General features: G+C 56.1%; 55 protein-coding genes (2 of these 55 only partly in view). 39 read left to right on the top strand and 16 right to left on the bottom strand.

Translation table 11 applies throughout. The features are described from left to right. Positions 1-451, top strand: partial view of a DeoR/GlpR family DNA-binding transcription regulator gene (locus tag FCL49_RS09965; protein ID WP_174353372.1) — the 3' portion only. 332 nt of this gene lie to the left of the window's left edge; 451 of the gene's 783 nt are visible here — the last part of the coding sequence; the start codon falls outside the window, past its left edge; it ends in the stop codon at positions 449-451. A 1-nt stretch (position 452) separates the two neighbouring features. After that, positions 453-836: a VOC family protein gene (locus FCL49_RS09960; protein WP_174353371.1), complete on the top strand. Its 384-nt coding sequence runs from the start codon at positions 453-455 to the stop codon at positions 834-836. Here the strand turns inward: FCL49_RS09960 and FCL49_RS09955 are convergent, their stop codons facing one another. Further along, positions 837-1,745, bottom strand: a complete 909-nt coding sequence (locus FCL49_RS09955) for a LysR family transcriptional regulator (protein ID WP_174353370.1) — start codon at positions 1,743-1,745, stop codon at positions 837-839. It abuts the gene before it with no gap. 126 nt (positions 1,746-1,871) lie between these two features. Between FCL49_RS09955 and FCL49_RS09950 the strand changes: the two genes are divergently transcribed. The 6 genes from FCL49_RS09950 to FCL49_RS09925 all read left to right on the top strand — a co-directional run bounded on the left by FCL49_RS09950 (position 1,872) and on the right by FCL49_RS09925 (position 6,553). Next, positions 1,872-2,753 (top strand): pirin family protein, encoded by an 882-nt coding sequence (locus FCL49_RS09950; protein WP_174353369.1) that lies wholly within the window; start codon positions 1,872-1,874, stop codon positions 2,751-2,753. Between the two features lie 138 nt (positions 2,754-2,891). After that, positions 2,892-3,518: an isochorismate family cysteine hydrolase YcaC gene (gene ycaC / locus FCL49_RS09945; protein ID WP_174353368.1), complete on the top strand. Its 627-nt coding sequence runs from the start codon at positions 2,892-2,894 to the stop codon at positions 3,516-3,518. Between the two features lie 451 nt (positions 3,519-3,969). Then, positions 3,970-5,139, top strand: coding sequence for a type I restriction endonuclease (locus FCL49_RS09940; protein ID WP_174353509.1), 1,170 nt, complete (start codon positions 3,970-3,972; stop codon positions 5,137-5,139). Between the two features lie 212 nt (positions 5,140-5,351). After that, positions 5,352-5,687: a hypothetical protein gene (locus FCL49_RS09935; RefSeq protein ID WP_174353367.1), complete on the top strand. Its 336-nt coding sequence runs from the start codon at positions 5,352-5,354 to the stop codon at positions 5,685-5,687. Between the two features lie 63 nt (positions 5,688-5,750). Beyond that, complete coding sequence (locus FCL49_RS09930; protein WP_174353366.1) at positions 5,751-6,194, top strand: thiol-disulfide oxidoreductase DCC family protein; 444 nt, start codon at positions 5,751-5,753, stop codon at positions 6,192-6,194. A 95-nt stretch (positions 6,195-6,289) separates the two neighbouring features. Next, the gene (locus FCL49_RS09925; protein WP_174353365.1) at positions 6,290-6,553 is read left to right on the top strand and encodes an ABC transporter ATP-binding protein; all 264 of its coding nucleotides are present in this window, start codon (positions 6,290-6,292) and stop codon (positions 6,551-6,553) included. Here the strand turns inward: FCL49_RS09925 and FCL49_RS09920 are convergent. The 3 genes from FCL49_RS09920 to FCL49_RS09910 all read right to left on the bottom strand — a co-directional run bounded on the left by FCL49_RS09920 (position 6,541) and on the right by FCL49_RS09910 (position 8,857). Beyond that, positions 6,541-7,092, bottom strand: coding sequence for a GNAT family N-acetyltransferase (locus tag FCL49_RS09920; protein WP_174353364.1), 552 nt, complete (start codon positions 7,090-7,092; stop codon positions 6,541-6,543). The genes FCL49_RS09925 and FCL49_RS09920 overlap by 13 nt on opposite strands. A 100-nt stretch (positions 7,093-7,192) precedes the next feature. Next, complete coding sequence (locus tag FCL49_RS09915) at positions 7,193-7,945, bottom strand: DUF2076 domain-containing protein (protein ID WP_174353363.1); 753 nt, start codon at positions 7,943-7,945, stop codon at positions 7,193-7,195. A gap of 126 nt (positions 7,946-8,071) precedes the next feature. Beyond that, positions 8,072-8,857: a helix-turn-helix transcriptional regulator gene (locus FCL49_RS09910; protein WP_174353362.1), complete on the bottom strand. Its 786-nt coding sequence runs from the start codon at positions 8,855-8,857 to the stop codon at positions 8,072-8,074. Positions 8,858-8,974: 117 nt separating this feature from the next. On the opposite strand from FCL49_RS09910, the gene FCL49_RS09905 reads away from it, so the two are divergent. Continuing rightward, a complete protein-coding gene (locus FCL49_RS09905; RefSeq protein ID WP_174353361.1) occupies positions 8,975-9,745 on the top strand; it encodes a class I SAM-dependent methyltransferase in 771 nt (256 codons plus the stop codon). A 98-nt stretch (positions 9,746-9,843) separates the two neighbouring features. Here the strand turns inward: FCL49_RS09905 and aqpZ are convergent, their stop codons facing one another. Next, positions 9,844-10,539 (bottom strand): aquaporin Z, encoded by a 696-nt coding sequence (gene aqpZ / locus FCL49_RS09900; protein ID WP_174353360.1) that lies wholly within the window; start codon positions 10,537-10,539, stop codon positions 9,844-9,846. A gap of 448 nt (positions 10,540-10,987) precedes the next feature. Here aqpZ and FCL49_RS09895 point away from each other — a divergent pair, with 448 nt between their 5' ends. Next, a complete protein-coding gene (locus FCL49_RS09895; RefSeq protein ID WP_174353359.1) occupies positions 10,988-12,352 on the top strand; it encodes an esterase-like activity of phytase family protein in 1,365 nt (454 codons plus the stop codon). A 45-nt stretch (positions 12,353-12,397) separates the two neighbouring features. Here FCL49_RS09895 and FCL49_RS09890 read toward each other — a convergent pair whose 3' ends face one another. Further along, positions 12,398-13,579, bottom strand: a complete 1,182-nt coding sequence (locus FCL49_RS09890; protein WP_174353358.1) for a low temperature requirement protein A — start codon at positions 13,577-13,579, stop codon at positions 12,398-12,400. Positions 13,580-13,888: 309 nt separating this feature from the next. On the opposite strand from FCL49_RS09890, the gene FCL49_RS09885 reads away from it, so the two are divergent. Then, entirely contained in the window at positions 13,889-14,173 is a 285-nt protein-coding gene (locus tag FCL49_RS09885; RefSeq protein WP_135315333.1) for a DUF1471 domain-containing protein, read from the top strand. Between the two features lie 243 nt (positions 14,174-14,416). Further along, a complete protein-coding gene (locus tag FCL49_RS09880) occupies positions 14,417-14,974 on the top strand; it encodes a class I SAM-dependent methyltransferase (protein ID WP_174353357.1) in 558 nt (185 codons plus the stop codon). Here FCL49_RS09880 and FCL49_RS09875 read toward each other — a convergent pair whose 3' ends face one another. Continuing rightward, a complete protein-coding gene (locus tag FCL49_RS09875; RefSeq protein ID WP_174353356.1) occupies positions 14,975-15,436 on the bottom strand; it encodes a GNAT family N-acetyltransferase in 462 nt (153 codons plus the stop codon). Positions 15,437-15,650: 214 nt separating this feature from the next. Between FCL49_RS09875 and FCL49_RS09870 the strand changes: the two genes are divergently transcribed. From FCL49_RS09870 to aroL, 4 genes are all read left to right on the top strand, one after another. Further along, on the top strand, positions 15,651-16,766 hold the full coding sequence (locus tag FCL49_RS09870) for an ABC transporter substrate-binding protein (protein WP_174353355.1): 1,116 nt from the start codon (positions 15,651-15,653) through the stop codon (positions 16,764-16,766). Beyond that, a complete protein-coding gene (locus tag FCL49_RS09865) occupies positions 16,759-18,882 on the top strand; it encodes a TonB-dependent siderophore receptor (RefSeq protein ID WP_174353354.1) in 2,124 nt (707 codons plus the stop codon). Before FCL49_RS09870 ends, FCL49_RS09865 begins: the two co-directional genes overlap by 8 nt. 89 nt (positions 18,883-18,971) lie before the next feature. Next, the gene (locus tag FCL49_RS09860) at positions 18,972-19,490 is read left to right on the top strand and encodes a GNAT family N-acetyltransferase (protein WP_174353353.1); all 519 of its coding nucleotides are present in this window, start codon (positions 18,972-18,974) and stop codon (positions 19,488-19,490) included. A gap of 115 nt (positions 19,491-19,605) precedes the next feature. Continuing rightward, positions 19,606-20,130 carry a shikimate kinase AroL gene (aroL, locus tag FCL49_RS09855; protein ID WP_174353352.1) on the top strand — a complete coding sequence of 175 codons (525 nt, stop codon included), beginning with the start codon at positions 19,606-19,608 and terminating at the stop codon, positions 20,128-20,130. Positions 20,131-20,160: 30 nt separating this feature from the next. On the opposite strand, the gene FCL49_RS09850 is transcribed toward aroL, so the two are convergent. After that, positions 20,161-20,934 (bottom strand): helix-turn-helix domain-containing protein, encoded by a 774-nt coding sequence (locus FCL49_RS09850; RefSeq protein WP_409976905.1) that lies wholly within the window; start codon positions 20,932-20,934, stop codon positions 20,161-20,163. Between the two features lie 102 nt (positions 20,935-21,036). On the opposite strand from FCL49_RS09850, the gene FCL49_RS09845 reads away from it, so the two are divergent. The 7 genes from FCL49_RS09845 (at position 21,037) to ppnP (ending at position 26,671) form a co-directional block, all read left to right on the top strand. Continuing rightward, positions 21,037-21,441 carry a nuclear transport factor 2 family protein gene (locus FCL49_RS09845; protein WP_174353507.1) on the top strand — a complete coding sequence of 135 codons (405 nt, stop codon included), beginning with the start codon at positions 21,037-21,039 and terminating at the stop codon, positions 21,439-21,441. Between the two features lie 46 nt (positions 21,442-21,487). Further along, positions 21,488-21,688, top strand: coding sequence for a YaiA family protein (locus FCL49_RS09840; protein WP_037423273.1), 201 nt, complete (start codon positions 21,488-21,490; stop codon positions 21,686-21,688). 303 nt (positions 21,689-21,991) lie between these two features. Then, a complete protein-coding gene (locus tag FCL49_RS09835; RefSeq protein ID WP_174353351.1) occupies positions 21,992-22,765 on the top strand; it encodes an IclR family transcriptional regulator in 774 nt (257 codons plus the stop codon). A gap of 195 nt (positions 22,766-22,960) precedes the next feature. After that, positions 22,961-24,526, top strand: coding sequence for an OPT/YSL family transporter (locus FCL49_RS09830; protein ID WP_174353350.1), 1,566 nt, complete (start codon positions 22,961-22,963; stop codon positions 24,524-24,526). A gap of 32 nt (positions 24,527-24,558) precedes the next feature. Continuing rightward, complete coding sequence (locus FCL49_RS09825; protein ID WP_174353349.1) at positions 24,559-25,488, top strand: DUF1177 domain-containing protein; 930 nt, start codon at positions 24,559-24,561, stop codon at positions 25,486-25,488. A 4-nt stretch (positions 25,489-25,492) separates the two neighbouring features. After that, positions 25,493-26,170 carry an AroM family protein gene (locus FCL49_RS09820; protein WP_174353348.1) on the top strand — a complete coding sequence of 226 codons (678 nt, stop codon included), beginning with the start codon at positions 25,493-25,495 and terminating at the stop codon, positions 26,168-26,170. A 210-nt stretch (positions 26,171-26,380) separates the two neighbouring features. Beyond that, positions 26,381-26,671 (top strand): pyrimidine/purine nucleoside phosphorylase, encoded by a 291-nt coding sequence (ppnP, locus tag FCL49_RS09815; RefSeq protein WP_174353347.1) that lies wholly within the window; start codon positions 26,381-26,383, stop codon positions 26,669-26,671. A gap of 171 nt (positions 26,672-26,842) precedes the next feature. Here ppnP and rdgC read toward each other — a convergent pair whose 3' ends face one another. Continuing rightward, entirely contained in the window at positions 26,843-27,754 is a 912-nt protein-coding gene (gene rdgC, locus FCL49_RS09810) for a recombination-associated protein RdgC (RefSeq protein ID WP_012005468.1), read from the bottom strand. 88 nt (positions 27,755-27,842) lie between these two features. After that, a complete protein-coding gene (locus FCL49_RS09805) occupies positions 27,843-30,455 on the bottom strand; it encodes an ATP-binding protein (protein WP_174353346.1) in 2,613 nt (870 codons plus the stop codon). Between the two features lie 141 nt (positions 30,456-30,596). Between FCL49_RS09805 and FCL49_RS09800 the strand changes: the two genes are divergently transcribed. The 6 genes from FCL49_RS09800 to FCL49_RS09775 all read left to right on the top strand — a co-directional run bounded on the left by FCL49_RS09800 (position 30,597) and on the right by FCL49_RS09775 (position 36,916). Continuing rightward, positions 30,597-32,117: a sugar ABC transporter ATP-binding protein gene (locus FCL49_RS09800; protein ID WP_174353345.1), complete on the top strand. Its 1,521-nt coding sequence runs from the start codon at positions 30,597-30,599 to the stop codon at positions 32,115-32,117. 28 nt (positions 32,118-32,145) lie between these two features. Then, complete coding sequence (locus tag FCL49_RS09795) at positions 32,146-33,135, top strand: ABC transporter permease subunit (protein WP_174353344.1); 990 nt, start codon at positions 32,146-32,148, stop codon at positions 33,133-33,135. A gap of 202 nt (positions 33,136-33,337) precedes the next feature. Beyond that, the gene (locus tag FCL49_RS09790) at positions 33,338-34,282 is read left to right on the top strand and encodes an ABC transporter substrate-binding protein (RefSeq protein WP_012005472.1); all 945 of its coding nucleotides are present in this window, start codon (positions 33,338-33,340) and stop codon (positions 34,280-34,282) included. Positions 34,283-34,344: 62 nt separating this feature from the next. Next, positions 34,345-35,031, top strand: a complete 687-nt coding sequence (locus FCL49_RS09785; protein ID WP_174353343.1) for a D-lyxose/D-mannose isomerase — start codon at positions 34,345-34,347, stop codon at positions 35,029-35,031. Positions 35,032-35,042: 11 nt separating this feature from the next. Further along, positions 35,043-35,903, top strand: coding sequence for a ketose 1,6-bisphosphate aldolase (locus tag FCL49_RS09780; RefSeq protein WP_174353342.1), 861 nt, complete (start codon positions 35,043-35,045; stop codon positions 35,901-35,903). Beyond that, complete coding sequence (locus FCL49_RS09775) at positions 35,900-36,916, top strand: carbohydrate kinase family protein (protein ID WP_174353341.1); 1,017 nt, start codon at positions 35,900-35,902, stop codon at positions 36,914-36,916. Before FCL49_RS09780 ends, FCL49_RS09775 begins: the two co-directional genes overlap by 4 nt. Here FCL49_RS09775 and FCL49_RS09770 read toward each other — a convergent pair. Continuing rightward, entirely contained in the window at positions 36,891-37,631 is a 741-nt protein-coding gene (locus tag FCL49_RS09770; RefSeq protein ID WP_174353340.1) for a response regulator, read from the bottom strand. The two genes, FCL49_RS09775 and FCL49_RS09770, sit on opposite strands and share 26 nt — an antisense overlap. Before the next feature lie 202 nt (positions 37,632-37,833). Here FCL49_RS09770 and mak point away from each other — a divergent pair, with 202 nt between their 5' ends. The 3 genes from mak to FCL49_RS09755 all read left to right on the top strand — a co-directional run bounded on the left by mak (position 37,834) and on the right by FCL49_RS09755 (position 39,461). Beyond that, complete coding sequence (gene mak / locus FCL49_RS09765; RefSeq protein WP_174353339.1) at positions 37,834-38,742, top strand: fructokinase; 909 nt, start codon at positions 37,834-37,836, stop codon at positions 38,740-38,742. A gap of 102 nt (positions 38,743-38,844) precedes the next feature. After that, on the top strand, positions 38,845-39,078 hold the full coding sequence (locus FCL49_RS09760; protein ID WP_174353338.1) for a type II toxin-antitoxin system Phd/YefM family antitoxin: 234 nt from the start codon (positions 38,845-38,847) through the stop codon (positions 39,076-39,078). Then, complete coding sequence (locus FCL49_RS09755; protein WP_174353337.1) at positions 39,075-39,461, top strand: type II toxin-antitoxin system VapC family toxin; 387 nt, start codon at positions 39,075-39,077, stop codon at positions 39,459-39,461. The genes FCL49_RS09760 and FCL49_RS09755 overlap by 4 nt, the downstream gene beginning before the upstream one ends. Positions 39,462-39,540: 79 nt before the next feature. Here FCL49_RS09755 and sbcC read toward each other — a convergent pair whose 3' ends face one another. Next, positions 39,541-42,792, bottom strand: coding sequence for an exonuclease subunit SbcC (gene sbcC, locus FCL49_RS09750; protein WP_174353336.1), 3,252 nt, complete (start codon positions 42,790-42,792; stop codon positions 39,541-39,543). Further along, the gene (gene sbcD / locus FCL49_RS09745; RefSeq protein WP_174353335.1) at positions 42,789-44,021 is read right to left on the bottom strand and encodes an exonuclease subunit SbcD; all 1,233 of its coding nucleotides are present in this window, start codon (positions 44,019-44,021) and stop codon (positions 42,789-42,791) included. The genes sbcC and sbcD overlap by 4 nt, the downstream gene beginning before the upstream one ends. A gap of 201 nt (positions 44,022-44,222) precedes the next feature. Here sbcD and phoB point away from each other — a divergent pair, with 201 nt between their 5' ends. The 6 genes from phoB to proY all read left to right on the top strand — a co-directional run bounded on the left by phoB (position 44,223) and on the right by proY (position 51,766). Further along, positions 44,223-44,912 carry a phosphate response regulator transcription factor PhoB gene (gene phoB, locus FCL49_RS09740; RefSeq protein ID WP_012005482.1) on the top strand — a complete coding sequence of 230 codons (690 nt, stop codon included), beginning with the start codon at positions 44,223-44,225 and terminating at the stop codon, positions 44,910-44,912. A 24-nt stretch (positions 44,913-44,936) separates the two neighbouring features. Next, positions 44,937-46,253, top strand: a complete 1,317-nt coding sequence (phoR, locus tag FCL49_RS09735; protein WP_174353334.1) for a phosphate regulon sensor histidine kinase PhoR — start codon at positions 44,937-44,939, stop codon at positions 46,251-46,253. A gap of 16 nt (positions 46,254-46,269) precedes the next feature. Next, positions 46,270-47,208, top strand: coding sequence for a PstS family phosphate ABC transporter substrate-binding protein (locus FCL49_RS09730; RefSeq protein ID WP_174353333.1), 939 nt, complete (start codon positions 46,270-46,272; stop codon positions 47,206-47,208). Positions 47,209-47,415: 207 nt separating this feature from the next. Further along, on the top strand, positions 47,416-48,522 hold the full coding sequence (locus FCL49_RS09725; RefSeq protein WP_174353332.1) for a cobalamin-independent methionine synthase II family protein: 1,107 nt from the start codon (positions 47,416-47,418) through the stop codon (positions 48,520-48,522). A gap of 446 nt (positions 48,523-48,968) precedes the next feature. Beyond that, positions 48,969-50,288: a branched-chain amino acid transport system II carrier protein gene (gene brnQ, locus FCL49_RS09720; RefSeq protein WP_174353331.1), complete on the top strand. Its 1,320-nt coding sequence runs from the start codon at positions 48,969-48,971 to the stop codon at positions 50,286-50,288. A gap of 71 nt (positions 50,289-50,359) precedes the next feature. Beyond that, positions 50,360-51,766 (top strand): proline-specific permease ProY, encoded by a 1,407-nt coding sequence (gene proY / locus FCL49_RS09715; protein ID WP_174353330.1) that lies wholly within the window; start codon positions 50,360-50,362, stop codon positions 51,764-51,766. Positions 51,767-51,799: 33 nt separating this feature from the next. Here the strand turns inward: proY and FCL49_RS09710 are convergent, their stop codons facing one another. Together FCL49_RS09710 and FCL49_RS09705 are read right to left on the bottom strand one after the other, a co-directional pair. Continuing rightward, the gene (locus FCL49_RS09710) at positions 51,800-52,063 is read right to left on the bottom strand and encodes a hypothetical protein (protein WP_174353329.1); all 264 of its coding nucleotides are present in this window, start codon (positions 52,061-52,063) and stop codon (positions 51,800-51,802) included. 131 nt (positions 52,064-52,194) lie between these two features. Further along, positions 52,195-53,460 carry a mechanosensitive ion channel family protein gene (locus tag FCL49_RS09705; RefSeq protein ID WP_174353328.1) on the bottom strand — a complete coding sequence of 422 codons (1,266 nt, stop codon included), beginning with the start codon at positions 53,458-53,460 and terminating at the stop codon, positions 52,195-52,197. A 249-nt stretch (positions 53,461-53,709) separates the two neighbouring features. On the opposite strand from FCL49_RS09705, the gene malZ reads away from it, so the two are divergent. Next, on the top strand, positions 53,710-55,533 hold the full coding sequence (malZ, locus tag FCL49_RS09700; RefSeq protein WP_174353327.1) for a maltodextrin glucosidase: 1,824 nt from the start codon (positions 53,710-53,712) through the stop codon (positions 55,531-55,533). Positions 55,534-55,598: 65 nt separating this feature from the next. On the opposite strand, the gene ggt is transcribed toward malZ, so the two are convergent. Continuing rightward, positions 55,599-56,812: the 3' portion of a gamma-glutamyltransferase gene (gene ggt, locus FCL49_RS09695; RefSeq protein ID WP_174353326.1), read on the bottom strand. Its footprint extends 550 nt past the window's final position; only the last 1,214 of its 1,764 coding nucleotides appear in the window; the start codon falls outside the window, past its right edge; the stop codon is at positions 55,599-55,601.

The following is a 56,812-nucleotide window of genomic DNA, read 5'->3' as shown; positions in this document are numbered from 1 at the left end:
GTTGCCCTCTGACCAACGGCTGACAGTGGTGACCAATTCGCTGAGTATCGCTGCCAAAATGCTGGAAAGGCCGGGGATCCGCACTATTTTAATCGGCGGAGAGCTGGATGCCGACATCGGTGGTTGCGTGGACGCTAAAGCGGTACAGGAAATTGACGGTTTTCATTTCGACATCGCCTTTACCGGCATCTGCGCCTATGAGCCGGGCAGCGGTTTTTCGGCGCTGAATTATCAGGATGCTCAGTTCAAGAAACGCCTGCTGACGCGTTGCGGAAATGTGGCGGTGCTCTGTACCGGCGACAAATTAAATACCTATGCCCCTTACAGCTTCCTTCATGCCAGCCGCGTTGATTATTTGGTGACGCCTCCCGGCAAGCACACACAGCTCGAACAGCAGGTGACCCACAGCGGTGGCAAGGTGTTGTACAGCGATTCATCAATTGGAGACTGAAATGAAAATAGCCCATGTTGCCCTATGGACCCGTGATATTGACGCACAGGTGGCGTTCTGGCAGCGTTACTTCAACGGCGTGGCAGGAGAATTGTACGTTAGCAAGAATCGCCCGGGTTTTGTTTCCCGTTTTGTCAGCCTGGCCAGCGGCCCAACGCTGGAGATCATGAGTTTGCCGGAGTTGCTGCCGGCGGAGCAGGCCAATGAACGCGTCGGCTGGGCGCATATTGCGCTGTCGCTCGGCGACGAGGGCCTGGTCGATCAACTGGCGCAGCGCGCGCAGCAGGAGGGGATCCTGCAAGCGCCGCCACGCTGGACCGGCGATGGTTTTTACGAAGCGATCATCCGCGATCCGGACGGCAACGTCATCGAAATCACCGGCTGATCACTCTTCTTCGATAGTCGAGAACTGCTGCGCCAGATAGTCGAGCAGCAGCCGCACCGCTGGCAATAGCCCACGGCGTGACGGGTAAACCGCATGCACCACGCCGCCCTGTGGCTGCCAGCCGGGTAACAGTTGCACCAGCTCGCCACGCAACATGTCGTCGCGCATCATCATCGACGGCAGTTGTACAATACCGGCACCGGCAATCGCCGCGGTACGCAACATCAGCATATCGTCGGTGACCAGCCGTGGCCGGTGTTCCCATTCCACTTTCACGCCGTCCGGCCCGGTCAACTGCCACAGATGCTGTGCACGCGCAGGCCCGAGATCGAGCGTGGGGTACTTATGCAGATCCTCCGGTTGTTTAACCGGGCCGAGGGTTCGTACCAATGCCGGGCTGGCGGCGACACACCAGGTGCGCTGCGCCAGGATCTTCAGTACCAGATCGCTGTCTTCCAGCGGCGGTGGCCGCACGCGGATCGCCAGATCCAGCCCTTCACCCACCACATCAACCCGACGGTTGGTGGCGTCCAGATGCACCGTGACTTGCGGGTAATCGGCCATAAAGGCCGCCACCATACTGCCTACTCGGGTATGAAGGATCGCCACCGGGCAGGACATGCGCACCGTGCCGCAGGGTTCGGCGCGGGTTTGTTCGATCGCCTGCTGCGCCGCATCGGCCTCCACCAGCATCGCCTTGCAGTGTGCGTAGTAATTCATCCCCACGTCGGTGACGGAAAAACGCCGCGTTGAGCGTTGGATCAGGCGTACGCCCAGGCGTTCTTCCAACAGTGCTACGCGGCGGCTCAGTTTGGACTTGGGAATACCCAGCGCCCGACTGGCGGGGGCGAACCCCTGATGATCGACCACGCTGGCGAAATAAAACAGATCGTTCAAATCAGTGAACATCGCCTGTCCTTATCGTTCCATATATAGAACGCTGAGTGTACATCTTGCCTACTACTGCAGCAAATGGCGTTGGATTAAACTTCTGGCATCAACCTAAGGTCGTGAGACCTGAAACAGGAGTCCAAGATGAAAAAGATCCTCGGTATTTACAACAGCCCTGAAGCCCATTGGGTCGGTAACGGCTTCCTGGTGAATTCGCTGTTCTCCTATAACGATCTGGGGGCGGAAATGAGCCCGTTCCTGCTGTTGGATCACGCGGCGCCAACCAAATTCCGCTCTGCCTCCGGCACCCGTGGCGTTGGCCAGCACCCGCATCGCGGGTTTGAAACGGTGACCATCGTCTATCAGGGGGAAGTTGAGCATCGCGATTCCACCGGCAGCGGCGGGGTGATTGGCCCCGGCGACGTGCAGTGGATGACTGCCGCCTCGGGCATTTTGCATGAAGAGTTCCATTCACGGGATTTCTCGCGCAACGGCGGCACCATGGAAATGGTGCAGTTGTGGGTAAACCTTCCGGCCAAGGACAAAATGGCTGAGCCGGGTTACCAGACGCTGCTGAATGCGGATATCCCGGTGGTCCCACTGGCGGACGGCGCAGGGCAGGTTCGGGTGATTGCCGGTAGTTTCGGCGACGCAGCAGGCCCGGCACGCACCTTCAGCCCGCTCAATGTCTGGGATATGAAGCTGAACGCCGGTCACACCACCACGCTGACGGTGAAAGAAGGCCATACGCTGGCGCTGGTGATGCTGCACGGGGCCATTCATGTTAACGGCGAGGAAGTGGTGCGCGAAACTCAAATGGTCAGATTCGACCGTGCGGGGGATTCAATCACTATCGAAGCCAATAATGACGTCAGCTTGCTGGTACTGAGCGGCGAGCCTATCGACGAGCCAATCGTCGGCTACGGCCCGTTTGTGATGAACAGCGACGCGGAAATTCAGCAGGCTTTCCATGACTTCAACGGTGGCAAGTTTGGCAGCATGGTGGCAAAGCACGAAGCCGTCTAAGCTCAATCCACACCTCAGAACCGATCCGGAAAAACAGCTCCGGATCCGGTTCTACACTTTAAGACAATCTCTGCGCTCTGGCCTTATCGGCCAAGGGCAACTTTAGCCGCAATAATCAAAACCCCACAGGAGTAAACCATGACTGCAAATTACAAGCGCCTCGACAAGGATCAGGCCGCCGTATTGCTGGTGGATCATCAGGCAGGGCTGCTTTCACTGGTACGAGATATCGATCCCGATCGTTTTAAAAACAACGTACTGGCATTGGGTGATTTAGCGAAGTATTTCAACCTGCCGACCATCCTGACCACCAGCTTTGAAGATGGCCCCAACGGCCCGCTGGTGCCGGAGCTAAAAGCGCAATTCCCTGATGCACCCTTTATCCCGCGTCCTGGTCAGATTAATGCCTGGGACAACGATGATTTCGTCAAGGCAGTGAAAGCCACCGGTCGTAAGCAATTGATTATTGCCGGGGTGGTTACCGAAGTGTGCGTAGCCTTTCCGGCGCTGTCTGCTCTCAGTGAGGGTTTTGAGGTGTTTGTGGTCACCGACGCCTCCGGCACCTTTAATGAGCTGACCCGTCAATCGGCCTGGAGCCGTATGGAAGCCGAAGGCGCGCAGCTGATGACCTGGTTCGGCGTTGCCTGTGAACTGCACCGCGACTGGCGCAACGATGTGGAAGGGCTGGGGGCGCTGTTTGCGAATCATATCCCTGACTACCGCAACCTGATGACCAGTTACAGCACGCTGACCCGCGGCAAGTAATGTCTCTGGAGCGCAGCTGCTGGCTGTGCTCCATTTTATTTTATCCAGACTGAGAGATATTAGCTGACTGAAAAATATTAGTAGATAAATCCACCTGTTATATCCATCCCCTTACCGCTTATCCCGTTCTATTTCAGCAAGAAAATACCAGAAATGCAACCGTGAAATACTGCAATTCGATTGCGATTGAAATGATTGAGTTTCTATTAGTTTTTTTGTGGTTATGAATGCTGACCGATTATTTTTGAACTATGTATTAATATTGAATTGATGCCTTTGATCAAAGCTTGCTTGTTCTGCTATATATTTAATGTTTAAGGTTAATATTATTTTATTCAACAAATAAACTCAGCCAGTTGCCGATACGGTAACGTTGGTGAAATTAGTAAATCTTTCTGTAGGTATGACTTTAAGAAATGACCCATTTCTAACACAGCAAGAGGGATGTTTGATGAATGCATTCAGAGATAAGCTTAAAGCGCATGTACATCATGTCGCTGCGGTAGGCCAGCATTGCAACACGGAAGAAACAACAAAGCAGGCATTAATTTTACCTTTATTGGAAATTCTTGGTTTTCACCCTTATGACCCCACTAAAGTAAAAGCAGAGTATGGCGCTGATTTCCCAGGAGTTAAAGTGGGGGAGCGGGTTGATTATTCTCTTTTCTGTCATGCCGTACCTGTCATGTTTATTGAGGCGAAATCCTTCAGCCAAAACTTAACAAACCACAGCCCACAGCTATCACGTTACTTTAATGCCACCCCAGAAGTCACCGTATCAGCAATCACCAACGGCAAGGAATGGCGGTTCTTTACCGATCTGAAAGATAAAAATATCATGGATGATACGCCCTTCCTTAAGATAGATTTTAATGATTTAAATGACTCTGATATTGAACAGCTTTATAGGTTTAGACACGATCAATTTCAGCCGGAAGCGTTGAGAACCTTGGCTGAAGAGAGCATTTATCTGACTTCATTTACCAAGACCATCAGTGCCAGCCTAAGAGATGTGGACGTGGATTTTGTCAGATATGTGGCGAATCGATCTAACGTCCAACGTCAACTTAACCAGCGTTTTCTTGAGACGATCACCCCTTTGGTGCGCCTGGCCGTGGAGAAAGCGGTAAGTGCAATGGTTGTTTCCGGGCTGTCTGTAACTTCTGAAAATAAAACGCCGTCTGAAGAGTTTGGTGACGCTAATAAAAGCAACGAAATCGATCCGCTAGCGCCGATTATTGACCCAGAAAACAGTAAGATAGTTACAACCTTTGCAGAGCGGGCTTTATTTGAAAATGTGGCAATGATCCTGGGTGAAAGTGCAGATTTAACAGCAAAAGATACGGAAAGTTATTTCAGTATTCTTGTTCAGGGGAAGACTACCCGATGGGTTTTACGCTATTTCGACAATAAGCAGAGGCCTACCGTATTACTCCCTTTGGAAATCAACGAAGAGAGACATGCCGAAATTATCCGAGCGGGTTTAGAACTTGCTGCTGGAGGGCATATTATTATTGACCGACCTGAGAATATCTTGCGGCTGACAGGCTTGATTATCGATTCCTATCATTATTGTATTGATGATGAAAACTTCAGACAGAAGAAAAAAACGCAGTCGTAAAAATCGTTAGGCTGAATGCCTTTCATGTTGTACAGCCGTGTGTTCTCAACAAAAACTTCTTCATGATTTTTACATAATCCTTAAGCTTTCATCACGTTAGCGGTGATATGTAAGCAAAGATCATCGGGGGTGAAAAGGTCGTGAAAAGCGACTTTCTCATGGGCCGGGGGCGGGGTAGGTTAAACCCAATCCCGGCAAATGAGGTCAATTACATGAAAAATACCGTCAAAGTACTGGCACTGCCTTTTCTGGCTGGCGTGACGCTGTTCAGCGTCAGTGCGCTTTCCGCTCCGGCTCCGGCCGATAAAAATGCCCCGCCGCCGGCTGAGCAAGGTTTCCGCTTGCCGCCGTTCCCTGGTGGGCATATGCCCAAACCGGGTTTCTGCCACGGGGGCGAGCTATTCTGCGCGACTTCTGCCAGTGATAATCCGACTGAAACCATCAATAAGCTAACCTCGGTGCTCCCGGCCAGCAGTGCCAAACATTATGAGGTGCGTATCTCCGTTGTGGCATTGCCGGATAACCCACCGGCCCCGCCTGCGCCTTAAACAAGCCTGCTGGCACTGAGGGGGAATGCACGTTAGTCTGGTGGCAACCCCTCAGGAGGCAGGATGAATCGGCCAGGACTCCCCCCTTATCTGCAGCCCGGTGACCGGGTGCTGTTATTCGATGGCGAATGTAACCTGTGTCACGGGCTGGTGAGATTTTTGATCCGCGCCGATCGTCACGGCAAGATCCTGCTGGCCACGGTGCAATCCGAGGAAGGGCAGGCCATTCTGCGCTGGCTGGCGTTACCTACCGATCGTTTTGACTCCATTGTTTATCTGGCACAGGGCCAGCATTGGCTGCGTTCGGCGGCTTTCTTTCAGGCACTGCAACAGCTTGGCTGGCCATTTCGCCTGCTGGCATTGGCACGCTTTCTGCCGCCACGGCTGGCGGATGCATTTTACAATGCGGTGGCGCGTAACCGATATCGGCTGTTTGGTCGCAATGATGGCTCCGCCTTGCCTGGGCTGGAGTTGCCGAAGCGCTATCTGCATCGTCGTGGTGAATAAACCCGCTGAGCTTTACGCTTCTTTACCCTTTAATCGATTGAAATATCAGCATTCCGGCCCCATATAATGGAACGTTCAGCCAATCGGGAGAGAGTATGGGAATCAGTGAAGAAGAGCACATCCGCCGTTTAAGTCAGGAAAAGAATACGATGGGCAATACGGCGAAATGGGTAGCGATTGTCTCTGCCATTTATTTTACCCTGATGGTGTTTTACGGCCATCCGATTGGCGTACTGACCATGTCCGGGCTGATTTTTATCGTATCCACTACCACCTGGCTGAAGAAACGTCAGAAGGTGAAGTCCTACCGCCGGAAACTGGCGAAAATCAACGATGAACCCCCGTCTCAGCAGCCCTGATACTCGCTGCTCGTGATGCTGTATACCAGGCTGGGTCTATCACCGGGTACGTCATCGAGGGTATCCACCAGACGTAAACCTGCTTTTTCCAGTACGCGGCACGAGGCCAGATTTTTTTCACGAACAATCGCGGAAATTTCTGCCAGCCGCAGCTGTTCGAAACCATATTTCAGCGAGGCTTGCGCCAGTTCCGTAGCTAATCCACGGCCCCAAACCTGCGTATCAAAACGATAGCCCAGGTTCACCGTACGTTGAGCCCCCAGCGGCCGCCAGGAAATCCCGCCAAATCCAATAATCCACTCCGGCCGTTCATGCAGCGCAATCGCCCAGGAACCATAGCCGTGCTGCCGCCAGTTTTCGATCCTTTCTGACAGGGCCCGTTGTGCCAACTGTTCATTGGCGACAGGTCCGGCGGGATTAAAGCGTTGAGTTTCCGGATCGCCAAAAATAGCGTAAAAGCGGGCAACATCGTCGGCCACCGGCGGACGCATCAGCATGCGGGCGCTAACAAAAGGGCGGGTAGAGGGAATTTTTGACATGGTTTCTCGTCACTTGCGGTCATTGGCAAGGGTTAACTGTAGACCAGGATGCGGGGAACAAGAAACATTAAACCCCTCCCCGGGCGGAGAGGGGCTGGCATCAGATAAACGAATCGTCGTCGCTGTAATCGTCATCAGAGAAGTCGGTGTTATCGTCGTTTTGATAATCCGCGTTCTGGAAGCCGTTATCCTGATTGAGGAAGCGGTTATCGCCACCGTTGAAGGTGTCGAGGTTGTTGGAGGCGTCGAAATTGCTCATCGCACTGTCATCTACTGGCGTTGCCGGGGTCTCATCGATAATGTTCACAATCTCTTGCGGTTGCGAATGGCGGAACATGCCGGTCAGCATATCGGCCAATACCACCCCGCCTGCCACACCGGCTGCGGTTTGCAATGCCCCACCGAGGAACCCACCGGCACGTGAAGGTGCCGCCTGTGGTGGCTGGTTGTAAGCCGGTTGCTGCTGCTGTGGAGCATAACCCGGCTGTGGCTGATTGTTCCATGCCGCGTTATTCTGTTGTTGCGCCTGGTACTGCTCGCGTGGGCTTGGCGTGTTACGGTTACCGCCGCCGAACAGCCCGGCCAGAAAACCACCGCTGCTTGGCTGGCTGGCGTTATTTTGCTGCTGTTGGGCAAGTTGACTCTCCAGATCTTTCACCCGCTGATCCAACTGTTTCAGCGCCGCTTCCTGAATGATCATCGCCTGCGCCATGTAATAGGGCGCGGAAGGCTGTTCACGGATGTGCTGGTTGATTTGCTGCTCTGCCTGGAGATCCCTCTGGCCCGTCTTGGTCTCGGCTTCTTTCAAGCGGCCAAACAGACCATCGATAAGACGTTGTTCTTCGGATTGCATAGGATTACCTCAAGGAGATGAATAACGTTACTGGATGATGGATATCATCGGTAGCTATCACCCTAGCGCGTTTACATGAACCAATAAATAAATGGCAGGTAAACCTGTTTATGAATTTGTTACCAGTTACGGCAGAGGGATCAGCATCACCAGCTTCAACCCGCTATTTTCGGCCGGGTTAAACGTCAGTTGCCGATAGCGCAGCTCCCCCTGTTGCAAATGGGTAAACACACGCTCGCCTCCTTCTCTTGCCAGCACGTCCTGCTGTTTCCACCAGTGGTTAAAGGCCTCACTGTTGTGCGTCATGTTGCGTACGAAAGCGCGCATTTCTTCGGTGTTCTGATGGTGACTGGTTTCGGCCCGAAATTCGGCGACCACGCGTCGTGCACGGTCGTCCCAGTCGCTGACCAGGGTTTTGGCCAACGGATGGAAAAACATAAAGTGCAGCAGGTTGGGGGTAGCGGCCTGGCCCAGCCAACCGCTGAACAGGCTTTCCGCCTGCGGGTTCCAGGCAACGACATTCCAGGTGATATCCAGCAGGTAGCAGGGCACCGTTACCTGGTGAACGCTTTGCAACACGGCGCTGTTCGCCGTTTCCTGATGATGCTCCTGTTCGGGATCGGCCACGCGCGCCAGGGTAAACAGGTAGTGACGTTCGGCTGCCCCCAGGCGTAGCGCTTTGGCAATGCGTGCCAGCGTATGGGGGGAGATGGAAACTTCGCGTCCCTGTTCGATCCAGGTATACCAAGTGGCGCTGATACCGCTGATTTGGGCCAGTTCTTCACGGCGCAGGCCGCTGGTGCGACGGCGTGGGGCGCTGGGTAAACCCAGCATTTCCGGTGTGATGCGTTCCCGGTGCGCGCGCAGGAAGGCACCCAGGGCTTTAGGGCCGGACAAGGCTTCTGATTGCATAGACTGGTACCTCCTGATACTAGGATAACTGCTTATATTGTACCCGTATAATAAGCCGATTATAGTCATTAAAAGCCATCCGGCACAGGCGAAAGCCATACAATAAAGGGAGCACCTATGAGCATCAGCAATAGCCATAAAAATGCGGTCGACCGTCAGTTTGGTGAGCAGGCCAGCGCCTATCTGACCAGCGCAGTGCATGCACAGGGAAAGGATTTACAGCGGCTGGCACGACTGTTGGAAGCCGATACCAACGCCAAATTACTGGATCTGGGGTGTGGCGCGGGGCATGCCAGCTTTACCGCGGCAGCCAAAGTGGCGCAGGTGGTGGCCTATGATTTATCGGCGCAGATGCTGGCAGTGGTCAGCCAGGCGGCAGCGGATAAAGGCTTCAACAACATTCAGGTGCAGCAGGGCGTGGCAGAATCGCTGCCGTTTGACGATGCCAGCTTTGATGTGGTGATCAGCCGTTACTCGGCGCACCACTGGCATGACGTGGGGCAGTCGCTGCGCGAAGTTCGGCGGGTATTGAAACCGGGTGGCAGGGCCATCTTTATGGATGTGGTTGCACCGGGGCATCCGTTGTTGGATATCTATCTGCAAACCGTTGAGGTGCTGCGCGATACATCACATGTGCGCAATTACGCACCAGGTGAATGGTTGAGTTTGCTGACAGAGTCTGGATTGTTGGTTCGGGAGGTGACGTCGGATCGGCTTTATCTGGAGTTCAGCAGTTGGGTGGAGCGGATGCGTACGCCGGAGCATTTTGTTACCGCTATCCGTGCTTATCAGCAGGGGGTTTCTGAAGAAGTGATGCAGCATTTTGCCATCGAGCCGGACGGAACATTCACCAGCGACATTATGATGTTTGAGGCCGTCAGAGGCTAAATAATTCAGGGCAGCCGATATACCCCTCATTCTCCCGATGGCAATCGGAAATTCATGGGATATAGCGGCTGCCCTGACAGACTATTAGCGGGCAGAAATTACTTCTTGTCTTCCAGCAGGCAGCGATAAATCAGGCCGCCAATAACACCGCCCACTAATGGCACCAGCCAGAATACCCAAAGCTGTTGCAATGCCCAGGTTCCCTGGAATATTGCCACGGCGGTACTACGCGCCGGGTTAACAGAAGTATTGGTTACCGGAATACTGATCAGGTGAATCAGGGTTAACGTCAAACCAATCGCCAATGGAGCAAAGCCGGCAGGCGCACGTTTATCTGTTACACCGTGAATAACGATCAGGAAGAATGCGGTCAGTACCAACTCAATTACGATAGCGGATTGCAGAGAATAGCCGCCCGGTGAGTGTTCACCGTAACCGTTGGAGGCAAAGCCGCCGCCGGTAGCGTCAAAACCAGCCTTGCCGCTGGCGATCAAATACAACACCGCCGCTGCAGCAATCCCGCCAATAACCTGAGCAATCACATAGGGGATCACGTCTTTAGCGGCGAAACGGCCGCCGGCAAATAATCCTACGGTAATGGCCGGGTTAAAGTGCCCGCCAGAAATATGGCCAACGGCGTAAGCCATGGTGACCACGGTCAGACCAAAAGCGAGCGCGACACCAAGAAAACCAATACCCAGCTGTGGAAATGCTGCTGCTAATACTGCGCTACCACAACCACCGAACACCAACCAAAATGTGCCAAAAAATTCGGCAAAAAGTCGCTTTGACATAGACTCCATCCTACGGAAAATACTAACGGGCGTTAGCACTAAAAACTATAGAACACCTTTTTCAATTAATGCAGGTTTCTATCAGGATTATTCTTAATACAGCTTGAATAACGGCAGGTATTACATCCCCACCAATTAACTTTGTCTATGCGAACACGCCTATATTTCGAGGAACAGAGTGCGTTTGCTGATTTTTTTATCGCTGTTATAAGAATTCACCCTAAGCTTAAGCGATATAGGTATTTCTGGCGGAAAATAGCCACGATTAAATTCGATTTATCATATGATTTTTCCATTGGGTTTATCAGGGTTAATTGTTAATTCCTATTTGCTATATTTAATTTTTACGACAATTCATGGCATTAGGTCTGTCTGTCATCAAATCGTCATGCAGGACTAATACCTTAGCAAGCTGCCAACTTCATACCCTAAACTCTGAGCCATAACCATGAAAATAAAATCGGTTTCGCTGTTAATCAGTTCGTTGTTTCCTCTGTTCTCCTATGCTGCCACTGACGTTGAGGTGGCGCGCTATGTGGTCAGCTTTCCCGGTGGAGAACATGTGAGTTATCAAGGCGCATTCGCCAAGAATTTCCCACAGGGGTTGCCTGTAGGTATTGGTTCGGGCCTGGTATTCAATGGCCGTGAAGGCCAGGATCTGCTGTTGACCACCCTGACCGATCGCGGCCCCAACGCTGATGCGCCTGCGGTTGGGGAACAGGAAGCGAAAATCTTCGCCAACCCTGAGTTTGTTCCGTTGTTGATGGATATTCGCGTCGGCGGCGGCAAGGCGGTTGCCGGCAATGCACGTCCGTTGCATGACCAACAAGGGCCGATCAGCGGGTTGCCGCTGCCGGCGGGCCTGATTGGTTCCACCAACGAAGTGGCACTGAGCGATACGCTGAAAACCTTGCAGGGCAATCGCCGTGGGCTGGATACCGAAGGTATCACTGCGGATGGCAAGGGCGGTTACTGGCTGTGTGACGAATACGGCCCGTTCCTGATCCATATTGACAGCCAGGGAAAAATCCTTGCCAAATACGGTCCAACGCCGGAGCAGGGTGAGCAGTCGGTGGCGAGTGGGTTACCTAATATCATCAAGTGGCGTCAGCCGAATCGCGGCTTTGAAGGCATTACCCGGATGCCGGACGGACGGATTTTAGCGGCGGTGCAGAGCACGCTCGACGTTGAGGGCAAAAGCAAGAACAAGGCGCAGTTCACCCGGCTGGTCAGTTTTGATCCCGCCAGCGGTAAAACGGCGATGTACGGTTACCCGATCGATATCGACAGCTATAAAAAAGCCAAAGACGCCAAGGTCGGCGACATTGTGGCGGTCGATAACCAGCACATCCTGTTGGTTGAGCAGGGCAGCGACAAAGACAAGCAGATGATCAACAAGATCTACTTGGTTGACCTTAGCCAGGCAACCGACCTGACGGCTTTTGACGGCAAGGGCAAGGCGCTGGAATTTGATGATGCGAAAGATCTCGCGAAACGCGGTGTGAAGCTGGCACAGAAGCGCGAAGTGGTAGATCTGCGCAAATTGGGTTGGCAGCAGGAGAAAGTGGAAGGCTTGTCGTTGATCGACGATCGCACCTTAGCCGTCATCAACGATAATGACTTTGGCCTGCAGGCCAAGTTAGTGGACGCGCAGCCGAAGGCCAAGAAAATCGGCGATTATCAGTTGGATCAACAGGGTAAGCTGAACCTGGACGGCAAAACCGTGCCGACCCGTATCGAATTGCAGCCGCTGGAAAAACCGGAGTCGCTCAGCGAACTCTGGGTACTGACATTGCCGCAACCTCTGAAGTAAGCATGACGGCCGGGGGCGAGGCCCCCGGTCTTTCTTCCTTATATGCTATATGCTAGCGTCGCGGTTCGCCTGCGATGTTCTGCCACGCGAGATGCTTTCCCACACCGCCACTGCCACCATAATCAACGTGGTCAGGCCATTCACCATCAATAAATCGGTGAGATACGCAATCGGTGCCAGCACCGCCAGCGCGATCAGCCCCAGCAAATGCGACAGCGGGAAGCGGCGATACACCAGCCGCTTGTACAGCGCATTGGCGAGCAGATAAATCGCCGGGCCCAGCAGCAGCACCGCTGCCGTCACGTTAGTGATGTGGCCGTCAGGGTGGGCGATCACCAGTTCATTGGCGACGGCGCAGACGATGATCGCACCCACCAGAACCACATGGACATAATGGAAATAGGCGCCCAACTGGCCTGGGTTTTCGGCCTGACTGATGGCATGGCTACCGGCTTTGCTGCTGGTATCGAAATACACCCACCACATCGCCAGACTGCCGAGAAAGGCCACCAGCGAGGCAATCAGCACCGGTGCCGTCCAGGACTCCATTTCGCTGAGCGTGGAGCCAGTGATCAGAATGGTTTCCCCCAGCGCCACGATCACAAACAGTTGACAGCGTTCTGCCAGGTGATGGCCTTCAATCGTCCACTCGCTGCTGCTGTCGGAGCGGCCAAGCACCGGCAAGCGGAAACCGAACATCGGTGAAACGTATTCGCATAACACCGCCACGGCCCACAGCAGCAGTCGATGGTTGCCCTCCGTCAGGCCGCCGAGGATCCAGAATACCGCCGAGATGCACATCCAGCCGAGAATGCGGCGGAAGTTTTGTTTTAGCGGATGCTGAGCCGGTAACAGATTCAGGACTACCAGTGAGCGGCCAACCTGGATTGCCACGTAAAATAGAGCGAACATCAGTCCGCGCTCACCAAATGCCTGCGGCAGCGCGGATGAGGCGAACAGCCCCAGCAGCATGATGGCGAACAGCAGGAGGCGAATAGGGCGAGTATCCGGGTTAAACCAGTTGGTAACCCAGGCGGTGTATTGCCATGCCAGCCAGACGGCGAACCATAACAACAGGGTTTCCAGCGCGCCGGTCAACGTCAGGTGATGCAGCAAATAGTGGGAAAGTTGGGTAACGGCAAAAACGTAGATTAGATCGAACAGCAGTTCCGAAAACGAAACCGAGGCACCATGGCCATCGCGTACACGTAGCAAGGTTTGTGACATAGAGAGTCCTTCCAAAAGGGTAACCTTCAGCAATAGCGTAGTTCAGCCGCCCGGCTATGGATGATAAATCTTAAAAACGAGATTTTTATCTTTCTGTGACCAAACTGACTTTTCATTGTCATCTGCCGGGGGTATTGTTGGTCTCTCCTCTAGGAACAATCTTCGCCAAGACATATCCGCACGCACCTTCTCCTTATTTTCGTCACAATGATTGATGTTCTTTACATTGCATTACGTCTGCTTTCATTGTCTGGCCGATAATTAACTCCACTGATACGACAAAATAAACAAAAACACCTGGAGTTAATCATGAAACTATTAACTGGCATCGCAGCAGTTCTGTTGGCAGCCGCTTCGTTCTCTTCCTTTGCAGCGCCGCTGTCATCAGTAAAACAGGTCAGCACCGAGCAAGCCAGTGGCCTGCAGAGCCTTGGCGTAGTGTCGGTTTCCGGTGTTAGCGGTTCACCGGGTGACGCGGTTCACGCGCTGAAAGAAAAAGCTCAGGCGGATGGCGCCAGCCATCTGCGTATTATTGGGCTGGACACCCCGGGGGATTCCAGCAACTGGCGTGGTAATGCGGAAATCTACCGGTAATTATCAGGCAGTAAATTAAAATCGGTCACTTTAATAGGTGGCCGATAAAATAAACGGTTGTGGATAATAATCTGACCGGTAATGTCGTTATAGGCTTACCCGATGATCATTATCACAGCCGTTTTTTTTGCCGGTTGTCAGTTGCATTTTATTACAACTGCGTCGGTGGTTTTAGGACTCATGTTAATGAATGCTTAAGGAATTGAGTTCAGATTGGTGGCTACTCAACTTAAGGAGGCCCCAATGTTAAATGCGACCCGGCTGCAACTGAAGAACCACTTTTCCTATCTCCAGCAGTTTATGGCTTCGCCACGCACCATTGGCACTCTGGCGCCTTCTTCCCCCTGGCTGTGTCAGGCGATGCTCAATCAGATTGAATGGACAGCGGCATTGTCGATCGCGGAACTGGGGGCGGCGGACGGCGTTTTGACCAAGCGTATCTTGGGGCGCATGCGGGCCGATGCCTCACTGGACGCTTTTGAAATTCAACCCAATTTTGTCCATCAATTGCGGAAAATTGACGATCGCCGCCTGCAGGTGATGGACCGGTCGGCGGAACAGATGGCTCGCGATTATGACGTGGTGTTCTCCTGCCTGCCGCTGTTGTCAATTCCGCTTAAAATCAGCATTCGTATTTTGCAGCAGGCACAGCAATGCTTGCGTGCAAACAACGGGACATTGGTGTTGTTCCAGTACAGCCACCTGTCAGAAAAATTGCTGTCCCGTTATTTTCACTGGAAACGACTGCGGGTGGTGCGTAACTTCCCGCCGGCGCTGGTGTATATCTGCACGCCACGTTAACTAAAGCCTTTTTTCCATCACCACTACCTGGCCATCATATTGCTGCCGGCGTTCGATGGTTTGCCAGCCCCAGCCGGTATACAGCGACTCTGATTTGTCGGTAATCAGGTGCAATACGGAGTGGTTGCGTTGGCGTGCCAGTTGGACGATGGCGGCCTCCAGGCGCTGTGCAATGCCCTGACGGCGATGGTCAGGGTGAACAAACACTCCAGCCAGCCAGGGAGAAAGGTCCATCCGGTGATGATCGTCACTTGGCCACAGGCTGGCCATGCCCAGCGGGCGTTCGTCCTCAATCATCAACAAGGTGGTGTAGTCTTCACTCGGTTGCGCACATTGAGCAAAGCGTTGACGCGTGCGTTCCAGTGTACCGCCGCGCTGCGAACCCCATTGGCCAAAGGCCCATGCGGCACAAACGTCGCTGAACTGTGGGCACTCGGTCAGTGGAATGATCTGTTGAGTCATCTCCGCACCTCCTTTATCTGCAAATCTGGCGCTCTGTTATCGGATTATCGACCGATTTTTTAACTTAATAAAACCGTATTTATAGCGGTTTTGCACGCATCAGTGACGAAACTGCGTAATTCAGCGGATTTGACCCGCTCTTTGTCTGTTGTGATTGAAAGTGCTAATGAGAGTGATTATCATGCGCGCATATTTTGACTGATCCGGCTCACTGATGCGCAATTCCCTCATTTTTATTCTGCTTTCCCTGCTGCTCGGCTTTTTTGGCGTTCAGGCAAAAATGGTCACTGACATTACGGGGCGTCAGGTTGAGGTACCGGATAATCCGCAGCGTATCGTGCTGGGCGAGAGCCGCATGTTGTATACCCTGGCGCTGCTCGAGCCGGGAAACCCCGCCCAACGTATCGTTGGCTGGCCGGAAGATATGGCGCGTTTCGATGCGCAAAGCTGGCAACTCTATACGCAGAAATTTCCGCAGATCAAAGCGATCCCCTCTATCAGCAAGGGTAATTTCCGCCAGGTAAATATTGAAAACCTGATCCGCTTGAAGCCGGACTTAGTGATCCTCGCGCGCTATGCGCGGGAAGAGGGTGACAGTGATTTATTGCTGAGTGCGTTGAACAAGGCCGGAATTGCGGTGATCTACGTCGATTTACGGGTCGATCTGCTGCATAACACCGTGCCTAGCGTCCGCCTGTTGGGCGAAGTGCTTAACCGCCAGGCGCGCGCAGAGCAGTTCATCAACTTCTATCAACAGCATATGGCGGTGATCCAGCAGCGGCTGGCCGGTTATCAGGGGCCGAAACCCAAGGTGATGTTGCACCTGCACCTCGGGCGGCGCGAAACCTGCTGCACCACGGCGGCCCATGGCAACCTCGGTGATTTACTGGCCTTTGCCGGCGGCGACAATATTGCCAACGCCAGCATCAAAGGCGTTTACGGTGAGCTGAACCCGGAAACCATTCTGACCGCCAATCCCGATATCTACATCGCCACCGGTATGGCCGGGCCGCAGGGCAAGCATTTTTCCGATCTGCGCCTTGGGCCGCAGGTCACCCAGCAGGAAGCCGATGAGAGCTTTAGCCGGGTGATGGAAAAACAGCCCATGCTCGCCAATCTGAAAGCAATAAAAAATCATCAGGCCTGGAGCCTCTGGCACAACTTTTATCTCAGCCCCTATCACGTGGTGGCGGTTGAGATGTTCGCCAAAACTTTCTATCCGGATCTGTTTGCAGACATCAACCCGCAGCAGACCTTTAAGCAGTTATATCAACAATTTTTGCCGTTACCTTTTTCAGGGACCTATTGGAGTCAGTTAAATAATGAATAACACCCAACGTGGCTGGTGGTGTGCACTGCCTCTGGCGGCCTGTGCATCGGCACCGGCGATCGCTGCCGACAAAACCGCAGACAAGGGTGAAACCCTGGTGGTGGTCGGGCAAAAACAGACCGACGGTGTGCAAAGCTATCAGCCGCTGACCAGTGTGACCGGCACCCGCAGCGAAACCAGCCTGTTGAACGTGCCGCAGGCTATCGACGTGGTGCCGCAGCAGGTGATTAGCGATCAGGCGGTCAGCAGCCTGGATGAGGCGCTGTATAATGTCAGCGGCATCACCCAGGCGAATACGTTGGGGGGAACCCAGGACGCGGTGATGAAGCGTGGCTTTGGCGATAACCGCGACGGCTCAATTCTGCGTGACGGCGTGCGCTCGGTGCAGGCGCGCAACTTTACTCCAACCACCGAACGGGTTGAGGTACTGAAAGGCCCGGCCTCAATGCTGTACGGCATGGGTGAACCGGGCGGGATGATCAATATGATCACCAAAAAGCCGCAGTTGCAGCAGCACACCCATGTGGAAGGCTGGGGCAGCAGCTTCAAGGGCGGTGGCGGCCAACTGGACGTTACCGGGCCGCTGGGGACTTCAGGTTTTGCCTATCGGATGATTGTCGATCACGACGAGACCGATTACTGGCGCAACTTTGGCCGTAACCGTCAGACGGTGATCGCGCCGTCGCTGATGTGGTATGGCGAGAGCACCACGGTGCGCGTTGCCTACGAGCATATGGAGTATTTGGTGCCGTTCGATCGCGGTACCATCATTGATTCACGTACTGGCAAACCGGTGAATACGCCGCGCGATCGTCGCTTCGACGAAGGCTACAACGCCACGCGTGGCGATCAGGACAGCGTTACCCTGCAGGTCGATCAAGTATTGAACGAGAGCTGGAAAAGCTCGCTGACCTACGCCTACAGCCGCAACAGCTACAGCGACAACCAGGCGCGTGCGCTGGCTTTGGATCCTGAAACCGGCGTGCTGTCGCGGCAGGCCGACTCTACTGCCCATGCCGTTAGCCATGCCAACGCGGTGCAACTAACGCTCAACGGTGACGTCGACTGGGGCAGTATCAATCACCAGATGCTGTTCGGCTTTGATTTTGAAGATAATCGCACCTACCGCGGCGATATGATCCGCGGCAAGAAGAACAGTGATTTCAATATTTACCATCCTGTTTATGGCCAGATGCCTACTTCGAACGCCGTCAGTGCCAAAGACAGCGATCAGCGTGAAAACCTCACCAGCTACGGCTGGTTTATGCAGGACTCCGTGCAACTGACCGATAAATGGCTGGTGATGGGCGGATTGCGCTACGACGCTTTTGACGTGTTTGCCGGCAAGGGGCGGCCGTTTGTGACCAATACCGACAGCTCCGACGGCAAACTGGTGCCGCGTGCCGGGGTGGTCTACAAGCTGACGCCGTATGTATCGCTGTACAGCAGCTACACCGAGTCTTTCAAGCCGAACTCTTCCATCGCCAGCCAGATTGGTTCGTTGCCTCCGGAACAAGGCAAGGCCTGGGAAGTGGGCAGCAAGGTTGAATTACCCAACGGGGTAACCGGTACCCTGGCCTTGTTCGATATCACCAAACGCAACGTAATGGTCAGCGAGCTGGTGAATGGCGAAACCGTGACCCGCACCGCCGGGCGCGTGCGCTCGCAGGGTGTGGAGCTGGATGTCGCAGGCAATATTACCGACTCGCTGAGCCTGATCGGTTCTTATGCCTATACCGATGCGCGGGTGGTGGATGATCCTGACAACAAGGGCAAGGAAATGACCAACGTGGCGCGCCACACGGCTTCACTGTTCCTGACGCAGGATTTGGGTTCCCCAGGGCTATACAGCGGGGACAACGTGCGCATGGGGGCCGGTGCGCGTTATGTGGGCCGCCGCCCAGGCGATGCTGCCAACAGTTTTAATCTCGATAACTACACCGTCGCCGATGCCTTCGCCGCTTACACCATGCCGGTCAATGGCTACCGGGTGAAATGGCAGTTGAACGTGAAGAACCTGTTCGACAAAACCTATTATCCTTCCAGCGGCGGCAATTTGCGTGTGGCGGTGGGGGAACCACGAGAAGTGGTGCTGCGTGCCAGCGTCGACTTCTAATTTGGCTGGCCGGAAAGCATGTCCGGCGGCGGGTATCTGCCGTCGGATAAATCTGGTTAAATAGCCGGCCTGTTGTTAAGGAGAATCCGATGAGCCTGAAGATCCGTTTGGCGCAACTGCAGGATATTGCTCAACTGATCGCCGTCGAACGGTCGGCTGCGCAGTTATTTCATCAACAACCGGCCTGGGCTTTTATTGCCGAAGGCCCGGTGATGGATGCACGGCAGCATACTGATTTTATTCAGCAGCGGCAGGAATGGCTGGCGGAAAGCACCGCAGGTGAGACGGTCGGGTTTATCGCGGTGACGGCGCAACAGCAGGATTGGCATATCGCCGAACTGTCGGTTGCCGCCCACTGGCAACGTCAGGGCATTGGACGTCGGTTGATTGCCGAGGTTGCAGCACAGGCCAGGTTGCAGGGCGCGCAGCGCATGACGCTGACCACCTTTATTGAGGTGCCTTGGAATGCCCCCTATTACCAACGGCTGGGGTTCCGGCCGATAGCCCCTGAGCGGCTCAGTGCATCATTGAGCTCCCGGTTGGCGCAAGAGGTGGCGGAGGGCTTTGCCGTCGGCAGTCGCTGTGCCATGGAATTTACACTATCGTAAATATTGAAATACAGGATGATGGCGGTATGATGCAGCAACCACGCCATCGCAGGATCAGCTTGCCGAGTTTTGGCGAGCAAATGCACTCAAGTCACCGTATAAGGGACAACCCGTAATGACACAAACCATTTTCATGGTAGGCGCGCGCGGAGCCGGTAAAACCACGGTGGGCAGCGCACTGGCGCTGGCACTGGGTTATCAATTCATCGATACCGATCTGTTTATGCAGCAGACCACGCAGATGAGCGTGGCGGAAATGGTCGAACAAGAAGGTTGGCTGGGATTTCGTCGCCGTGAAAGCATTGCTCTGCAAACGGTTACTCAACCGTCAACTGTAGTTGCCACTGGCGGTGGCGCGATCCTGGCGGAAGAGAACCGTCGCTTTATGCGTCAGCACGGCACGGTCATTTACCTGCGCTCTCCTGCCGAAGTGTTGGCACAGCGGCTGGAAGAGTATCCGCAAGACACGCAGCGCCCTACGCTGACTGGCCGCCCGATTGCCGAAGAGATGCTGGAAGTGCTGGCCGCGCGCGAAGCGCTGTATCAGGAAGCCGCGCATTACGTGATGGACGGTACCGGCGACCCGCAGCAGGTGGTGGAGCAGATCCTCGCCGCTTTGCGACCAGAAACGGTAAAATAAGGTCTCAGTGAGTTTTCTCTTGGGGCACCGTCAATTGCGCCTGACGACTGCCTCGTTTTTCTCTCGAAAATGAGTCTCGCGCTGAACAAAATACAATCCCGGAGTGGTGCCAAAACGCTGACGGAAAGCGGCAATATAGGCACTGACATTGTCATAACCGCACTCGGCGGCGATCCGGTTGACGGCTTCACCGCGTGATAGCGGCTCCAGCGAACGGATCACCCGAGCTTGCTGTCGCCAGCGGGCGAACGTCATGCCGGTTTCGTTGATAAAACGCCGGCTCAGGGTGCGTATGCTCAACCCTGCCCAGGCGGCCCACTCACTCTGTGTTCGGTTATCAGCAGGTTCGTTCAGCAGCGCACGCGCAATTTTCAACAACCGTGCATCCTGCGGTAGCGGCAGTTGCAGCGGTGTATTTTCCTGCATGCGTACCTCATCCCGTAATACCTGTAATAGCCGCCGTTGCGGCGCGTTCAACCTTTGGCCTGCGAATTGTGCAAGGCGTTCCACCAACGCTTGAATCAACCCAGAGGCGGTGCTTAGGTGTGGTTGTTCCGGTAGCCCGCTACAGTAAGGTTCCGGCAGATACAAACTCCAGCCTGCAACGTTACCGCACGCCAGCGCCTGATGTGCGCAATGGGGTGGCAGCCAGCCGATACTGCCGGCGGTCATTGCCCATTGTTGCTCCTGAGTTTCCAACGCAATCATGCCGTGGGTTAATAAATAGAGCTGTCCGCGGGTATGTTGATGCCAGGGCGTTAAGTGTTTTTTCTCATGCCAAAGTCGTGCGCTTTGCAGGATCATCAGGATTGGCCGTTTTGCGGTATATAAAGTCCATGTACGGTTATTATGCCATTCTCTGTCTGATTTATGCTCTGCTCATCATTCAACTTTTGGAGAAAAATGATGAGTCTGAAAACCCCAACTGCCATTGTGCTCGAGGCCCTGCAACGGGTCGTCGCGGCACCACAACACCAGCCGCTGCTGATCGCTGCGTTTTTCAGTGAAGATTACCTCCAGCAGGTGGATGGCAACACGCTGAATTACGCCCATTTTATGCAGCATATGGCGTTACTGAAACAACTCACCCGCAGCATGACGCTGGAGATAGTCGCGGTGGCCGGGCAGGGGGATTCGGTACTGACCCACCACCAGGTTCGGGTGGAAAAGCGTGACGGAGGCCGTAGCCTGGTTAAGGTGCTGGCACATTTCACCGTGCGTGACGGCAAGATCTGCGCCTGCGATGAGCTGACGCAGCTGCTGGAAGGCGAACATGGCGATCGCGATTTGGGGTCGCGCGTGTCGGTATAAATAGCGCTGCTATACTTAACCCTGTGGAATCAAACGGGAGATCAGCATGCGCGAAAATGACCGACCTGGCTATCCGAGAACCGCCCGAGTGGTCGCCGTTGACCGGGGCGATCCAAGCTTGCATATGCACCGTTTTGAGGTGCGCACCGATGACATTGAGCCCAATACGCTACTCAGTGAGCATCCAACCGAGCAGGAAGCGCTCGATGCCAAGCATCGTTACGAAGATCCGGCGCTGGAAGATTAAATACTATCCCTCTGAAACCGGCGTCAGGCCGGTTTCTTTATTCATTCCGCTTACGGCTTTAATTACCTCACGCGATAACGATAAATTAGCATGACATGCTGATTTATACCTCTACGCTCGAATAACTGCGTGATAATAGGTCTATTTCATCCGCGTTCGCCGTTGCATTTAATTTAGCAAAGCATCATCCGCTGCTATTAATCGGCGGGATAAAAAATAAACTGCTTGACGATAAGTTGTCCGAGTTTTAGTTTCTAATTATCAAACAGGAACTGAGTTCCATATAGTGGAACAAGGCGTGCGATGACAACTCTGGAAAATGCTGCTGCGGTATTAAAGTTATTTTCACAACAGCGAATGATGCACGGCCAGGCCGGTATTTCATTCAGTGATGTGGTGAGTCAATTGGCGCTGCCAAAAAGCACCGCCTCTCGCCTGTTACAGACCATGGAAAATGAGGGCATGCTGGAGCGAGATCCTGACAGCAAGCTGTATAAAATCGGTCGTTTGCTGCTATCGGTCTCCAGCCACTATTTATCGTCGCCGTTGGTCGACAGCGTGGCGGCCAGTATGGTGCAGCTCAGCCAACAGACCAACTGCACGGGTTACGTTTCGGTGCTGGAGGCGCAGGAAATCATGGTGATGCGCATGTTCCCCGGTCGCCATTTTCTCCAGGTGGTGACGCCGGCGGGCAGCCGCTCACCGGTGGCGGAAACCTCGGTAGGCCGGGCGATACTGGCGCGTGACAGTGATGAGCAGGTGACAGCGCGTTTTGCCTCAGGCTACCGCGCGGCTTCACCCAATGCTCCGCAAACGCTGGAGGAATTGTTGAGTAAGCTGGCACGGGTTCGCCAGCAGGGCTGGTCTCTGGCGCGTAACGAGACGCTGCAGGGCATCAGTTCGTTGGCGACCACGGTGACCAACAAACACCGCAATGAGACGGTCGGTCTGTGCTTGTCTTTTCCTACGCAGGCAGAAGAACAGCCATTTTCACCCGGTGTGCTGGAAGCATTAATGACAGTATCCCGGCAATTGGCGGAAAAACTCGGTGATGATTATTGGCAACAGATCAAATAACACACCGCAACAATCTGCCAGTAACTGATAATTAACGAAAACTAACACCAGGGAATTTCTTAATTATCTATCTTGGATTTATGGGCAATAAATACTTAATGGCACTCACAGTTCCAATATTCGGAACTGTGAGTGCCGCCTCATGCCGAAATTAACGTTGCCAGACGCCAGGGAATATTCAGGGAAATTAAAACTATGAAACCAAATAGCAGCATAAATCCTTTGAAAGATATCGGTACTCTGCTGGTGATGGTGCTGCTGTCCATCGTCGGCGCGATTATCGGCGTGCAGTTGATCACTACGCTGGGTGTGACGCCCAACACGTCGATTATTGGCGCGTTGCTCGCCATGTTGTTGGCGCGCATTCCACTGCAAATGTTCCAGCGTTACCGCTCGGTACATACGCAAAACCTGGCACAAACGGTGATCTCTTCCGCCACTTTTGGCGCTGCCAACTCACTGCTGATGCCGATTGCCGTGCCTTATGTGATGGGGCAACCACAGCTGATCCTGCCAATGTTTTGCGGGGTGGCGGCTGCGATGTTGCTCGACGCCTACCTGCTGTATCGCATGTTCGACACCAAAATCTTTCCTGCGGCCAATGCCTGGCCACCGGGCGTCGCGGCGGCGGAAGCCATTAAGGCCGGTGACCGGGGCGGTAAACAAGCCTGGCTGCTGGTGGTGGGGGTAGCGGTCGGTGTCGCCGGTTCGATGCTTAAAATCCCGATGGCGGCCTTCGGCACTGCGTTTATTGGCAATATCTGGGCCTTGGGCATGTTTGGTGTCGGCCTGTTGTTGCGAGCCTACGCTGAACCCATGGCAGGTTTTGATATCAATGCACATTTCATTCCTCACGGAGTGATGGTCGGCGCCGGGCTGGTGGCGTTGATCCAGGTGGTTCAGGTGATCCGCAGCAAGCGCGCGGACACCGGCGGTTATAGTCAGGCCGACAGTGAAGTGCGCAAAGCGCTGGGGTTGGGCGCGGTGGGCTATATCGTTATTGCCGCACTGCTGGCGTTGGCCGGTGGGCTGTACAGCGAAATGTCGCTGGGCATGCTGGTGCTGTTTGTGATTTACGCCGCGTTTGCCGCCTTTGTGCATGAACTTATCGTCGGCATCGCCGCGATGCACTCCGGCTGGTTCCCGGCTTTTGCGGTGGCGCTGATTACGTTGATTATCGGCATCCTGATTGGTTTCCCACCGCTGGCGCTGTGTGTGCTGACCGGGTTTACCGCGGCTACCGGCCCGGCGTTTGCCGATATGGGCTTTGATCTGAAAGCCGGCTTCATTCTGCGCGGCTACGGCAAAGATCTGCAACAGGAGCTGTTGGGCCGCCGCATTCAGCTATTTGCCGCGCTGATCGCCTTTGTCATCGCCATCCCGGTGGTGTACTTCGCTTATACCAGCTACTTCCTGCAGGACCTGATCCCACCGGTGGCGCGAGTGTACGCCAAAACCATCGAGGCGGGGGCACAGCCCGGCATTGCCTACAGTCTGCTTATCTGGGCGGTGCCCGGTGCCATCGTGCAGTTGATTGGCGGGCCCAAGCGTCAGCTCGGCGTGCTGTTGGCCACCGGTCTGTTAATCAACAACGCGTTGGCAGGTTGGGCGGTGATCGTCGGTATCGCGCTGCGCATCCTGATTATTCGCCGTTGGGGTGACAAGGGGCGCACGCCGATGGAAATCATGGCGGCCGGTTTTATCGCCGGTGACGCGCTGTACAGCTTTTTCAATTCCATTTTTTCCAGCAAAGGGAAATAACCCACCCGGTTAAATTGTGAGGTCAGCCGATTATGAGTTTGCAACAAACGCTGCAGGTTTTTGAATTAATTGATAATGCTTATGTGAACGGTCAGCAGGTGGTCGATCTATTCACGTCCTATCCCGGTATCCGCGCCAGCACGCTGCGTGCCAGCGGGCCGAAGGGGGCGACCGACTTCGTGCGCATTGAGATCCCCGGCAGCGCCGGTAAAAGTCAGGGTGGGGATGCACCGACGTTGGGCATTATCGGCCGCTTGGGCGGTATTGGTGCGCGGCCAACGCGTATTGGCCTGGTGTCCGACGGTGACGGGGCGATAGCCGCGATTGCCAGTGCGCTGAAGCTGGCGGAAATGCAGCGCAAGGGCGATGTATTGGCGGGCGATGTGATCATCACCACCCATATTTGTCCTGATGCGCCAACCCGTCCGCACGACCCGGTCGACTTTATGGATTCGCCGATCGACGACGTGACGATGAACGATAATGAAGTGGTGCCGGAGGCCGATGCGATTTTGTCCATCGACACCACCAAGGGCAACCGCATCATCAACCACAAAGGTTATGCGTTGTCACCGACGGTGAAAGAAGGCTACATCCTGCGGGTGGCAGAAGATCTGCTGCGGATTATGGAGATGACCAGCGGCCGCCCGGCGGTGACCTTCCCGATCACCACCCAGGACATTACTCTTTACGGCAACGGGGTACACCATCTGAACAGCATTCTGCAACCCTCCACCGCAACGTCTGCGCCGGTGGTCGGTGTGGCAATCTGCACCGAGTCAGTCGTGCCGGGCTGCGGTACCGGCGCCAGCCATGAAGTGGATATTGCGCTAACCGTCAAGTTTGCGGTGGAAGTGGCGAAAGAGTTTGGGCGCGGTAGCTGTCATTTTTATCAAGCCGATGAGTACGCGCAGTTGCTGGCGCTGTACGGCAGCCTGAGTCACCTGCAAAAAAGGAAATAACCGAATGAATGCCTCATTTGCCACGCTGACTATTGGTCAGGCACCGCGCAACGACATTATGCCGTTGCTGTCTGCCTATCTGCCTGCGGAACAGGTGAGGCATGTCGGGTTGCTGGACGGGCTGAATGCCAGCCAGATTGACGAGCGTTATACACCGCAGGCCGGAGAGAAGGTGCTGGTTTCACGCCTGCTGGACGGTACACAGGTGAGATTGGCGGCAACACGGGTCGAGCAGGGGTTGCAGCAGAAAATCAATGAGTTGGAGGCGGAGGGCTGTGAGGTGATCCTGCTGTTGTGCACCGGAGAGTTTGGCCAGTTGCATGCACAACAGGCGCTGTTGCTGGAGCCGGACCGCATTATTCCACCGCTGATTTCTGCCATTGTCAGCCAACATCGGGTCGGCATTGTGGTGCCGGTGGCGGAGCAAATCAGCCAGCAGGCGGGCAAGTGGCAGTTACTGGCGACGCCCCCCTGTTTTGCCGTCGCCAGCCCTTATTTGGCGGATGACGCGGTGCTGGAGTTGGCCGCATGCGAGTTACAGCGGCAGGGCGCGCAGGTGGTGGTGCTCGACTGCATTGGTTATCACCGGCAGCATCGTGATTTCCTGCAGGCACGGCTTGAAATACCGGTGCTGTTGTCCAATGCGCTGGTGGCCAAGCTGGCCGCTGAGCTAATTGACTGATTAAAAAGCCAATAAAATCTCATATGGCGGTCTGTCAGGGGCCGCGCTGCGCGCTTTTGGGCGTGGGCCCAGAACGGCAGGCTGAAGGTCAACCGCTCGGCAGCGTTTTACTCTGCGCCACGATCGCATTTCGCGAGAAAAACCAGTGACAGATCAACCGCAATCCCCCAATATGGATTTCCCATAAAGTTGATTACGCGGGTGACAGTTATGCTGAAAGTGAACGAGTATTTTGCTGGAAAAGTGAAGTCTATCGGTTTCGATAGTAGCAGCATCGGTCTTACCAGCGTCGGTGTTATGGAAGAGGGTGAATACACCTTCAGCACTGCCCAGCCGGAAGAAATGACCGTGATTACCGGAGCGTTGAGAGTGTTGCTGCCGGGCTCGCCGGACTGGCAGGTGTTTACGCCAGGGGAGAAATTCTTCGTACCGGCCCACAGTGAGTTCAACCTGCAAGTGGCCGACGCGACCGCCTATCTGTGCCGTTATTTAAGTAAGTAATCCATCCCCTTCTTACTTGAAGCTGCAGCGTTGTTGGCCGCGTGCACTCACCCCAGTCACTTACTTGAGTAAGCTCCTGGGGATTCCCGCACTTGCCGCCTAGCTGCAACTCCAATTAATTTGGGTATGCGATGTGTTTAGCAAAGGCGCAATAGTTTGCGCCTTTGGCGATTAACGCTGAGCTTCGCCACCCAGAGCTTCGATGGTGTTCTTGATCAACGCCGCCAGTTCACTGGTCATCAGGATAAAGTCGGCGTCAAAACGCTGGGCAAAGTCGTCACGATCGATATCGTCGTTCTGCTCGCGCAGCGTATCGGCGAACTTCAAACGCTTCAGTGAACCGTCGTCTGCCAGCACCAGCTGAATGCGCTCCTGCCAGTCCACCGCCAGCTTGGTCACCAGCTTGCCGGCTTCGATATGCACCGCAATCTCATCGCTGATCAGGTTCTGTTTCTTGCAACGGATCACGCCGCCGTCTTCCAGAATCGCCTTCAGCTCCGCTTCGTCCTGAATGATAAAGCCGGCCGGCAGTTCACCGGAACGTACCCATTCGGTCAGCGTCAGTTCGATCGGGCTTTCCATGGTCAAGGGCACTACCGGCAGTGAACCCAGGCTTTTGCGCAGCAGCGCCAGAGTGTCTTCCGCGCGTTTGGCGCTGGCGGCATCAACCATAATCAGGTCGTTAACCGTGTCGATCCACATAAAAGTCTGGTTAAAGCGGCTGAAGGCGCGCGGCAACAGGCTATGCAGCACTTCGTCTTTCAGCGCGTCTTTCTCGGTTTTCTTCAGCTTGCGGTGCTGTTCACCTTCCAGGCGTTCAATCTTGGCCTGCAACTCTTGTTTGATGACCGGCGACGGCAGGATTTTTTCTTCCTTGCGCGCGCAGATAACGATCTGGCCGTTAACCGCGTGTGTCAGTGACTCGCTGTGGGAACCCATTGGAGAAACCCAGCCGGTTTTCGCCATGTCCTGGCTGCCGCACGGGGTGAAAGCAAAAGCGCTGAGTTGTTTTTCCATTTCATCCGCGTTTAACGCCACTTCGCGGCTCAAACGGTAAACCATCAAATTCTTAAACCACAGCATAATGTTATCCCTGGCTGGGCGTGCATCTGGCACGCTTATTCATCAAAAGCAGGGCGGCATAATAACGAATCAGGGGCGAAAAATCGCCTCATTCCCTCCGAATTGCGTCAGCGGCCGCGTTTGAGCGGCGTGCCCGTTGCAGTGCCAACGCCAGTTGCCGCTGGCTGAAAGGCTTGCGCAGCAGTTCCACATTGGGCAGCGTGTCTTCGTGGTGGCGACGTATATCCTGGCCGCTGATCAGCAGCGCGGTAAGGCGCGGATTAATCTCTCGGGCCAGCCCAATCACCTGCACGCCGTCCAGTTCGCCCGGCAGCATCAGGTCACTTATCAGAACCCCAATATCCGGCGTCTGACGCAGTAGCGCCAATGCCTCACTGCTGTCCGCGCAGTCCAGCGTCAGGTAGCCGAGCTGATGCAGGTGTTCGCACAGCGTATGACGCACGTCATTTTCATCTTCCAGCACCAACACCAGGCTGTCGGTGCCGTCGCTTTCTTCGAGTGGTTGGGGCACCGCTTGCGCGACTGCCGGTGCCGGGGCGCGCGGCAGTTGCAGACGCACCAGAGTGCCTTCGCCCGGTGCGGTTTCAATCTGCACCCGGCCGCCTGACTGGCGAACAAAGCCGTAAACCATCGACAGCCCCAGACCGCTGCCGCTGCCCACCGCCTTGGTGGTAAAGAATGGCTCGAACACCTGCGTTTTTACTTCCTCCGACATGCCGCAGCCGGTGTCGATCACCTCCAGCGTCACCATGTCCTGTTTCTTGCCACCGCTGCGTACCACACGTTGGTTGTAGATGCGGATCTTAACCACGCCGCTACGGCCTTCCATGGCATCCCGGGCGTTGACCACCAGATTGATCAGCGCGTTCTCCAACTGATTGGCATCGACCCACGCCGGCCAGCCGGACCGCTGAGACTCAATGCTTAGCGACAACGTCGTGGGCAGTGAATGGCGCAGCAACTCCTGCAGGTTTTCTACCAGCGTCTGTAGCTGGATGGCCTGCGGATGCAACGCCTGTTTACGCGAAAATGCCAGCAGCCGCTGGGTAAGCTGCGCGCCGCGTTCGGCGGCCTTCAGCGCCCGGGCAATGCGCTGTTCGGTTTGGGCGTCCTGGGTTTGTTGGGTGGTCAGTTCCAGGCTGCCGATAATCACCGCCAGCAGGTTGTTAAAATCATGCGCCAGGCCGCCGGTGAGTTGACCGACCGCCTTCATTTTCTGGCTGTGCAGCAGCGCTTCTTCCAGTGCTTTACGCTCGGTGCGCTCCAGCACCACGTTAACTACGCCGCGATTGGGCACCGGGCTGAAGCGCAGTTCGACGGTGCGACCATCGCTCAGGCGCAGTTCCTGCGGCTGCGGCAGTTCACTGGACAGGTTGGCCAGCACTGCCTCCCAACGCTGACCCGCCGGGGGCGTCACGTGTTGCAGTAATTCGCGGTAGTGCTGGCCACGGTGCAACTGGTGTTCGTTTAGCCCCAGCAGCAGCGGATATTGCGGGTTCCACACCACCAGTTGGCCGTCGTTATCAAACAGTGCAAAGCCGTCGCGCATTGCCAGAAAGGTGGTTTCCAACTGGGTGCTTTTTTCTTTCAACAGGCGTGAGGTCTGTTCCAGTGAGGCGGTGTTGCGCGCAAAGACGTTGAATGCCCGCGCCAACTCGCCCAGTTCGTCACGGCGTTGCAGTGCCGGTACGCTGACCTCACGCTCACCCCGTGCCAATCGCGTCATGGCACCGGCGATTGCCGTCAGGTTCGATCCGAGATTGCGGTAGATATACCACCCGGCAAAACCGGTAATCACCAGTGCCAGCAGGGCGAACAGGCCGATAAACCAACTGATGGAGCTGAGCTCACGATGGGTTTGATGGGTGCGCAGCTCCGATTCGTCCGCCACCTTCTGCACGTAAAGATTGATGTCGTCGTTGAGCATCGCCACCAAGGCTTTGATATGGTAGGTGTAATAGGCCAGCGCCAGATCGCTTTGCTCCAGTTCCAGCGTTTCGGGCAGCAGGCGTTGCTCGCTGTCGCGAAACTGGCGCATTTTCTCGTCGACCAGGGCATCCGGGCTGTGCTGCGGCCAGTAGGCCATCACGCTGTCGAGTTGCTGGGCGGCGGCCTTGGGCGTCGGGGTTTGAATGGCGATCGCCAGCAGTCGGTCGATCTGGCTTAGCAGCGGCAGCGATGGCTGGCCCAGATTGTTACGCTGATTGAGGTTGGCGATATGCCGCAGCGTGCTCTGCGCCTGATACAGCCCACTGAGCAGGATATTGCGTTGCAGATGCCGCGCGTGGCCGAGATCCAGCATGCGGGTCACGCTGGTTTCCAACGCGTTGCTGCGGCTGATGATGCGTTGAACCAGCTCCGGCTCGCTATGTGCCAGCGGAGCAGCCGCCAGTCGGCCCAGAGAGGCCTGCAGCGCCAGCTGGGTTTGCTTGAGCCGGGCTGACTCGCTCTGATACTCCAGCGCGCCCACCACCTGCGAGAGTCGAATGGCGGCGGTCGCCACATTCGAGGTATCCCGACTCAGCGCCATGCTGCCGTTCATCTCATTTAGCGTTTGCGCCTGAACCTGTTCCTGCAGCTTGCCCGCATGGTTAAAACCGACGATCGCCACACCGCTGACCATCAGCGTCACCGCCACCACCAACAGGTTGAACATCAGCAGGCGCCCACGTGCACCGGCAAGGAAAGGCAGTCTGCGCATTGGATCCCCCGTAACTGATTGTCCGCATTATAAATCCCCGTCCCATTAACAATATGACAAAGATGAACGGCCGCTGACATTTTGCATTTATTTATGCGTGGTTTACTGCACTTAATCCGAACCGCAACCCGAGGTATGACGATGAGCGCGACCCCGATTCTGGAAATGCACAACATCGCCAAGAGTTTTGGTCAGTTTTACGCGCTGAAGGGCGTCAACCTGACGGTTTATAGCGGTGAGATCCACGCGCTGATGGGTGAAAACGGCGCGGGTAAAAGCACCTTAATGAAAATATTGGCCGGCGCTTATATCGCCAGCAGCGGGGAAATTTTTATCGATGGGCAGCCGTTTGCCATTAAAGGGCCAAAAGATGCCCTGGCGGCGGGCATCACGCTGATTTACCAGGAAATGAATCTGGCACCGAATCTGACGGTGGCGGAGAACATTTTTCTGGGCAGCGAGATCCAGCGCGGCGGCCTGGTGAAGCGTCAGCAGATGTTGCTGGAGGCACAGAAGGTGATCGATCGTTTGGGCGCGCAGTTCAGCGCCGGCGATCGGGTGATGAAATTAACCATTGCCGAGCAGCAACAGGTGGAAATCGCCCGCGCGTTGCACCGCAACAGCCGCATCCTGGTGATGGACGAACCGACGGCGGCGCTTTCTTCGCGTGAGACGCATCGGCTGTTTGAATTGATTAAACGTCTGCGCGATGAGGGGATGGCGATCATTTACATCAGCCACCGCATGGCGGAAGTCTACGAACTATCGGATCGCGTTAGCGTGCTGCGCGACGGCCAGTACGTCGGCAGCCTGATGCGCGACAAACTGTCTGCCAGCGAGTTGGTGCGCATGATGGTGGGCCGCCCACTGAGCGATTTATTCAACAAGGAACAGGGCATTGCGGTGGGCGAACCGCGCCTGACGCTGCATGGCCTGACCGACGGCAAGAAAGTAAAACCGGTCAGCCTGCAGGTGCGTGCCGGTGAAATTGTCGGCCTTGCCGGGCTGGTGGGGGCTGGCCGTTCCGAGCTGGCGCAGCTGATTTTCGGCGTGCGCAAGTCCAGCGGCGGTACGGTGGAAATTGACGGTAAGCCAGTCAATATCCATTCACCGCGTGACGCCATTGCGCTGGGCATTGGTTTTCTCACCGAAAACCGCAAAGAACAGGGCCTGTTTCTCGATCTGGCGGCGCATGAAAATATCGTTATGGCGACGCTGGAACGCGACGGCCGTTATGGCCTGCTGAATCGGCGCAAGGCGCAGCGTATTTCCAGCGACGCCATAGGCCTGCTGAATATCCGCGTGCCACATGCTCAGGTACGGGCCGGTGGGCTGTCCGGCGGCAACCAACAGAAGCTGCTGATTTCACGTTGGGTGGCGATCGGCCCACGCATTCTGATCCTCGATGAGCCGACACGTGGCGTTGACGTCGGCGCCAAAAGCGAAATTTATCGCATTATGAGTCAGATGGCGCAGCAGGGAGTGGCGATCCTGATGATCTCCAGTGAACTGCCCGAGGTGGTTGGCATGAGTGACCGGGTTTATGTGATGCACGAAGGCAGTATTGCCGGGGAATTGAGCGGCGCAGAGATCAGCCAGGAGAGCATCATGACGCTGGCCACCGGCGTCGAACCCGTCCTGGAGGCGGCCAGCCATGAATAATTCTATCCCTACGCTCAAGGAGCCTGTCATGACTTCGAACCCGCTGCCACCCGCTGCAAAAAATCCCACGCTGAAACGGGCATTATTGGGCGATATGATGCAAACCGTCGGCATCTTGCCGATATTGATCCTGATCGTCGCCGTTTTCGGCTTTGTTGCACCGAATTTCTTTACCGATGCCAACCTGCTGAATATTGCCCGGCAGGCGTCGATTAATATTGTGCTGGCGGCGGGTATGACCTTCATCATCCTGACTGGCGGTATCGATCTTTCTGTCGGCTCGATGCTGGGCACCACGGCGGTGGTGGCGATGGCGGTTTCACTGATGCCGGGCCTGTCCGGGCTGTCGATCCCGCTGGCGCTGCTGGCCGGTTTGGGCATGGGGCTGTTTAACGGTTTTCTGGTGGCCTACGCCGGTTTGCCACCCTTTATTGTCACGCTGGGGACCTATACCGCACTGCGCGGCGCGGCTTATCTGCTGGCCGACGGCACTACCATCATCAATTCCGATATCAGTTTCGAATGGATCGGTAACTCGTATCTGGGGCCGATCCCCTGGCTGGTGATTATCGCCTTTGCGGTGATCGCGCTGTGCTGGTTCATTCTGCGCCGCACTACGCTGGGGGTTCATATCTATGCCGTGGGCGGCAACATGCAGGCGGCACGCCTGACCGGGATCAAGGTTGGCGCGGTGCTGCTGTTCGTCTATGGCATGAGCGGTTTGCTGTCAGGGCTGGGGGGAATAATGAGTGCCTCACGGCTGTACAGCGCCAACGGCAACCTTGGCATGGGCTATGAGCTGGATGCGATTGCTGCGGTGATCCTCGGCGGCACCAGCTTTGTCGGCGGCATTGGCACCATTACCGGCACGCTGGTCGGGGCGCTGATTATCGCCACCCTGAACAACGGCATGACGCTGATGGGCGTCTCTTATTTCTGGCAGTTGGTGATCAAAGGGGCGGTGATCATCATAGCTGTGCTAATCGACAAGTACCGCACCCGCAATTACCAGCACTAGCTTACCCGTCGTCTTTCAAGCCGCAGCGTTGTTACCTGCACTAGCCCACCCCAGTTACTTAACTTTAGTAAGCGCCTGGGGATGAACTAGCTGGGCGCCTAGCTGCAACTTGAAATTCATAGGGTAAGGTTGAGTGATAAAGAAAGGTTGGCGCCCACCGGGGCAGGTTTTTCGTAGATCGGAAAATAATGAGGAAAACACTATGCGTTTCAAGCCATTGATTACCGCTTTGCTGGTTACTGCCGCGCTCGGCAGTGCCTCGTTGGTGCAGGCAAAAGAGTTGAAATCGATTGGGGTGACGGTGGGCGATTTGGCCAACCCGTTCTTTGTCCAGATCACCAAGGGCGCAGAAATGAAAGCGCGCGAGTTGGCCGGCGATAAGGTCAATGTAACGCTGGTATCGAGTGGTTACGATCTCGGCCAACAGGTGGCGCAGATCGACAACTTTATCGCTGCCAAGGTCGATATGATCATCCTGAACGCCGCAGATTCCAAGGGGATCGGCCCGGCGGTAAAACGCGCCAAGGATGCCGGTATCGTGGTAGTGGCGGTTGACGTGGCGGCCGAAGGCGCCGATGCCACTATCACCTCGGATAACACCCAGGCCGGTGCCATGGCCTGTAAATACATCAGCGACCGCCTGAAAGAGAAAGGCAACGTGGTGATCATCAACGGGCCACCGGTGTCTGCGGTACAAAACCGGGTCGAAGGCTGCATGACCGAACTGAAGAAACACCCGGAGATCAAGCTGCTGTCCTATAACCAAAACGCCAAGGGCAGTCGTGAAGGTGGGCTGGAGATCATGACCGCGCTGTTGGCGGCCAATCCGAAGATCGACGGCGTATTTGCAATTAACGATCCTACGGCGATCGGTGCCGATCTGGCCGCCAAACAGGCGCAGCGCAGCGAGTTCTTTATCGTTGGCGTGGATGGGTCGCCGGACGGGGAAGAGGCGCTCAAGCGTGGCGGAAAATCGCTGTTTGTCGCGACGCCGGCACAGGATCCTCAGGTGATGGCGGCCAAGGCGGTCGAGATCGGTTACGACATTCTGCAGGGTAAACCTGCGCCAACCGCTCCGGTGCTGATCCCGGTAACCATGATCGATAAAAACAATATCGGCAGCTACAAAGGCTGGACGGTGAAATAACCTGTTAGTGGCGGGGCCTGTCAGACCGGCCCCCTCATTCCTCTAACGCTTCCGGAGGCACCATGAACCGTTCCGCCGTGAATCAAATTCTGCAGCAAACCCAACACTTTTTTGCCCGTTTCGACGTCCAACTGCCGCCCTTCGCCCATTTTAGCCCCTCGGCCTGGCAGCAGCTCGATCGCCAGCCCTGGCAGGAGGTGTTTGACCTGAAACTGGGTTGGGACGTCACGGCATTCGGCGATGATGACTTCGCCCGCAAGGGGCTAACGCTGTTTACCCTGCGCAACGGTTCACCCGGCGGTAAACCCTATGCCAAAAGCTATGCGGAGAAAATCATGCATTGCCGCGAAGCTCAGGTGACGCCGATGCATTTCCACTGGCGCAAGCGGGAAGACATTATCAACCGTGGCGGCGGCAACCTGATTGTTGAACTACACAACGCAGACCCTCGGGAAGGGCTGGCCGAAACCGCCGTGACCGTAACGCTGGATGGCTGCCGACAGACCCACGCCGCCGGTTCGCGTCTGCGCCTGGCGCCGGGAGAAAGCATCTGCCTCACGCCGGGTATCTATCACAGTTTCTGGGGCGAAGAGGGCTTCGGAGACGTTTTGGTAGGGGAAGTCTCGACGGTGAATGATGACGACAACGACAACCGTTTCCTGCAGCCGCTCAGCCGCTATAGCCAGATTGAAGAGGACCAGCCGCCGCAGTGGTTGCTGTGTCATGAATACTTGCGCTTTATCGCTTAAGGAGAACCAGCATGGCATTGATTTCATTGGCACAGGGGTTGGCGCAGGCTCGTCAGCACGGCTATGCGCTGGGCGCGTTCAACGTGCTCGACAGCCACTTCCTGCGTGCCTTGTTCGCTGCTGCGCAGGCGGCGCGATCGCCGTTTATTATCAATATTGCCGAAGTGCACTTTAAATACGTCTCGCTGGATTCCCTGGTGGCGGCGATTAAAAGCGAAGTGGCGCAGCACGATATCCCGGTGGTGTTGAATCTGGATCATGGCCTGCATTTCGAGGCGGTGGTGCAGGCGCTGCGGCTGGGATTCAGCTCGGTGATGTTCGACGGTTCCGGCCTGAGCTACGAAGAGAACGTGCGTCAGACGCAGGAAGTGGTACGCATGTGCCACGCGGTCGGCGTATCGGTTGAGGCTGAGCTGGGTGCGGTCGGCGGTGACGAAGGCGGCGCGCTGTACGGCGAGGCCGACAGCAATAAATTTACCGACCCGCAGCGGGCGCGCGAATTTGTCGAATTGACCGGCATTGATGCGCTGGCGGTGGCGATTGGCAATGCGCACGGCAAATATAAAGGCGAGCCGAAGCTCGATTTTGAGCGGCTGGCGGCGATCCAGCAGCAGGCGGGGATCCCGCTGGTGCTGCACGGCGGTTCCGGCATTAGCGATGCCGATTTCAAACGCGCGATCGGCCTGGGCATTCACAAAATCAATTTCTATACCGGCATGTCGCAGGCGGCGCTGGGGGCGGTGGAGCAGCGAATAACGCAGCGCCACGCGATTTACGATGAATTTGCCGAAGTGCTGCTGGCGGTGGAGCAGTCGATCAGTGAAGTGGTGCAGCAGCAAATGCATATTTTCGGCAGCGCCGGGCGGTTGTGATGACCCGGCGTGGCATTGTTTCGGCCGGTAACATGCTGGTGGATCATGTGCATCAAATTGCGCACTGGCCGCAGCCGGGCTGGCTGGTAGAGATTGAACATAGCCAGCGCGCTACCGGCGGCGCACCGCTCAATGTGCTGCTGACGCTGGCACGCATGGAGACCGGGTTACCGCTGGCGGCTCTCGGGTTGATTGGCTGCGACGCCGACGGTGACTATATCCTGCAGATGCTGGCGCAGTACCGGGTCGACAGTGGCCTGGTCAGGCGTAGCGAAACGGTGATGACCGCCATGTCGCAGGTGATGACCGAGCCGGGCGGCCAACGGACGTTCTTTCACGCGCCGGGGGCCAACCGGCAGTTGGATCTGACCGATTTTAACGAACTGCACACTGAGCATAAAATTTTCCATCTGGGTTATCTGCTGCTGCTCGACAGCCTGGATCGCCCGGACGAAGAGTTTGGCACCCGTAGCGCCCGGTTGCTGGCGCAAATGCAGCAGCGTGGTTATCAGACTTCATTGGATTTGGTGTCGCGCCAGGGCGATCCGCGCTATCGGCCGCTGGTGCTGCCGGCGCTGCGCTGGCTGGATTATCTGGTGATCAACGAGCTGGAGGCCGGTGAGTTTACTGGGCTGGCACTGCGTGCGGCCAATGGCGCGGTGCAGCCACCGTTGATGGCCCAGGCCGCAGAACAGCTATTGCTGGCCGGTGTGCGGCGGCGAGTGGTGATCCACTGCCCGGAAGGGGCATACGGACTGGAGCAAGGCGGGGAAGGGCGCTGGCAGCCGTCGTGGTGCGTCAGTGAAACCGAAATTGTCGGCAGCGTCGGTGCCGGGGATGCCTTCTGTGCCGGGGTGCTGTACGCCAGCCATGAAAGCTGGCCTTTGGCAGAGACGCTGCAATTGGCGCATGCCTGTGCGCGGTTCAATTTACTGTGCGCCAACGCGATCGATGGCGCACGCCCCTTGTCGGAACTGCAGGATTATATCAGGCGGCAGCCACCGGTTGGCTGACGTCGGCGGCGAAAACATAGCCCAGCCCGCGAATGGTGCGGATCAACTCGGGCTGATGGGGGTTGATCTCGATCTTGCGTCGCAGCCGCATGATCAACACGTCGATAGTGCGATCGAACACCTCCAGCGTTTCGCTGTGGGTCAGCTCAAGCAGGCGATCGCGGGTCAGTACTTTGCGCGCATGCTGTACCAGCGCCAGCAGCAGGCCGTATTCGCCCTGGGTCAGATCGACCGGTTGTCGCTGTGGGTTGTGCAAGGTGCAGCGGACGGTATCCAGGCACCAGCCGTTGAACTGCCAGCCTTCGGGTTTGTGCTGTCCGGCGGTGGCCGGTTCCAGCGCCAGTGCACCGGTACGGCGTAGCACCGCCTTGGCGCGGGCGACCACCACGCGTGGATTAAAGGGTTTGGCAATGTAGTCGTCGGCTCCCATTTCCAGACCGACCACTACGTCGGATTCGGAGCCCAGGCCGGTCAGCATCACCACCGGCAGATCCGGGCGCAGACGGTGGATCTGCTGCAACACCAGCAGGCCATTGGTGTCCGGCAGGATCAGGTCAAGCAGCACCAGAGCAATATCCGGTTGCTGGTTGAGTAACGTTAACGCCTCGCTGCCCCGGTGGCAGGCATGCACGGTAAACACGTGCTCATTGAGGACGTCGCAGAGCAGGTCACAAATGGCAGGGTCGTCGTCGACGATCAATACGGCAGGTTTCATCGCTGCTCTCCGGATTTTAGGATGCGGAAAATGTTATCAACAAGTTAACTGCAGTGTACCCGATGACTAATTAATAAGCGGTAGCCGGTGTGAGTCTGATGCGGAAATTGCCATCACCGTCACACTCGGCGCTGATTGAGTGATCCCGGCAACTGAATATATTAGGCTGTGGCAACGTTGTTGTGCATTGAGGAGAAAAATCGTGCGCATTGGTATCGACCTGGGTGGCACCAAAATTGAAGTGATCGCGTTGGCCAACGATGGGCAGGAACTGTTCCGCCATCGCATCGCTACGCCGCGTCATGACTATCAGCAAACGCTGGATGCGATTACCGGTCTGGTGAAATTGGCAGAAGAAAATACCGGCCAGCAAGGCTCGGTCGGCGTCGGCATTCCCGGCACGCTGTCGCCCTATACCGGGCTGGTCAAAAACGCCAACTCGGTGTGGCTCAACGGCCAACCGATGGATAAAGACCTGTCAGCGATGCTGGCGCGCGAAGTGCGTATTGCCAACGATGCCAACTGCCTGGCAGTGTCAGAAGCCACCGATGGCGCTGCGGCTGGCAAGCAAACCGTGTTTGCGGTGATTATTGGCACCGGTTGTGGCGCCGGGGTGGCGATCAACGGCCAGGCGCACTCAGGCGGCAACGGCATCTCTGGCGAGTGGGGGCATAACCCGCTGCCGTGGCTGGATGATGACGAGCTGCGTTTTCGGGCAGAGGTTCCCTGTTACTGCGGTAAGCAGGGGTGCATTGAAACCTTTATCTCCGGTACCGGCTTTGCCACCGACTATGCTCGCCTGAGCGGTAATCCGCTAAAAGGTCATGAAATCATGACGTTGGTAGCACAAGGTGATGCCCTGGCAGAGCAGGTCATCAGTCGTTACGAGCTGAGGCTGGCAAAATCGCTGGCGCACGTGATCAATATTTTTGATCCGGACGTCGTAGTGCTGGGCGGGGGGATGAGCAACGTCGATCGTCTGTATCAGCACGTACCGCAGTTGGTGAAATCCTGGGTATTCGGCGGCGAATGCGAAACCCCGATCCGCAAGGCGGTCCATGGTGACTCCAGCGGCGTGCGCGGCGCGGCCTGGCTGTGGCCGCAGCTGTAACTGTTACAAAAAAGCGCGGGCCTGCTCGCGCTTTAATCAATTCCCTGTACAAAATCTGGACTCCCCTCTATGCTTTAGCTAACTTAGCTAAGGAGATCGCGTATGCCTATTCAGGCCAATATGCACGAAGCAAAATCCAACCTGAGCCAACTGGCGGATAAAGCCGCACAGGGAGAGACCGTGATTATAGCGAAAGCAGGGAAGCCGTATGTTCAGCTTATGGCCATCAAGGGGCAAACCCGCAAGCCGGGTGCTGCCAGGGGAAAATTCACCGTACCGGACAACTTTAATGATGGCGATGCAGACATCACTGCGCTGTTTGAGGGCGACGAGTGAAACGTTTGCTGCTGGATACTCATGCGTTGTTGTGGTGGCTGATAGATGACTCCAGCCTGGGGATTAACGCCAGAAGGCAGATCGCCGATCCCGGCAATGTGGTGTATGTCAGCGCGGCCAGCATTTGGGAGATTTCGATTAAGCGGGCACTGGGCAAGCTGACACTGCCGGAGGACATCTTTGAGGTGATTGAGGCCGAAGATTTTCTGCCTTTACCGATGGTGGCCTTCCACGGTCAGCAGGCGGGCCAGTTGCCGCCGCATCATCAGGATCCTTTTGATCGCATGTTGATCGCCCAGGCGCAGGCCGAAGGGCTGACGTTGATTTCCGCCGATGCCGCTTTCCCGCAGTATGGCATCCGGGTATTTGACGCCCGGCGCTAAAGTGGGTTACCTCTCGGGTTCGCTACGCACCGGCTCTTTTTCGCCGGTGCTGCACCCCTGTTTCTCTGTCAGTACCTGGTTATTCCAGCCGGAACTGCGGCTCCAGCCGGCTGATACCGAGCCCGTTGACCTTTTTCACCTTGATTTGTACCGGAATGCGTTCTTTCATCGCTTCCACGTGGCTGATCACACCAATGGTTTTCCCGGAGGCGTTCAGGCTGTCGAGCGCATCCAGCGCGGTATCCAAAGTTTCCGCGTCCAACGTGCCAAAGCCTTCGTCGAGGAACAGCGAGTCGATACTGGTCTTGTGGCTGACCAGATCGGACAGCGCCAGTGCCAGCGCCAGGCTCACCAGGAAGCTTTCACCGCCGGACAGGGTGCGGGTATCGCGCAGCGCGTCCGCCTGCCAGGTATCTACCACCTGTAGCTCCAGCGCATCGCTGGTTTTACGTTGCAACAAATAGCGCCCGTGCAGCCGTCCCAGTTGGTTGTTTGCCAGATACACCAGGTGATCGAGCGTCAGCCCTTGGGCAAACTTACGGAATTTATCCCCTTCTTTGGAGCCGATAAGCTGATTGAGATAGCTCCAGTCGTCGTACTGGCTCTGGCTCTGGCTGATTTGCTCAAACAGCGACTGCTGATTGATGCGGCGGGCAGCATCGCTTTCCAACTGATTGCGTACTTCGCCCTGACGTAGCTGCAAGGTTTTTAATTGCTGTGCCAGCGCTGCCAGACTCTGGCTCAGGATCTGGGGATCGGTCTGGTTCTCATCCAGCTCTTCAGGGCGCTGTTGCAGATGCTGCTTCAGGCTGTCTGTGGCCTGGGCCAACAGGGCGCTGGCCTCCACCTGACGTTGTTGCAACTGCTCCTTGCGTTGCTGCAATTGTCGGCGCTGGTCGTCATCCAATAATGCGGCACTGAAGGCGGTTTCATCGCTGAATTCACTGGCGGCCAGCGCCTGCAGCCACTGTTGTTCCGCCTGCTGCAACCGCTCGGTCTGTTGCAGCAGTTGCTGCTGCAGCCCGGCAAGCTGGCCGCTTAGCCGATCGCGCTGCTCCTGGGCTTTCTGCCATTGCTCGGCCGCTTGCTGGCTGGCCTGCTCACAGGCCGTCTGCCGGGCGCGCAACTGTTCGCGCACCTGAGTAATTTGCTGCTCACCAAACAGGGCCAGCCGCTGCGCCCGTTGCTCGCCCAGGGCTTGTTCACCTTCCTGCCACTGTTGCTGCAGGCGCTGCTGTTGCAACTGGGCCTCTGCGTGGCTTTTCTCCAGCAGGATGTAACGCTCGTCCAGCCGCGCTTTCTCTTGTTGCGCCTGCTGCTGTTGTGTTTGCAGTGCGGCTAATTGGTCTTTGGCCAGCTGCACGGCGTGCGAGGCCTGTTCGTGTTGCAGCAGGGCGGCCTGACCCTGACGTTCTTCGCTGTCGCAGGCGTTCAGCCACTGGCTCAGGCGGTCGGCGTCTTGCAGGGTAAAGTCAAATGCCAGCGGCTTGGTTAAGCGTTGCCAGTTTTGCTGGTGCTCAACTACTTGCTGCTCATCTTGCGCGACAGCTTTTTGTTGTCGCTGCAACTGCTGTTGCAGGTTGTCGAAACGTGCCCGTAGCTCGATGCCTTGCTTATGGAATGTTTCGGTCTGGATTTTCATATTTTCCAGACGTAATGCTGTTTCTGACAGTTTTATCGCCTGATATTGTTCCACTGCTGGGTGTTCGCATGAACCGCATAATGGGCAGGGTTCGTTAGCTTGCAGGTGGGCGCGTTCAGCTTCCAGACTGACTATACGTTGTTCCAGCTCGTGTGCTTTTTCAACGTCGGTTTGATGGGCTTTTTGTTGTTTATATTGTTGGCGAGCCAGTTCCAATTGTGGCGCTAACTGAGTTAGCTCGTTTTGGCCGACGTTTAACTCTTTACGCTGCTGCTCCAGACGTTCACTGACCTGGCTAAACAGGGAAGATAGGGTAAATAACTGCTGGCGAACCGGGCGCAGCTCGGCCAGTTCGGTCTGACGCTGGCGCAGTGCCGCCAGGGGCGACTGGGCTTCCAGCGTATTTTGTTGTTGCAGCTGCGCCGTTAACGCGGCGGTGAGGCCGTTAAGTTTTTCCTGATGCTGCCCGGCCTGTGCGGTCAACTGGCTTCGCTGAACCTCGAGTTGTTCCAGCGCTGTTTTTTGCTGGGCATACTGCTGTGCGGCGCTATCGCACGCCTGTTGCAGTTCGGCCTGGGTTTTCTGTAACTGGGCAATCTGGTTATCGAGCGGGACGACTTGCTCGTCGATCAACCGCTGTTGTGCCTGCTGCTGTTCAACATGTGCCTGCAGTTGCGCACGGGCTTGCTCCATTGCCTGCTGCAACGGCGCCATCAGGGCTAGCTGTTGCTCCTGCTGCTGCGTTAATTGGCTTATCTGTTGTTGCAGCACCTGTTGATCGCTGCGGCAGCGGCTACGTTCGTTAAGCAACGGCCGCAGTTTTTCTGCCGGCTCGCTGCGTGCCAACTGCTGCAGTTGCGGTTCGGCCGCCGCCTGTTCCTGCTGCGCCGCGTTCAGTTGGCGTTGGTATTCCTGTTGTTTTTGTTGAGTTTGTTGCCACTGTTGCAACCAGTTCAGCGCCTGCTGCTGCTGGCGGGCCTGTTCGCCAAGGGTATTTTCCTGCGTCCCCAGCTCAACCAACTGGCTCTCCAGCTGCTGACGCTGTTCGTCATTGAGCAGTTCAATGCCGCTGGCGCGTTGATGCAGCGCATCCAAATCGGCCTTGGCCTGCTTATGCTGTTCGAAAACCCGCTCGGAAAGCTGGCCGTAGATCTCGGTGCCGGTCAGCTCTTCCAGCAGTTCGGCGCGGTCATTGGCATCGGCATTGAGGAAGGCGGCGAACTGCCCCTGGGATAACATCATAGATTTGGTGAAGCGGCCGAAGTCCAATCCGGTGATCGCGGCGGTCATATCCAGCTTGTCGCGCACCTTGTCCGCCAGAATTTTTCCATCGTCACGCAGCGCCAGCTCCACTTTCGGTGCCTGCAGGTTGCCGTCCGGGGCATTTTTGGCACGGCGCTGGCTCCAGAAGGCGCGGTAGCCGACCCCTTTAACTTCAAATTCGACCTCAGCCAGCGATTCGGCGGTGTGGCGTGTCATCAACTCGTTCTGGCTCGGCGTGACGTTAAGGCGCGGCGTCTGGTGGTACAGCGCCAGGCAGATAGCGTCCAGCAGGGTAGTTTTTCCCGCGCCGGTAGGGCCGGTGATGGCGAATAACCCATTGCTGGCAAAGGGCTCGGCGGTGAAGTCGATTTTCCATTCGCCCTGCAGGGAATTGAGGTTTTTTAATCTCAGGCTGAGGATTTTCATTGGCTCGGCTCCTGGTCGTTGTGCCGCACCGACTCAACCACCTGCTGGAACATTTGGCTCATTCGTTGCCGACGTTGTTCGGCCATTTCAGGCTCCTGCGCCAGCCGCCGCTCGAACACCTCGTTGACGCTCAGTTCGTTGAGCGTTTCCTTGTCCTGCTGTTCAATGGCCTGACGCCGCTGTTCTTTGCTGCGGCGCAGCAGCACCACTTCTACCGGCAGTTGATCGGCCAGTAACTGGATGCGGCGCTGAATGTCGCTGAGGTAGTCCTGTGTTGCCACTTCAATGTCCAGCCACACCGGTAATTCCCCCTGATAATCGGCGAACTGCTGCAATTGTTGCTCGATTTGCGCCAAATCACCCTTGATAAGCTGCATCGGTTGAAAGCTGGGGATCTCCAGCGCGGTGACCTGTTGCAGAGCGCCCACGCTGAAATCCACCATAAACACGCTTTTGGCTTTACCCAACTCGTCAAAACTGAGTGGGATTGGCGAGCCGCTGTAGCGAATATGTTCGGATTTGGCGACGTTCTGCGCGCGGTGAATATGCCCCAGCGCGATGTAGTCGGCCAGCGGAAAGGCCTGCGCCGGGAAGGCGTCCAGCGTGCCGATGTAGATATCGCGTACCGAATCGGAGGTGGTGACGCCCACGGTGGTCAGATGGCCGGTGGCAACAATCGGCAAGGGTAAGCCCAGCTCATCACGGCGTGCACAGGCCGCCTGATACAGCTTTTGATAATGGTCGGCGATAGCCTCTTGCAGTGCCTGCTGTTTTTGCACCCCGGACTCACCGGCGCGGCTGGTGAGCAGATCGCGTGGGCGCAGGAAAGGGATGGCACAAAGTACCGCACCCGGCTGACCGTCGCGCTGATTCAACACCAGAATTTGTTGTTCGGTTTCGCTCTGCGCGTTGGCAATCACGGTGGTATTCAGGCAGGAAAGCAATTCGCGCGATTCATTCAAAGTGGCCACGGAGTCGTGGTTGCCGCCCAGCACCACCAACTGGCAGCCGGTGCGCTGCAGTTCCACCACGAAACGGTTATACAGCTCGCGGGCATAGCTTGGCGGCGAGCCGGTATCGAACAGGTCCCCGGCGACGATCAGCGCATCCACCTGCTGTTGCTCGATTTGCTCAATCAGCCAGCGCAGAAAAGCCTGATGTTCGGCGGCGCGGCTTTTGGTGAAAAAATACTGGCCAAGATGCCAGTCAGAGGTGTGGATCAGGCGCATGACACTCCCGGGGCGATAGGGTAATGGCGGGGATTATAAAGGGAATATGATGTTTCTGCGTGATTAGAAATAGTCGCTATGCTTACTGCCTGTAACAGACAGGTTTTTTCAAGGCTATTTATTTCATAAATCTGTCACAAAACTGACGCATAATGGCGCCCGCAATCAACTGTGATCGCTAACACATTGGCAGGATTGACGATGGCAAGACGCATACTGGTGGTGGAAGACGAAGCGCCGATCCGTGAGATGGTGTGCTTTGTGTTGGAACAGAATGGTTACCAACCGTTGGAAGCTGAGGATTATGACAGCGCAGTGACGCGCCTGTCTGAGCCGTTCCCTGATTTAGTGTTGCTCGACTGGATGTTACCCGGGGGTTCCGGCATTCAGTTTATTAAACATATGAAGCGTGAAGCGATGACCCGCGATATTCCGGTGATGATGCTGACCGCTCGCGGTGAAGAAGAAGACCGTGTCCGTGGCCTGGAAGTCGGGGCGGATGATTACATCACCAAACCCTTCTCGCCGAAGGAGCTGGTGGCGCGTATCAAGGCGGTAATGCGCCGCATTTCACCGATGGCGGTGGAAGAAGTGATTGAAATGCAAGGGCTGAGCCTGGATCCTTCTTCACACCGGGTGATGGCCAACGAGCAGGCGCTGGATATGGGGCCGACCGAGTTCAAATTGCTGCACTTCTTTATGACTCATCCAGAGCGTGTTTATAGCCGCGAACAGTTGCTTAATCACGTCTGGGGCACTAACGTTTATGTGGAAGACCGCACCGTTGACGTGCATATCCGTCGGCTCCGTAAGGCGTTAGAGACCAGTGGTCATGACAAAATGGTTCAAACCGTTCGGGGCACCGGCTACCGATTCTCAACGCGCTACTGATCGCGACGCGCTGGAGAATATGCCGTGCTAGAACGTCTATCCTGGAAGAGGCTGGCCCTGGAGCTGGCCCTTTTCTGCTTGCCTGCCTTACTGCTGGGGCTGATTTTCGGCTATCTGCCCTGGCTGCTGCTGGCCTCCGTGCTGGCGGCGCTGGTATGGAATTTCTACAACCAACTCAAACTTTCCCACTGGCTGTGGGTTGACCGCAGCATGACGCCGCCACCCGGGCGCTGGAGCTGGGAACCGCTGTTTTACGGCCTGTATCAGATGCAGCAGCGTAATCGCCGTCGGCGGCGTGAACTGGCGCTGTTGATCAAACGCTTCCGCAGCGGCGCGGAATCGCTGCCCGATGCGGTAGTGATGACCACCGTCGAGGGCAATATCTTCTGGTGTAACGGTTTGGCGCAGCATCTGCTGGGTTTCCGCTGGCCGGAAGACAATGGTCAGCACATCCTTAACCTGCTGCGTTATCCGGAGTTCAGCCATTATCTGCAACAGCAGGAGTTCACCCGGCCGTTGACGCTGCAGTTGAACAATGAGCACTATGTCGAATTCCGCGTGATGCCTTATTCCGAAGGGCAATTGCTGATGGTGGCGCGTGACGTCACCCAAATGCGCCAGCTGGAAGGCGCGCGACGCAACTTCTTCGCCAACGTCAGCCATGAACTACGTACTCCGCTCACGGTGTTGCAGGGTTATCTGGAGATGATGAGCGACGAAGAGCTGGATGGCTCGCTGCGCGGCAAAGCGCTGGGCACCATGCAAGAACAGACCCGGCGTATGGATGGGCTGGTCAAACAGCTGCTGACGCTTTCGCGGATTGAGGCGGCACCTAACGTCGATATGAACGAACGGGTGGATATCCCGCTGATGTTGAGGGTGTTGCAACGCGAAGCGCAGTCGCTGAGCGGCGGTAACCATGAGATTAGCTTCCGGGTGAACGAACAGCTCAAGGTGTTCGGCAACGACGACCAACTGCGCAGCGCGGTATCAAACCTGGTGTACAACGCCGTCAATCACACGCCAAAGGGCACCAATATTGAGGTGAGCTGGCAGCAGACGCCAAACGGTGCACAGTTCCAGGTCAGCGATAATGGACCGGGCATCGCCGCCGAGCATATTCCGCGCCTGACCGAACGCTTCTATCGCGTAGATAAAGCCCGTTCACGCCAGACCGGCGGCAGTGGGCTGGGGCTGGCGATCGTCAAGCATGCGCTCAGCCATCATGACGCGCGGCTGGAGATCCTCAGTGAGCAGGGCATTGGCACCCGATTCATCTTTACCTTGCCTAACCGGTTGATTGTTCCCGCAGCTTTGTCAGAGAATGCGGTGAAAAATTAACGCGCGAGAGGCTGGTATGATCCGAATGACCCGAGGGCTGTTGCTTTGCCTGGCGCTGCTGGCGAGCCGTGGCGCGTTGGCGCAGCCGGACGGCATGTTGTCCGGCAACCTGTCGAGCGTCGGCTCCGATACGCTGGCGAATCTGATGGCGCTATGGGCACAGGACTTCAGCCAGCATTATCCCAACGTTAATTTGCAGATCCAGGCCGCGGGCTCCTCAACTGCGCCGACCGCTTTGGCTGCGGGGGCCGCGCAACTGGGGCCGATGAGCCGACCGATGAAGGCGGCGGAAGTGTCGGCATTCGAACACCGCTATGGCTATGCGCCGCTGGCAGTGCCGGTCGCCGTCGATGCGCTGGTGGTGCTGGTCCATCAGGACAACCCGCTAGGCGGTCTTAATCTGCAGCAGCTTGACCGAATCTTCTCCGCTACCCTGCGCTGTGGTGAAAACCAGCCGGTGACGCGTTGGGGGGAATTGGGGCTGAAAGGCGATTGGCAGCAGCGTGCGCTGCAACGCTTTGGGCGTAATTCGGCATCCGGCACCTATGGCTATTTCAAACTGCGTGCGCTGTGTGGCGGTGACTTTATGCCACGGGTCAATGAGCTGCCAGGTTCTGCCTCGGTGGTGCAGGCGGTGGCCGGTTCGCTGAACAGTATCGGTTACGCCAGCATTGGTTTTCGCGCCAGCGGCGTGCGACTTTTGCCCCTGGCCGAGTCCGGCGAGAAGTATGTCGTCCCCAACGACGTCAACGTGCGCAACGGTAGCTATCCATTGTCGCGCTACCTGTATATTTACATTAACAAAGCGCCCAACCAGCCGTTGGAGCCGCTGACCGCCGCATTTCTCGATCGCGTGCTTTCCGACACCGGGCAAAACCTGGTCAACCATGACGGCTACCTGCCGCTGCCTTCTGCTACTTTGCAGAAAACCCGCCAGGCGCTGGGTCTGCAATAAATTACCCTCGGGGCGTTGATTCGCCCTCAACATGAATTTCTCTCACTACCGATGAAATTTCTTCTATTGCTGCCCGGCAGTCGCTATGACAGGATGCTTTCTATCTATTTAGACGTCCGGATGTCCATAATAACCTGGCGTAATAATTCAAACTGTCAATTACTGCGGTAAAGGCCCGATCTTTTACCTGCTACCGGGAGTCATAATATGTGCGATTGCAACCACGCTTTTCACGCTGACGTTGTCGGCAGTCTGTTGCGCCCCGCAGCGCTGAAAACCGCTCGTCAACAGTTTCAACAAGGCGAAATTGACGCTTCTGAGCTGCGGGCGGTTGAGGATGAGCAGATCCGTCTGGCCGTGGCCAAACAGCAAGAACTCGGCCTGGCAGTGGTGACTGACGGCGAATTCCGCCGGGCGTGGTGGCACTTTGATTTTCTGGAAGGGCTGGATGGCGTGGAAGGTTATGACGCGGAACAGGGGATCCAGTTCAACGGCGTGCAAACCCGGGCGCGCAGCATCAAGGTGGTCGGCAAACTGGGCTTTAACCCACAGCATCCGATGTTGGCAGATTTCCGCTTCCTGAAGGCGATCGCCGGCGATACGGTGCCGAAAATGACCATTCCAAGCCCGAGCGTGCTGCACTTTCGCGGTGGGCGCAAGGCCATCGACAGTCAGGTCTACCCGGATCTGGACGCCTATTTCAACGATCTGGCCCAAACCTATCGCGATGCGATCAAGGCATTTTATGATGCCGGTTGCCGCTACCTGCAGCTGGATGACACCGTCTGGGCCTACCTGTGTTCAGACGATCAACGCCGGCAGATCCGCGAGCGCGGAGAGGATCCGGATCGTCTGGCGCGTATTTACGCCGACGTGTTGAATGCGGCGATCGCCGACAAGCCGGACGATCTGACTATTGGGCTGCACGTTTGCCGCGGCAACTTCCGCTCCACCTGGATCTCCGAAGGTGGCTATGAGCCGGTGGCGGAAATTCTGTTTGGGCAGGTGAATATCGACGCTTTCTTCCTGGAGTATGACAATGAACGCTCCGGTGGGTTTGAGCCGCTGCGTTTTATTAAACCAGGTAAACAGCAGGTGGTACTGGGGCTGATTACTACTAAAAATGGCGAACTGGAGAACCCCGAACGGGTGAAACAGCGTCTTGAGGAGGCCGCGCAATTTGTCGACCACAGCCAACTTTGCCTCAGCACCCAGTGCGGTTTTGCCTCGACCGAGGAGGGCAACAGCCTGAGTGAATCACAGCAGTGGAATAAACTGCAAAGCGTGGTGAATATCGCCCGGCAGGTTTGGTAAGGGCGGGAAACTCGTTCAGACCGCGCGGAAACTGGCTGTTTATTGGCGTTTTCGCGCGGTGATTAGCCATCGGCTTCACGTTTCGTGAATGCGTTGCTCAAAAATGATACAAATCATGTATTGTATATTTATTGATAGCCACTATGATCGACTGGTGTGGAAAGATTATCTGGTCTATAACTCTGCTTTTTGTCATGCGTCTTGCCTTACAACGCTATAAACGTTTAACTTAGCCCTCGTTGTCGGACTAAACCTCCATTTATAACTCCTAAAACTCTGCCCATCATCATGAGTGGTCACTTTCGAATAAGGACAAAACGCCGGACGTTATGCGTTTTCTGCTCTTATTGGTCTCGCGATGAAATGGCAAGCCGGCAACCGGGTGGGGCATAACGCCACCACCTATCGGGCACTTTTTTTCATTTGAACAGGCAACACGACATCGTATGAGTCATCGTTTAACGTCAAAAGATATTATCGCATTGGGTTTTATGACCTTTGCCTTATTCGTCGGCGCCGGGAATATCATTTTCCCGCCGATGGTCGGTTTACAGTCCGGTGAACACGTCTGGACTGCAGCTATCGGCTTCCTGATCACTGCCGTCGGTCTACCGGTGATGACGGTGATCGCGCTGGCTCGTGTCGGTGGCGGCATTGACGCCCTGAGTACGCCAATTGGGCGTCGCGCCGGTCTGCTGCTGGCGACCGTCTGCTATCTGGCCGTCGGCCCGCTATTCGCCACCCCGCGTACCGCGACCGTCTCCTTTGAAGTGGGTATTGCCCCGCTGACCGGTGACGGTGCCATGCCGCTGTTTATTTACAGCCTGGTGTATTTCGCGCTGGTGATTGGTATCTCTCTGTATCCGGGCCGCCTGCTTGATACTGTCGGCCACGTACTGGCACCGCTTAAAATCGTTGCGCTGGGCGCGCTGGGTATTGCCGCGTTGGCCTGGCCTGCGGGCACGCCAATTCCGGCGACCGAGGTTTATCAGAACGTTCCATTCTCTACCGGCTTCGTTAACGGCTATCTGACCATGGATACGCTGGGCGCGCTGGTGTTCGGCATCGTCATCGTTAACGCCGCGCGTTCCCGTGGTGTGAAGGATGCCAAATTGCTGACGCGTTACACCATTCTGGCGGGCCTGATCGCCGGTGTCGGTCTGACGCTGGTTTACCTGAGCCTGTTCAAGCTGGGTTCCGGCAGCGGCGTATTGGTGCCTGATGCCACCAACGGCGCGGTGATCCTGCATGCTTACGTACAGAACACCTTCGGTGGGTTGGGCAGCTTCTTCCTGGCGGCGCTGATCTTTATCGCCTGTATGGTGACTGCGGTTGGCCTGACCTGCGCCTGCGCCGAGTTTTTTGCCCAATACCTGCCGTTCTCTTACAAGACGCTGGTGTTCATTTTGGGTCTGTTCTCGATGCTGGTTTCCAACCTGGGCCTGAGCCATCTGATCCAGATCTCTATCCCGGTACTGACCGCGATTTATCCGCCGTGTATCGTGCTGGTGGTGCTGAGTTTCACCCTGCGTTGGTGGAACAGCGCACCGCGTATCATCGCGCCGGTGATGTTAGTCAGCCTGTTGTTTGGTATCCTTGACGCGGTGAAAGCGTCTACCTTCCAGCATTTCCTGCCGGAGTGGACCAATCACCTGCCATTGGCGGATCAGGGACTGGCATGGTTGCCGCCGTCGCTGCTGATGCTGGTGCTGGTCGCAATTTATGACCGGGTTTGTACGCGCTCTGAAGTGACCGCGCACTCCTAATTCCCCGGCTAAATTTTGGGCCACGGACTTGTCCGTGGCTTTTTTACGTTTAAAAAACACGGGTTATCTTCATGCAACAACAGTCACCCGCCGCCCCTGCGGCCAATAAGCTGAAACGCGGCCTCAGTACGCGCCACATTCGCTTTATGGCGCTGGGTTCGGCTATCGGCACCGGTCTGTTCTACGGTTCGGCGGACGCCATTAAAATGGCCGGCCCGAGCGTTTTGCTGGCCTACCTGATTGGCGGTATTGTCGCCTTTATCATCATGCGCGCGCTGGGCGAGATGTCGGTCAACAACCCGCAGGCCAGTTCGTTTTCACGCTATGCGCAGGACTATCTTGGCCCGATGGCCGGATATATCACCGGCTGGACTTACTGTTTTGAAATCCTGATTGTCGCGATTGCCGACGTGACGGCGTTCGGTATCTATATGGGGATTTGGTTCCCAGAGGTGCCGCACTGGATTTGGGTGCTGAGCGTGGTGCTGGTGATTGGCGCCATCAATCTGATGAGCGTGAAGGTGTTCGGTGAGCTGGAGTTTTGGTTCTCGTTCTTCAAAGTGGCCACCATCATCATCATGATTGCTGCCGGTATCGGCATCATCATCTGGGGGATTGGTAACGGCGGCCAGCCGACCGGTATCCATAACCTGTGGTCTAACGGCGGCTTCTTCAGTAACGGCTTTATCGGCATGATCCTGTCGTTGCAGTTGGTGATGTTTGCCTACGGCGGCATCGAAATTATCGGTATCACCGCCGGTGAAGCCAAAGATCCGAAAAGCTCGATTCCCAAGGCCATCAACTCGGTGCCGTGGCGTATTCTGGTGTTCTACGTCGGTACGCTGTTCGTCATTATGTCGATTTACCCGTGGAACCAGGTGGGTACCAATGGCAGCCCGTTCGTGCTGACCTTCCAGCACATGGGCATTACCGTGGCGGCGGGGATCCTTAACTTTGTGGTGATCACCGCGTCGCTGTCCGCGATTAACAGCGATGTGTTTGGCGTTGGCCGTATGCTGCACGGCATGGCTGAGCAGGGCCACGCGCCGAAGATGTTCAGCAAGGTATCCAAACGCGGTATTCCGTGGGTCACGGTGGTGGTGATGATGCTGGCGCTGTTGCTGGCGGTGTACCTCAACTACATCATGCCGGAAAACGTGTTCCTGGTGATTGCCTCTCTGGCGACTTTCGCCACCGTTTGGGTGTGGATCATGATCCTGTTCTCGCAGATTGCTTTCCGTCGTAGCCTGAGCAAAGAGCAGGTGAAAAACCTGGCCTTCCCGCTGCGCGGCGGCGTATTTACCTCGGTGGTGGCGATTATCTTCCTGGTGTTTATCATCGGTCTGATCGGCTACTTCCCAACCACCCGCGTATCGCTGTATGCCGGTCTGGTCTGGGTGGTGGTGCTGTTGGCGGGTTATTACTTCAAGCTCAACCACCAGAAGAAACAGGCAGTGCTGGCGCAGCAGCAGGACTGAAAATGAAAACACCGGCCATGCGCCGGTGTTTTTTTATCTATTTTCCTCGGGTTCATCGTCGCCGGAGGCGCGAGCCTCAATGCGCAGGCTGCTGTCGTTGAGGCGTTCTTCATTCTCGTCGCCTGCAGCGCGCGCCAGCATCTCGCGGATATCCTGCATGTTGCGGCTCAGGGTACTCAGTGCCGGCTGCAAGGTCTGGCTCATCCGGCTTTCGTCCAGCGAGGCGTTGTGCAAGCAGCCAATAAACATCAGGGCGGCCAACAAGCTAAACAGTCGGTGGCGTAGTGGTTTCAGCAATCCTCTTTTCCTTCAGCGGGCGTTAATCAATGTATTAACGCTGTTTTTATGCTGAAAGAAAAGCGGACTGAGACATCCGTTGCTCCTGGGTTGAGAGTCATTTCCGGCAGAAACAGTTACGTCAGCTTGCGTCAGGAAATCTCTGCCGTTTGCCGCATTTGGCTGAGCATGCTGCGCATGTCGTTGCCGGTTGGCGTTTGATGTACCCGCAGATCGAATTCGTTAATCACCGCCAGAATATGGTCAAAAATATCCGATTGAATACTTTCGTATTCCGCCCAGACCGTGGTGTTGGTGAAGGCATAGATTTCCAACGGCAACCCTTCCGGCAGCGGGGCCAACTGACGCACCATCAGCGTCATATTCTGGTGAATATTTGGGTGGGCGCGCAGGTAGGCCACCAGATACGCGCGTAGCGTACCCAGATTGGTCAGACGGCGGCCGTTGAGGGGGGAACTGAGATCTACGGCGATCTGCTGGTTATGTTGACTCAACTCCTGCGTTTTATCGTTCAGATAACGTTGCAGCAGCGGATTGCGGTTCAGCCGCTGTTGTTCTTCATCCGACAGGAAATGGACGCTGGTGGTATCGATATTGATGCTGCGCTTAATGCGGCGACCGCCGGATTCCGACATTGAACGCCAGTTTTTAAAGGAGTCGGAAATCAGCGCGTAGGTTGGGATAGTGGTGACGGTATTATCCCAGTTTCGCACTTTTACCGTGGTCAGGCCGATGTCGGTGACCGCACCGTCCGCGCCGTACTTCGGCATCTCCAGCCAGTCGCCGATGGTCAGCATATCGTTGGCAGAAAGCTGAATACCGGCCACCAGACCGAGGATCGGGTCTTTAAACACCAACATCAGCACGGCGGTCATCGCCCCCAGGCCGCTGAGCAGCAGCAATGGCGATTTGCCCATCAGTAAGGACACGATCATGATGCCAATCAGGATGGCGGCTACCAGCTTCAGCCCCTGGAAAATACCGCGCAGCGGCAACTGGTTTGAAATCGGGCTTTGGCGCAGCATCGCCAACAGCGTATCGAGCAGGGAAAACAACGACAGCAGGGCGAAGCCCATGATCCACACCTGGGCGGCGGTGACGATAATCGCCTGCGTCTGGCCACCGGCGTGTAACCACAGCACGGCCTGCAGATTAATGATCACCCCCTGCAATAACAACGCCATACGCTGGAACAGCTTGTACTGGGTGATTGCCTGCTGCCAGACGCGCTGCGATTGTTGGCCACGACGCTGGATCGCCTTCAGTACCACGCGGTGCAGCACCAGATGGATCGCCACCGAAATCAGGACGATCAGCCCCAGCACCATCAGCAGAGACATCACCCCGCTAAATTCCAGCCCGAACTTTTCCAGCCACAGGGTTATCTGTTGTTGCATTGCCGCTCCTTTAAAAAATGTGCAAAAAATATCCAATAGACTCAAAACACGTTAGCCTAATGGCTGCGGGCCGTAATGTGCGTGTTTTTACCCTTTTTTACATAGGGTTGCCGCTGACCGACTCTCTCCACCCCCCGGCTCCTCCCTGAGTTTACCAACCAGAGAGGAGGGGGACTGGCACTCAACGTGGCATTGTTCGTGGCATTGAATAACGTCGTCGATTTCGTTTTGTACAGCAGGAGGAAAGTCATGCTGAATGCCTGGCATCAACCGGTCCCGCCCTTTGTGGTGAAGAAGGGGCAACGCCTGGATATCACGCTGTGGTTACAGGGGGATGATTTACCCGAACGGGTTTTTTTACGAGCCGAACCGGATAATGAAGAATGGCTGCTGATCATGAAAGCTCAGCAGGCGGAGGGTTTGCACCGCTATCAGGCCAGTTTGACGCTCAATGAAGGTGAGCCAACCCGTCGTTACTGTTTCAAGCTGGTTTGGGCAGATCGTCAGCAATGGTTCGGGCCCCGGGGCTGGTCAGTAACACCGCCGGGGCAGTTGACACAGTTTGCGGTCGACGTGCCCGATAGCAGCCCGGTCTGGGTGGCGGATCAGATTTTTTATCAAATTTTCCCCGATCGCTTTGCCAGTAGCGGGGGAGAGCACGGCATTCAGAGCGGCAGTTATCGTCATCATGCAGCCGGTTGCGATGTGGTGCGTCAGGATTGGCAACATCCGCTGGAAGACCTCCATGCCGCGTCGACCTTCTATGGTGGTGACCTGGATGGCATCAACCAAAAGCTGCCTTATTTACAGAAGCTGGGGGTGACGGCGCTGTATTTAAACCCGATATTCACCGCACCGAGCGTGCATAAATACGATACCGAAGACTATTACCAGGTCGATCCCTATCTCGGCGGTAATGCTGCCCTGCAGCGTTTGCGAGTGAGCACTTACAAGGTAGGGATGAAACTGGTGCTGGACGGGGTGTTTAACCATACCGGTGATTCGCATCCGTGGTTTGACCGCCATCAGCAAGGTGAGAACGGCGCTTGCCATCACCCTGATTCTCCCTATCGCGGCTGGTTTAATTTCTACTCCGATGGCCGGGCGCTCGACTGGAAGGGTAACGCCAGCCTGCCGAAGCTCAATTTCGCTGAGCCGCAGGTGGCCGAGGCGATTTATCGCGGTGAGGGCAGCGTAGTGCGTCATTGGCTGCGGCCACCGTACAGCATTGATGGCTGGCGGTTGGACGTGGTGCATATGCTGGGTGAGAACGGCGGGGCTAGCGGTAACTTGCAGCATCTGGCGGGCATTTATCAGGCGGTGAAACAGGAAAATCCGCAGGCTTACGTGCTGGGTGAACATTTTGGCGATGCGCGTCGCTGGCTGCATGCCGGGGTGGAAGATGCCGCGATGAATTATATGGGGTTTGCCCTGCCGGTGCGGGGGTTCCTTGCTGGGCTGGACGTGGCGCACCACCCGGTACAAATGGACGCGGCGGACTGTGCCCAGTGGATGGATGACTACCGGGCCGGGCTGCCGCATGGCAGCCAGTTGATTCAGTTCAACCAGCTCGACAGCCATGACACCGCACGTTTTCTTACGCTATTACAGGGCAATCAGGCGCGGATGCGCATGGCGGCGGTGTGGCTGATGAGCTGGATCGGCGTGCCTTGCCTGTATTATGGCGATGAGATTGGCCTGGATGGCGCCAACGACCCGTTCTGCCGCAAGCCTTTCCCGTGGGATGAGAGCCAATGGGACCTGAGCTTGTTGGCCCTGTGCCAGCGTATGGCGGCACTGCGTAAACAGAGTCTGGCGCTGCGCCGCGGCGGTTGTCAGGTACTGCACGCCAGCGGGGAAACGCTGGCGTTTGTGCGCGTCTATCAACAGGAGCAGGTGCTGGTGGCGTTACAACGCGGAGGCAGTGGCACAGTGACTTTACCGTACAGTCCGCTGCTGGCCGCAGGCCAATGGCAACGGCTGGAAGGGGATGGCGAGTTGCATGACGGGCAGAGTGCTGTCTCGCTGCAATTAGGCGAGGAGTCCGTGACTCTGTGGCGACGAGCCGGTTAGTTCGGTAATGGGGCCGGAATACCGGCCCCTTACTGGGTTAGTGGGCGTTCACACGCCCAGTCAGATCAATAGCCTACGGCAGAACCAGCCGGGCGACGAACGTCGTTGGCACCGTACAGGTAACCTTCACGCACCTTGCCGGAAACCGCAGAGTCGTTACCGGAGTTGGCCGGGCTGACGCCAGCTGCGCCTGGCAGACCGACCAGAATCAATTCGGCGGCGCCCCATGGCGTTTGCTCGACCATCTTGTAACCCATACCGCTGAGAATTTTCAGCGTATCGGCAGAAACTCCGCGCTGTTCGTAGTAAACCTCATCCGGCAACCATTGATGATGGATACGCGGCGCATCGACGGCTTCCTGCGGCGCCATACCGTGGTCGATCACGTTCAATGCGGTTTGCAGCGTGATAGTGATGATGCGCGATCCGCCCGGCGAGCCGAGAACCATAAAGATTTTATTGTCCTTGGTCACCAGCGTCGGGCTCATTGACGATAGTGGGCGCTTACCGGGGGCAATGCTGTTGGCGGTGCCTTGCACCAGTCCATACAGGTTTTTCTCCCCGACCTTGACGGTAAAGTCGTCCATTTCATCGTTGAGGAAGAAGCCGGTGCCAGGAGCAATCACCACTGCGCCAAAGCGACCGTTGACGGTGTAGGTGGTGGAAACGGCGTTACCCTGATGATCGACAATCGAGTAGTGGGTGGTTTCCGGTTTTTCGTGGGGTTCCATACCCGGCTGCACGTTCTCTGACGGTGTGGCCTTGTCCGCGACGATTTTCTTGCGGATCTCCTCGGCATAACTTTTGCTGACCAGCCTGTCGATCGGGTTTTTGATGAACTCCGGGTCGCCGAGGTAGGTATTACGGTCCATATAGGCGTGGCGCATGGCTTCGGTCATGGTGTGGATGGCCGCCGCCGAATTAAAGCCCATGCTTTTCAGGTCGTAGCCTTCGACCACGTTAAGGATTTCGCACAGCGTGACGCCGCCGGAGCTGGGTGGGGGAGCAGAAACAAATTTATAGCCGCGATAGCTGCAGGTAATCGGCGGGGTTTCGGTAACTTTGTAGTTGGCGAAGTCGGCCGCCGTCAGAATTCCGCCACCCTGTTTGGCTGCCGCCTCGACCGCCTGCGGAATTTTGCCTTTATAGAAGGCATCCGGGCCGTCTTTGGCGATGGCCTCCAGCGTGTTGGCCAGATCGCTTTGCACCAGGCGATCGCCTGGCTGTAACGGCGTGCCGTCAGGGCGCAGGAAAATCCGCGCGGATTCCGCATCCTGTT

Origin of the sequence: Serratia proteamaculans (assembly GCF_013337185.1) — a bacterium.
Classification (GTDB): Bacteria; Pseudomonadota; Gammaproteobacteria; order Enterobacterales; family Enterobacteriaceae; genus Serratia; species Serratia proteamaculans_D.
Note: the sequence above shows the minus strand (reverse complement) of the source record. Positions and strands in the feature narration are given on the sequence as shown.

Bases quoted from the DNA above. Each gene is read 5' to 3' on its own strand.
- FCL49_RS09925 (WP_174353365.1), top strand. From the start codon at position 6,290: ATGGGAATCAGTGAAGAAGAGCACATCCGCCGTTTAAGTCAGGAAAAG.
- FCL49_RS09865 (WP_174353354.1), top strand. From the start codon at position 16,759: ATGAATAACACCCAACGTGGCTGGTGGTGTGCACTGCCTCTGGCGGCC.
- aroL (WP_174353352.1), top strand. From the start codon at position 19,606: ATGACACAAACCATTTTCATGGTAGGCGCGCGCGGAGCCGGTAAAACC.
- sbcC (WP_174353336.1), bottom strand. From the start codon at position 42,792: ATGAAAATCCTCAGCCTGAGATTAAAAAACCTCAATTCCCTGCAGGGC.
- malZ (WP_174353327.1), top strand. From the start codon at position 53,710: ATGCTGAATGCCTGGCATCAACCGGTCCCGCCCTTTGTGGTGAAGAAG.
- FCL49_RS09780 (WP_174353342.1), top strand. From the start codon at position 35,043: ATGGCATTGATTTCATTGGCACAGGGGTTGGCGCAGGCTCGTCAGCAC.
- FCL49_RS09860 (WP_174353353.1), top strand. From the start codon at position 18,972: ATGAGCCTGAAGATCCGTTTGGCGCAACTGCAGGATATTGCTCAACTG.
- phoB (WP_012005482.1), top strand. From the start codon at position 44,223: ATGGCAAGACGCATACTGGTGGTGGAAGACGAAGCGCCGATCCGTGAG.
- FCL49_RS09800 (WP_174353345.1), top strand. From the start codon at position 30,597: ATGAGCGCGACCCCGATTCTGGAAATGCACAACATCGCCAAGAGTTTT.
- FCL49_RS09875 (WP_174353356.1), bottom strand. From the start codon at position 15,436: ATGACTCAACAGATCATTCCACTGACCGAGTGCCCACAGTTCAGCGAC.
- FCL49_RS09885 (WP_135315333.1), top strand. From the start codon at position 13,889: ATGAAACTATTAACTGGCATCGCAGCAGTTCTGTTGGCAGCCGCTTCG.
- FCL49_RS09725 (WP_174353332.1), top strand. From the start codon at position 47,416: ATGTGCGATTGCAACCACGCTTTTCACGCTGACGTTGTCGGCAGTCTG.
- FCL49_RS09890 (WP_174353358.1), bottom strand. From the start codon at position 13,579: ATGTCACAAACCTTGCTACGTGTACGCGATGGCCATGGTGCCTCGGTT.
- FCL49_RS09760 (WP_174353338.1), top strand. From the start codon at position 38,845: ATGCCTATTCAGGCCAATATGCACGAAGCAAAATCCAACCTGAGCCAA.
- FCL49_RS09910 (WP_174353362.1), bottom strand. From the start codon at position 8,857: ATGCAATCAGAAGCCTTGTCCGGCCCTAAAGCCCTGGGTGCCTTCCTG.
- FCL49_RS09820 (WP_174353348.1), top strand. From the start codon at position 25,493: ATGAATGCCTCATTTGCCACGCTGACTATTGGTCAGGCACCGCGCAAC.
- proY (WP_174353330.1), top strand. From the start codon at position 50,360: ATGCAACAACAGTCACCCGCCGCCCCTGCGGCCAATAAGCTGAAACGC.
- FCL49_RS09840 (WP_037423273.1), top strand. From the start codon at position 21,488: ATGCGCGAAAATGACCGACCTGGCTATCCGAGAACCGCCCGAGTGGTC.
- sbcD (WP_174353335.1), bottom strand. From the start codon at position 44,021: ATGCGCCTGATCCACACCTCTGACTGGCATCTTGGCCAGTATTTTTTC.
- FCL49_RS09960 (WP_174353371.1), top strand. From the start codon at position 453: ATGAAAATAGCCCATGTTGCCCTATGGACCCGTGATATTGACGCACAG.
- FCL49_RS09940 (WP_174353509.1), top strand. From the start codon at position 3,970: ATGAATGCATTCAGAGATAAGCTTAAAGCGCATGTACATCATGTCGCT.
- FCL49_RS09730 (WP_174353333.1), top strand. From the start codon at position 46,270: ATGATCCGAATGACCCGAGGGCTGTTGCTTTGCCTGGCGCTGCTGGCG.
- FCL49_RS09880 (WP_174353357.1), top strand. From the start codon at position 14,417: ATGTTAAATGCGACCCGGCTGCAACTGAAGAACCACTTTTCCTATCTC.
- ycaC (WP_174353368.1), top strand. From the start codon at position 2,892: ATGACTGCAAATTACAAGCGCCTCGACAAGGATCAGGCCGCCGTATTG.
- FCL49_RS09835 (WP_174353351.1), top strand. From the start codon at position 21,992: ATGACAACTCTGGAAAATGCTGCTGCGGTATTAAAGTTATTTTCACAA.
- rdgC (WP_012005468.1), bottom strand. From the start codon at position 27,754: ATGCTGTGGTTTAAGAATTTGATGGTTTACCGTTTGAGCCGCGAAGTG.
- FCL49_RS09770 (WP_174353340.1), bottom strand. From the start codon at position 37,631: ATGAAACCTGCCGTATTGATCGTCGACGACGACCCTGCCATTTGTGAC.
- FCL49_RS09850 (WP_409976905.1), bottom strand. From the start codon at position 20,934: ATGATCCTGCAAAGCGCACGACTTTGGCATGAGAAAAAACACTTAACG.
- FCL49_RS09935 (WP_174353367.1), top strand. From the start codon at position 5,352: ATGAAAAATACCGTCAAAGTACTGGCACTGCCTTTTCTGGCTGGCGTG.
- FCL49_RS09870 (WP_174353355.1), top strand. From the start codon at position 15,651: ATGCGCAATTCCCTCATTTTTATTCTGCTTTCCCTGCTGCTCGGCTTT.
- FCL49_RS09905 (WP_174353361.1), top strand. From the start codon at position 8,975: ATGAGCATCAGCAATAGCCATAAAAATGCGGTCGACCGTCAGTTTGGT.
- FCL49_RS09805 (WP_174353346.1), bottom strand. From the start codon at position 30,455: ATGCGCAGACTGCCTTTCCTTGCCGGTGCACGTGGGCGCCTGCTGATG.
- FCL49_RS09930 (WP_174353366.1), top strand. From the start codon at position 5,751: ATGAATCGGCCAGGACTCCCCCCTTATCTGCAGCCCGGTGACCGGGTG.
- FCL49_RS09955 (WP_174353370.1), bottom strand. From the start codon at position 1,745: ATGTTCACTGATTTGAACGATCTGTTTTATTTCGCCAGCGTGGTCGAT.
- FCL49_RS09845 (WP_174353507.1), top strand. From the start codon at position 21,037: ATGAGTCTGAAAACCCCAACTGCCATTGTGCTCGAGGCCCTGCAACGG.
- FCL49_RS09950 (WP_174353369.1), top strand. From the start codon at position 1,872: ATGAAAAAGATCCTCGGTATTTACAACAGCCCTGAAGCCCATTGGGTC.
- FCL49_RS09795 (WP_174353344.1), top strand. From the start codon at position 32,146: ATGACTTCGAACCCGCTGCCACCCGCTGCAAAAAATCCCACGCTGAAA.
- FCL49_RS09705 (WP_174353328.1), bottom strand. From the start codon at position 53,460: ATGCAACAACAGATAACCCTGTGGCTGGAAAAGTTCGGGCTGGAATTT.
- brnQ (WP_174353331.1), top strand. From the start codon at position 48,969: ATGAGTCATCGTTTAACGTCAAAAGATATTATCGCATTGGGTTTTATG.
- aqpZ (WP_174353360.1), bottom strand. From the start codon at position 10,539: ATGTCAAAGCGACTTTTTGCCGAATTTTTTGGCACATTTTGGTTGGTG.
- FCL49_RS09830 (WP_174353350.1), top strand. From the start codon at position 22,961: ATGAAACCAAATAGCAGCATAAATCCTTTGAAAGATATCGGTACTCTG.
- FCL49_RS09920 (WP_174353364.1), bottom strand. From the start codon at position 7,092: ATGTCAAAAATTCCCTCTACCCGCCCTTTTGTTAGCGCCCGCATGCTG.
- FCL49_RS09895 (WP_174353359.1), top strand. From the start codon at position 10,988: ATGAAAATAAAATCGGTTTCGCTGTTAATCAGTTCGTTGTTTCCTCTG.
- FCL49_RS09790 (WP_012005472.1), top strand. From the start codon at position 33,338: ATGCGTTTCAAGCCATTGATTACCGCTTTGCTGGTTACTGCCGCGCTC.
- ppnP (WP_174353347.1), top strand. From the start codon at position 26,381: ATGCTGAAAGTGAACGAGTATTTTGCTGGAAAAGTGAAGTCTATCGGT.
- FCL49_RS09915 (WP_174353363.1), bottom strand. From the start codon at position 7,945: ATGCAATCCGAAGAACAACGTCTTATCGATGGTCTGTTTGGCCGCTTG.
- FCL49_RS09785 (WP_174353343.1), top strand. From the start codon at position 34,345: ATGAACCGTTCCGCCGTGAATCAAATTCTGCAGCAAACCCAACACTTT.
- FCL49_RS09825 (WP_174353349.1), top strand. From the start codon at position 24,559: ATGAGTTTGCAACAAACGCTGCAGGTTTTTGAATTAATTGATAATGCT.